We start from the raw sequence: 57671 nt of genomic DNA, 5'->3' as shown, positions 1-57671 counted from the left end.
AACCACGGCAACTTCATCGTCAGCCTGGGCGCAATGTGCGCCTGGCTGGCGCCGCAGGCCGAAGCGCTGGGCGTGGAGATCTACCCGGGCTTTGCCGCCGCCGAAACCCTGCACGACGACAACGACCAGGTCATCGGCGTGCGTATCGGCGACATGGGCGTGGCCAAGGACGGTTCGCACAAACCCGGTTACACCGCCGGCATCGACATCCGTGCCAAGGTCACCGTGCTGGCCGAAGGCGCGCGCGGGCATCTGACCAAGCGCCTGCTCAAACGCTTCGACCTCACCGCCGATGCCGACCCGCAGGGCTATTCGATCGGCATCAAGGAGCTGTGGCAGGTACCGGAAGGGCGCGTCAGTCCCGGCAAGATCGTGCACACACTGGGCTGGCCGGCCGACAACCGCACCTATGGCGGCAGCTTCCTGTATCACCTGGACAACAACCAGATCGCGCTCGGTTACGTGAGCGGACTGGACTACAGCGACCCGAAGTACCAGCCGTGGGAAGCCTTCCAGCAATGGAAGAACCACGCGCTGATCAAGCCATTGCTGGAAGGCGGCAGCATCCTCTCGGCCGGCGCGCGCGCCATCGTCACCGGCGGCTGGCAGTCGCTGCCGAAGGTGGAAATGCCCGGTGCCCTGCTGATCGGCGACACCGCCGGCCTGCTCAACGTGCCCAAGATCAAGGGCACCCATCAGGCGATCCGCAGCGGCATGCTGGCCGCCGAACATCTGGTGCAATCGCAGCTGGCGCCGCAAGGCTTCGACGCGAAACTGCGCGCGTCCGATGCGATGGCCGAGTTGAAGCAGGTGCGCAACATCAAGCCCGGTTTCAAGAAGGGCCTGTGGTTCGGCCTGCTCAATGCCGCCTGGGAAACCGCGCTCAAGGGCGCCTCGCCATGGACGCTGAAGAACAAACCCGACTGGTCGGCATTGCACAAGATCGGCGACTACGAGCAACCCAACCGCGACTACGGCACGCGCGAGCTCGCCCCGCGCGACCGCCTGCAGGCGGTCTACTTCGCTGCCACCGAGCACGACGAAGACCAGCCCGTGCATCTGAAGGTGCTCGACACCGACGTCTGCGCCACCCGCTGCGTGCAGGAATACGACAACCCCTGCACCCGCTTCTGCCCGGCCAACGTCTACGAAATGGTCGCAGACACCGGCAGCCCCTCCGGCAAGCGCCTGCAGATCAACGCCGCCAACTGCGTGCACTGCAAGACCTGCGACATCAAGGACCCGTACGAGATCATCACCTGGGTCACGCCGGAGGGTGGTTCGGGCCCGAACTACCAGAATCTGTGAGTACAGCGGGACGCTCGATGCAGTCACGTGTGCGCGCGCAGCTGTTTGGACTGTTGCGCGCAGGGTTTCGCGCAATTCCTTTAACTGACGCAACGCGTGACCGGTGGCGTAGCTGGTTCCTGGACCGACATGCCGACTGGGTACCTGAGCCTGTACGCGGCCGCGCAGTCCATGGCATCTCGCGACGCCCTGCAGCACGCAGTGACGAAGCGGCGATCGGCCACGTACCTTATCGCACTGCCGCATTGCCGGAGACGCTTCCCGCAACCCTGGTTGCGTTCTATCTGCCGCAATTTCATCCCATCCCGGAGAACGATGCGTGGTGGGGCAAAGGCTTTACCGAATGGCGCAACGTCAGCCGCGCGCTTGCACAGTTTGAAGGCCATCAACAACCACGCCTTCCGGCGGATCTGGGCTTCTATGACCTTCGCACACCACAGGTCATGCGCGAGCAGGCACGTTTGGCACAAGAGTACGGCCTTGGCGCGTTTTGCTTTTACTTCTACTGGTTTGCCGGTAAGACCCTGCTGGAAATGCCGATTGCCCAACGGCACGAAGATACCTCGATCACGTTGCCTTTTTGCCTTTGCTGGGCAAACGAGAAGTGGGCGCGCCGCTGGGATGGCCGTGGCGATGACATTCTGATCGACCAGGCGCACAGCGCCGACGACGACCTCGCCTTTATTGCCCATATCGCGACATATCTACGCAATCCAACATATCTGCGGGTGGATGGCCGCCCGTTACTGTTGGTGTATCGGCCACATTTATTGCCCGATCCCGCACAGACCGCAGCGCGTTGGCGCAGGTGGTGTCGCGAGAACGGGGTCGGCGAAATTCATCTGGCCTACGTGCAGGGTTTCGAGCGCCCCGATCCGCGCGACATCGGATTCGATGCTGCAGTCGAATTCCCTCCCAACATGAGTACGCCAGCGTCGGTCACTGCCAGACAGCGATTGCTGAACCCGGAGTTCAACGGCGAGGTACTCGATTGGCGAGAACTTGCGCGCGACATGGAGCAGCGACCGCTACGCGAGTACACGCTATATCCGGGGGTCAATCCGGGCTGGGACAACGAACCACGACGCTCGGGAAAAGGACGCATCTACCTGCACGCATCCCCCCGCCGCTATCGGGACTGGCTATCGCGCACCCTGCGCCATCGCCTCGCCAGTGCGCCGCCAGCTAACCGCATGGTGTTCATCAATGCATGGAACGAGTGGGCCGAAGGTGCGCTACTCGAACCAGATGCGCGCTTGGGACATGCGTGGCTGGAGGCAACACGTCAGGCGCTGACGCGTGCACCAGACGTTGTAACCGAATCACGTTCGCCAAGCGCATGCGTGGTCTTGCACGCCTGGTATCTTGATGTACTGAACGAGATGCTCGATGCAATTGTCGAGTGCGGAACTCCACTGCGCATCATCGTCACGACCGACCTCACCAAGGTCATCGAAGTCAATCAATGCATACAGCAGCGCGGCATCCAGGCCGAGGTGGAAGGCTTTGAAAATCGTGGCCGCGACATCCTGCCTTTCCTGCACGTGGCCAACCGGCTACTCGATGAGGGCGTGCAGCTGGTTTTGAAGCTGCACACCAAGAAATCGACTCATCGCGATGACGGAAACGCATGGCGAAACGAGATGCTCGCCGCATTGCTCATGCCGCAGCGGGTCGATGCGATCATGGATGCGTTCTCTACCGATCCGCTTGTCGGTCTCATGGCACCTGACGGTCATCTCTTACCGGTAACCGACTTTATCGGCGGCAACGCTGACGCACTGGATTATCTTGCTGTTCGCACAGGCACGGATGCACCGGACGCAACTAGCTTGTTTGCTTCCGGTAGCATGTTCTGGGCACGGCTGGAGGCGCTACGCCCATTGCTGGATGCACACCTTCATCCGAGCGAGTTTGAAAGCGAACAAGGGCAGATCGACGGCACCCTCGCCCATGCAATCGAGCGCTTCGTCGGTCTTGCTGTGACCAGTTCCGGGCATCGCGTCACCACGATCGAACAAACACTGGGCATTACCAAAACAGCGTCAGCCGAGCCTTATCGGTATGCACGCAAGGCGCCGTGACAGCACCTTGCGAATTGCAACGCAACTAGTCTCGTGTTTGCACAACGAATGCGACACCGGTTTTGGCGCGCAACTCATCCAGCTCCACTCCCTCGGCCGCCTCCACCAGCACCAACCCGCCATCGGTGACGTCGAATACCGCCAAGTCGGTGATGATGCGATCGACCACGCCGACGCCGGTCAATGGCAGGTCGCATTCGCGCAGGATCTTGTGGCTGCCGTCCTTGGCAACGTGTTCCATCAGCACGACAACGCGCTTGACGCCAGCCACCAGGTCCATCGCGCCACCCATGCCCTTGACCATCTTGCCGGGTACCATCCAGTTAGCCAGGTCGCCGCGCTCGGTGACCTGCATCGCACCGAGAATCGCCAGATCGATGTGCCCGCCACGGATCATCGCAAACGAGTCGTGGCTGCCAAAATAACTGGCGCCGGCACGTGCGGTGACTGTCTGCTTGCCGGCATTGATCAGGTCCGCATCCACCTCGTCTTCGCTGGGAAACGGGCCGATGCCGAGCAGGCCGTTCTCCGATTGCAGCCATACGTCCACGCGATCGGGAATGTGGTTGGCCACCAGCGTCGGCAGGCCGATGCCCAGGTTGACGTAGGCACCATCGGTCAACTCGCGCGCCGCACGTGCGGCCATCTGGTCTCTGGTCCAGGCCATCAGTGCTGTCCTTCGCGCACGGTGCGCTGTTCGATGCGTTTTTCCGGGGTGGCGTTGAGCACCAGCCGGTCGACATAGATGCCGGGCAGATGCACCTGGTCCGGATCAATCGTGCCCACCTCCACGATTTCCTCGACCTCGGCGACGCAGACGCGACCGGCCATGGCGCAGGCCGGGTTGAAGTTACGCGCAGTCTTGCGGAACAACAGATTGCCGGCCGTGTCCGCACGCCAGGCCTTGACCAGCGCGACGTCGGCCTGCAGCGCGGTTTCCATTACGTACTGCTTGCCGTCGAATTGCCGGGTTTCCTTGCCCTGGGCGACGATGGTGCCGTAGCCGGTTGCGGTATAGAACGCTGGAATTCCCGCACCGCCCGCGCGCAGGCGCTCGGCCAGCGTGCCTTGCGGGTTGAACTCCAGCTCCAGTTCGCCGGCCAGGTACTGCCGCTCGAATTCCTTGTTCTCGCCCACGTAGGACGAAATCATCTTGCGGATCTGCCGGGTGGCCAATAATTGACCCAGCCCGAATCCGTCGACACCTGCGTTGTTGGAGATCACGGTCAATCCGTTGACCCCGCTCGCGCGCACTGCCGCGATCAGCGCTTCCGGGATTCCGCACAATCCGAAGCCGCCGACCGCCAGGGTCTGGCCATCGGCCAGCACCCCATCCAGCGCCGCCCCGGCGTCGGCATAGCGTTTGCCGCTTACCGCACCACGTCCACTATTGCTCATCACCGCCCTCGCCTCGCTGATGTAAAGCGGCCATTCTAGCCGCTGACTGTTCCCTGTCCCCGATCGCAATTCCGCCACACCCAAGACACGGCACAGCCGCTAAACTCGGAATTCCCCCACCCCAGGAATTGCCCATGACGCTACCCGCCTTCAAGGCCTACGATATTCGCGGCCGCGTGCCGGATGAACTCAACGAGGACTTGGCGCGCCGCATCGGCGTGGCATTGGCGGCGCAGCTGGAGCAAGGGCCCGTGGTCTTGGGCCACGATGTGCGCCTGGCCAGTCCCGGCCTGCAGGAAGCGCTCTCGGCCGGCCTGCGCGCCAGCGGCCGCGAAGTGATCGACATCGGCCTGTGCGGCACCGAGGAGGTCTATTTCCAGACCGATTACCTCAAGGCAGCCGGCGGCGTGATGGTCACTGCCAGCCATAACCCGATGGACTACAACGGCATGAAGCTGGTCCGCGAGCAGGCGCGGCCGATCAGCTCCGACACCGGCCTGTTCGCGATCCGCGACACCGTCGCTGCCGATACCGCCGCGCCGGGCGAGCCCACCGCAAGCGAGCAGAGCCGCACCGACAAGACCGCCTACCTGGAGCATCTACTCAGCTACGTGGACCGCAGCACGCTCAAGCCTCTAAAGCTGGTGGTCAACGCCGGCAACGGCGGCGCCGGCCTGATCGTCGACCTGCTTGCACCGCAGCTGCCGTTCGAGTTCATCCGCGTCTTCCACGAACCCGATGGCAACTTCCCCAACGGCATCCCCAACCCGCTGCTGCCGGAAAACCGCGACGCCACCGCCAGGGCGGTCAAGGAACACGGCGCCGACTTCGGTATCGCCTGGGACGGCGACTTCGATCGCTGCTTCTTCTTCGACCACACCGGCCGCTTCATCGAAGGTTATTACCTGGTCGGCCTGCTGGCCCAGGCGATTCTGGCCAAGCAGCCGGGTGGCAAGGTCGTGCACGACCCACGCCTGACCTGGAACACCGTCGAGATGGTCGAGGACGCCGGCGGCATCCCGGTGCTGTGCAAGAGCGGCCATGCCTTCATCAAGGAAAAGATGCGCAGCGAAAACGCCGTGTATGGCGGCGAGATGAGCGCGCACCACTATTTCCGCGAGTTCGCCTACGCCGACTCCGGCATGATCCCGTGGTTGTTGATCGCCGAGCTGGTGTCGCAGTCCGGTCGTTCGCTGGCGGATCTGGTCGAGGCGCGCATGCAGAAATTCCCCTGCAGCGGCGAGATCAACTTCAAGGTGGACGATGCCAAGGCGGCGGTTGCACGCGTGATGGATCACTACGGCGATCAGTCGCCAGAACTGGACTACACCGATGGCATCAGTGCCGACTTCGGCCAATGGCGTTTCAACCTGCGCAGCTCCAACACCGAGCCGCTGCTGCGTCTGAACGTGGAAACGCGCGGCGATGCCGCACTGCTGGAAACGCGTACGCAGGAAATTTCCGGTCTGCTGCGCGGCTGATTCACCCCCTCTCCCACCTTTAGACGCACTTTGGAGTTTCCCCCGCCCATGAGCGACGTCCTTCCTATCATCCTGTCCGGCGGTTCCGGCACGCGCCTTTGGCCGTTGTCGCGCGAATCGTATCCCAAGCAGTTCCTGCCGCTGGTCGGCGAGCACAGCATGCTGCAGGCCACCTGGTTGCGTTCCGCCCCGGTGGCGGCGCATGCCCCCATCGTGGTGGCCAACGAAGAACACCGATTCATGGCCGCCGAGCAGCTGCAGCAGTTGGGCGTGAAGCCGTCGGCCATCCTGCTCGAGCCCAAGGGTCGCAATACCGCACCGGCCATCGCCGTTGCTGCACTGGAAGCGACTCGCAACGGTAGCGATCCGCTGCTGCTGGTGCTGCCGTCCGATCACGTGATTCAGGATGAAGCGGCATTCCAGGCCGCGGTCACGTTGGCGGCGACTGCAGCCGAACAAGGCAAGCTGGTCACCTTCGGCATCAAGCCCACCGCGCCCGAAACCGGCTACGGCTATATCAAGGCAAGCGCGGGTACCGGCGTCAGCGCCGTCGAACGCTTCGTCGAAAAGCCCGACCTGGCCACCGCGCAAGGCTATCTGGCCAGCGGCGAGTATTACTGGAACAGCGGCATGTTCCTGTTCCGTGCCTCGCGCTATCTGGAAGAACTGCGCAAGTTCCAGCCCGCCATCGCCGATGCGTGCCAGAAGGCGTGGGAAGGCGGCAAGCGCGACGCCGACTTCACCCGTCTGGACAAAGATGCGTTCGCCTCCAGCCCATCGGATTCGATCGACTATGCGGTGATGGAAAAGACCGCCGATGCGGTGGTGGTGCCGCTGGATGCCGGCTGGAACGATGTCGGTTCGTGGTCGTCGCTGCTGGACGTGTCCAAGCAGGACGCCGACGGCAACGCGCATCATGGCGACGTGATCCAGGTCGACTGCCGCAACACCTACGCCTACGGCTCGCGCTTGATTGCCATGGTCGGCCTGGAAGACGTGGTCGTCGTCGAGACGCCGGATGCCGTGCTGGTCGGTCACCGCGATCGCATCCAGGAGGTCAAGGACGTGGTGGGCCAGATCAAGACGGCTGGCCGTTCCGAGGCCACCTGGCATCGCAAGGTCTATCGCCCGTGGGGTGCTTACGATTCGATCGACATGGGTCACCGTCACCAGGTCAAGCGCATCACCGTCAAGCCCGGCGCCGTGCTCAGCCTGCAGATGCATCACCACCGCGCCGAACACTGGATCGTCGTCAGCGGCACCGCAGAAGTTACGCGTGGCGAAGAGGTGCTGCTGCTCACCGAGAACCAGAGTACCTATATTCCGCTTGGTGTGACCCATCGCCTACGCAATCCTGGCAAATTGCCGCTGGAACTGATCGAAGTGCAGTCCGGCAGCTATCTGGGCGAAGACGACATCGTGCGTTTCGAAGACACCTACGGGCGTACTTGATCGGTCGCTTGCAGGACTCTGCAACACATACGCAAACAGCCGGGGATTCCCGGCTGTTTGTTTTTGCGGCCTGCATGGATCGACGGAACTATCGCCACCGCCCGGAGTCGCCGATTTACTCTCTGGCAGCGGCGATTTCGGCAATCACGCGCTGCAGGCCGAGCTGCCAGTCCGGCAACACGATGTCGAAATCGCGCTGCAATTTGTCGATCGACAGCCGCGAGTACGCCGGCCGCTTTGCGGGCGTCGGATAGTCGGCGGTGGTGATCGGCACCACGCGCGGTGCGCGCGACAACAGGCCTGCGCTGACAGCTTGCTGGAAGATCGCCTCGGCAAAACCATGCCAGCTGGTCTGCCCTGCAGCCGTGAGGTGCCAGGTACCCGACGTGTCGGGTGTGCGTTGGCGCAGCAACTGCGCAGTGACATCGGCAATCAGGGCGGCGGGTGTCGGTGTTCCGACCTGATCGGCCACCACCCGCAGCTCATCGCGCTCGGCACCGACACGCAACATGGTGCGCAGGAAATTCGCGCCGTGCGAGGCGTACACCCATGCCGTGCGCAGGATCAGATGCTGCGCACCCGAAGCGCGGATCGCCTCCTCGCCAGCAAGCTTGGTCTCGCCATACACACCAAGCGGCGAGGTTTGCGCATCCTCCGGATACGGCGCGGTGCCCTGACCGTCGAAGACGTAGTCGGTCGAGTAATGCACCAGCGGTACGTCGTTGGATGCACACCATGCGGCGATGACGCCGGGCGAGGTCGCATTGGCGCGCAATGCGCCGTCGCGGTCCTGCTCGGCGCGATCCACTGCGGTATAGGCGGCGGCATTGACGACGCGGCTCGGGCCGATCCGGTCCAGCAAGGACGCCAGCGTCTGCGGTGCGTCGAAGTCTGCCGTCTCGCAGGCACTGCCATCAGGCAACTGCCCGCTGCGCGTGGTGGCCTGTACTGCACCATCGGCTGCCAGTGCGCGCAGCAGCTCGGTGCCGACCTGCCCGTTCGCCCCAAAGACCAAGGTGGTCACGGGGTAAACACCGGCAAGCGATCGACCGCCACGTCACCAAGGAACGGCGCGTCAGCATCCTTGGCAGACAGCAACGGATCGCTGATCGGCCAATCGATCCCGATCGCAGCGTCGTCCCAGCGCACGCCGGCATCGGCTTCCTTGACATAGACGTCGGTGCACAGGTAACTGAACACTGCACGTTCGGACAACACTGCAAAGCCGTGCGCGAAGCCTTCCGGAATCCAGAACTGCTTCTTGTTCTCCGCGCTCAGCACCACCGCCGCCCATTGACCGAAGTTGGGCGAGCCGTGACGCACATCAACGGCGACGTCATAGACCTCGCCCTCCAGCACGCTGACCAACTTGCCCTGCGGACGCGGCCATTGGTAGTGCAGACCACGCAGCACTCCCTTGGCGGAGGTGGACACGTTGCTCTGCACGAATTGCGTCGGCAAGCCGTGCTGACCGAAGCGTTCGGCATTCCATGTTTCAAAGAAATAGCCGCGCGCATCGCCGAACACTGCCGGCTCGATGACGACGCAACCAGGTAGACGCGTTTCGATCACTTTCAAGGCACTACTCCTCGTACGGCCAATTCGTGCAGATACCTGCCATAGTCATTCTTCAACAACGGCGCCGCCAGGCGCTCCAGCTGCTCCGCATCGATCCAGCCCTGACCAAATGCGATTTCTTCCGGGCAGCACACCTGCAGGCCCTGACGCATCTGGATGGTCTCGATGAAATTGGCCGCTTCGTGCAATGACTGATGCGTGCCGGTATCCAGCCATGCATATCCGCGCCCCAGCGGCTCCAGGTGCAGATTGCCGGCATCGAGATAGCAGCGATTGAGATCGGTGATCTCCAGCTCGCCGCGCGGCGAGGGCTTCAATGCAGCGGCGTAGTCGCTGGCCTTGCCGTCATAGAAATACAAGCCGGTGACCGCGTAGTTGGAGCGGGGCTTTTCCGGCTTTTCGGCAATGTCGATGACCTTGCCTTGCTGATCGAATTCGGCAACGCCATAGCGCTCCGGGTCGTTGACCCAGTAACCGAAGACGGTTGCACCTTGCTCACGCGCATCGGCGCGGCGCAAGGTATCGGTCAGACCATGCCCATGGAAGATATTGTCGCCCAACACCAGGCAACTCGGTTTGCCGTCGACGAACTCGCGACCGATCAGATAGGCCTGCGCCAGACCATCAGGGCTGGGCTGCACGGCATACTGGATATTGACGCCCCACTGGGAACCATCGCCCAGCAGCGACTGGAACAGCGCCTGCTCGTGCGGCGTATTGATGATCAGGATGTCGCGGATACCCGCGAGCATCAGCACGCTCAGCGGGTAGTAGATCATCGGCTTGTCGTACACCGGCAACAGCTGCTTGCTGACGCCCTTGGTGATCGGGTACAGGCGCGTGCCGGAGCCGCCCGCCAGAATGATGCCTTTACGTTGTGTCATCAGGGATGTCCTGTTGAGGCCCGCACACGCTTACACGCGCGGGCTCTTGCCTAAGGGCTCGCGTTAGGCCGCGGCGCCGATCCGTTCCAGCCGATAGCTGCCATCCAGCACGCCCTGCACCCAGGTCTGGTTGGTCAGGTACCACTCCACCGTCTGCGCGATGCCTTGCTCGAAGGTATACGCTGGCTCCCAACCCAGCTCGCTCTTCAACTTGGAGGCATCGATCGCGTAGCGACGATCGTGTCCGGGGCGATCGGTGACATAGGTGATCTGGCTCGCGCGCGGCTTGCCATCCTCACGCGGGCGATGCTGATCCAGCAGCGCACAGATCGCCTGCACGACCTCGATGTTCTGGCGCTCGGAGTTGCCGCCCACGTTGTAGGTCTCGCCGACCTTGCCCTTAGCCAGCACGGTGCGGATCGCCTCGCAGTGGTCGCTGACGAACAACCAGTCGCGCACCTGCTTGCCATCGCCGTACACCGGCAACGGCTCGCCGGCCAGCGCCTTGGCGATCACCAGCGGAATGAGCTTTTCCGGGAAATGGTATGGGCCGTAGTTGTTCGAGCAGTTGGTGGTCAGTACCGGCAGCCCGTAGGTGTGGTGGAACGCGCGCACCAGGTGATCCGAGGCGGCCTTGGACGCCGAGTACGGAGAATTGGGCGCATACGGCGTGGTCTCGGTGAACTTGCCGGTCTCGCCCAGCGTGCCATAGACCTCGTCGGTGGACACATGCAGGAACCGGAAGGCCTCGCGACGCGCATCCGGCAGCGCCTTCCAGTAGTCGCGTACGGCCTCGAGCAAAGCCAGGGTACCGACGACGTTGGTCTGGACGAACGCGCCAGGGCCTTCGATCGAGCGATCCACATGGCTTTCGGCAGCGAAGTTCAGCACTGCGTCCGGCTGGTGTTCCTGCAGCAGACGGGTCACGAGCGCGCCGTCGCCGATGTCGCCCTTGACGAAGACATGGTCGGCATTGCCTTCCAGCGACGCCAGCGTGTTCAGGTTCCCCGCATAGGTGAGCGCATCGAGATTGATCACGCGGATCCCGCGTGCAACTGCTTCAAGAACAAAGTTTCCGCCGATAAAGCCGGCACCGCCGGTTACTAGCCAAGTCGCCACTATCTACCCCTCCTGGTCGCGCGCGCTGCGCTGCGTTTCAAACGACATAGGATATACGGTCCTAAGCAGATCCAGCTCAAGCGCATTAGGCAAACATGCCTCAATTGCCGCGCCGCAGCATCCATACGCCATCGCATGGTTCATCCCGCCCGGTTAGAATAGCCCCACTCCCGAGCCTGCCGCCGCGGCCGGGCCTTCCCGCAACAGCTGAAGGATCTCGTACACGATGAAAATCCTCGTCGCCTACAAGCGCGTGGTGGACTACAACGTCCGCATTCAGGTCAAGCCCGATGGCTCCGGTGTGGTCACCGACGGCGTCAAGCTCTCGCCCAACCCGTTCGACGAAATCGCCCTGGAAGAGGCGTTGCGCCTGCGCGACGCCGGCATCGCCACCGAGGTGGTGGTCGCCACCCTGGCACCGGCAGATGCTGCGGCGCATCTGCGCAATGGCCTGGCCATGGGCGCCAACCGCGCCATCCACGTGGTCACCGACGCGGCCATCCAGCCGCTGACCGCCGCGCGTACCCTGCTCAAGCTGGTCGAGAAAGAGCAGCCGGACCTGGTCATCCTGGGCAAGCAGGCGATCGACGACGACGCCAATCAGACTGGCCAGATGCTGGCCACCCTGTGGGGCCGCCCGCAGGCGACCTTCGCCGGAAAGCTGGTGGTCGCCGATGGCAAGGCCACGGTGACCCGCGAAGTCGATGCCGGCCTGGAGACGCTGGAAGTGGACCTGCCGGCAGTGGTCACCACCGATCTGCGCCTGAACGAGCCACGCTTCATCAAGCTGCCGGACATCATGAAGGCCAAGAGCAAGCCGCTGGAAACGCTGGCCTTTGCCGATCTCGGCGTCGATGCGCACGACAGCCTGGCCACTACCCACTACGCGCCGCCGTCCAAGCGCAGCCGCGGCGTGATGGTCAAGGACGCCGCCGAGCTGGTGGCCGCACTCAAGCAGAAGGGGTTGCTGTAATGGCCAAGGTTCTCATTGTTGCCGAACATCTCAACGGCCAGCTCAACGCGGCCACCGCCAAGACCCTCAGCGCCGCGCTGGCCGTGTCGGCCGAGTCCATCGACATCGTCGTGCTGGCGGCCGATCCGGCCGCGGTTGCGGCGCAGGCCGCGCAGCTGGCGGGTGTTGCTCGCGTGCTGACAGTGGCAAACGCCGCTAACGAACATGCCATCGCGCAGGTACTGGGGCCGCAGATCGCCCAGCTCGCCGGCCAGGGCTATACCCATGTGTTCGGCCCCTCGACCACGTTCGGCAAGGACCTGATGCCGGTGGTTGCCGCGTTGCTGGGTGTCAACCAGGTCTCCGACCTGATGGCGGTCGAAGATGCCTACACCTTCAAGCGCCCGATCTACGCAGGCAATGCGATCATCACGGTGAAAGCGCCGGCCGACCAGGTCGTGGTCGCCACCGTGCGCAGCGCCTCCTGGCCGGAAGCGGCAGCCGGCGGCAGTGCGACGGTCGAAGCAGTCACCGTCGATGCCGCGCTGCCCACCCATACCCGCTTCGTCGGCTTGGCCGCAGGCAGCTCCGACCGCCCGGACCTGCAGAGCGCCAAGCGCGTGGTCTCCGGCGGCCGCGGCGTCGGCTCGGCCGAGAACTTCCAGCACATCTACAGCCTGGCCGACAAACTCGGCGCCGCCGTGGGCGCCTCACGCGCCGCCGTGGATGCCGGCTACGTACCGAACGAGCTGCAGGTCGGCCAGACCGGCAAGATCATCGCGCCCGAGCTGTACGTGGCGATCGGCATCAGCGGGGCGATCCAGCATCTGACCGGCATCAAGGACGCCGGCACGATCGTGGCGATCAACAAGGACCCGGAATCGCCGATCTTCGAGATTGCCGACATCGGGTTGGTGGGGGATTTGTTCACCCTGCTTCCGGAGCTGGAGGCTGCGCTGGGCTGAGGCCCTTCTGCTGCAATGGATTCACCTTTGCCTCCCAGCATCGACGGTGCCGCAAGATTGCGGCACCGTCTGGATTATCTGGCCGCCTTCGTGTTGCTGCTGTGCGCGGGGTACGTCGCCGTATTGGTCTGGGTGGACCACGGGAACGGGACGTTTTCGCGGCTGAGCGAGGTCTGGCAGTTGATGTCGCTCGCAATCGTGCCCGTCTCCATCACGTACCTGTTCCGGTACTGGCGGTGGCACTGGCTCCTCCGCCGCAAGGGGCATCACGTACCGGTGTTACCCGGCCTGGCTGGCTATCTGGCGGGCTTTGCCCTGACCGCAACGCCCGGCAAGGCCGGCGAACTGATGCGGATTCGCTATTTCGCGCGTATGGGCATCCCGGCCGAGCGCACGCTGGGCGTCTTCGTCTTTGAGCGCGCGTCCGATCTGCTGGTCATCCTGTCCTTGTCGCTGCTGGCTGCGTCGGTGTTCCCGACCCTGGGCGCCCTGGTGGCCGTGGTGCTGGGATTTGTCTGTGTGCTGTTCGGCGCGGCGGCGTGGCCTGCGCTATTGAATAGTCTGGCACGTGTGACCGAGCGCCTTCCCGGCCGCTGGCTGCGCCGCCTGGCCCGCTTCTGCCTTGCGGCAGCGTTGGAGCTGCGTAGCTGCCTGGATCTGCGCGCGTTCGGGCAAAGCATGCTTGCCGGATGCCTCGCCTGGGGACTGACATCGGCTGTCTTCGTGAGCCTGTGCGTTGGCATGGGCTTGCAGCTGGACCCCATGGTCGCGCTCGGTATTTATCCACTCGCGATGCTAATCGGCGCGCTGTCGTTCGTCCCCGGTGGCGTCGGCACCACCGAACTGGCCATCGTGTTGATGCTCAATCGGCTCGGGATCTCTACCCCGGAGGCGATTGCGGTCGCCGTCGCGGCGCGCCTGGTCACGCTCTGGTACGCCATTGTCGTCGGCGCGGCGGCCATGCTGATCGCAGAATTTGCATCGCGGGAAGAAGCAGGTTGATCGACTAGGTATAATCGCGGCCCCGCAATGGATCGCCAGGCAGTCGATGTCCGCCCCTACCAGCAGCTCCACCCGTCCGGTTGTTTCGGGACGCGCCCTTTGCGTGGATCTGGATGGCACGCTTTTGAATTCCGACATCCTCTACGAGTCGGTGCTGGCTCTGCTGGCGCGAAATCCGCTGTACCTGTTCTTGCTGCCGCTGTGGCTGTTGCGCGGCAAGGCTGCGCTAAAGCGAGAACTTGCCTCCCGCGTCGTCCTGCCTGCGGAGACCCTGCCCTACAACCACCAGGTGCTGGAGCTGCTACGCACCACGACACAACGTCCGCGCGTGCTATGCACGGCGTCCGACGCGCTCCTGGTGAAGCCTATTGCAGACCATCTGGGCCTGTTCGAGGAGGTGATCGCCAGTGATGGCAAACGCAATCTGTCCGGTCGCAACAAGGCAGATGTGCTGGTCGACGCGTTTGGTCAGGGCAACTTCGATTACGCAGGCAACGGCAGCGTGGATTTGCATGTGTGGGAAAAGGCCGGTGGCGCCTGGGTGGTCAACAATGGCGCTGCACTCGCCAAGGCTGCTGCGCAGCGGACGACCGTGCATGCGCATTGGCCTGCTCCGCCGCGTGCCCGTGCATGGCTGAAGGCGTTGCGCCTGCATCAGTGGCTGAAGAATCTGCTGGTGTTCGTTCCCCTGCTGACAGCGCACCGCTTCCTGGATCTGGAATCGGTGGTGCAATCCACGATTGCGCTGGTGGCGTTCGGCCTGTGCGCCTCCGGCGTCTATGTGCTCAATGATCTGCTGGACCTGACGCCTGATCGCCAGCACCCTCGCAAGCGCAAACGCCCGTTCGCGGCAGGTCGGCTTCCTCTTTTGCAGGGCCTGCTGGTCGCCCCTGCGCTAACCGTCGCCGGCCTTCTGCTGTCGTTGGCATGCAGCATCGAATTCACCCTGGTATTGCTTGCCTACTACATCATGACATTGGCGTATTCGCTGCGCTTGAAACGCATCGTGATGATCGACGTTGTGCTGCTCGCAGCCCTCTACACCGTACGCATCATCGGCGGCGCCGTGGCGATCGGCGTCGAACTGTCGTTCTGGCTGTTGGCGTTTTCGATGTTCATGTTCCTGTCGCTGGCCCTGCTCAAGCGCTATACCGAACTGCATGCCATGTTGAGCAGCGGCAAGACCAGGGCCAGTGGTCGTGCCTATTCAGTGGAAGATCTCTCGCTGCTGCAATCCATGGGCGCGGCGGCCGGCTACATCGCGGTGATGGTGATGGCGCTGTACATCAACAGCCCCGAGAGTGTGGAGCTGTACCGCAATCCCAAGCTGCTGTGGCTGGTGTGTCCGGTGCTGCTGTATTGGGTGAGCCGGGTCTGGATCATCGCCCATCGCGGAGAGATGCATGATGACCCGATCGTGTTCGCTGCCACCGATCGCGTGAGCCAGATCGTTGTGGTGCTGTGCGGGTTGTTTGCCCTGAGCGCCATCTGATGGCGGCGGGGCAGTCCTGGGGGCGCTATCCCAGAGCACACCAGACGCTGCTACCGATCCATGATCGCGCGGCACGTCTGCCGGCATTCGATGGCTTTGCCCTGCCTCGTGGTAACGGACGCAGTTATGGCGACAGCTGCCTGAATCCGGATGGTGCACTGCTATGCGCACGCGGGCTTGATCGATTCATCGCGTTCGATCCAGGCAATGGCGTCTTGCGCTGTGAAGCGGGAGTCACCCTTGCCGAAATCATCGAGCTGGCGTTGCCGCAAGGCTGGTTCCTGCCAGTGACACCCGGCACTCGCTACGTCACCGTCGCCGGCGCGATCGCCAACGATGTGCATGGCAAGAACCACCATCGCACCGGCAATTTTGGCCACCATGTGCGCGCATTCGAGCTGCTGCGCAGCGATGGCGAGCGGCGGCTGTGCACCCCGGATGACGCCGATCTCTGGTTTGCGGCCACAGTGGGAGGGCTCGGCCTGACCGGCCTGATCACCTGGGCCGAAATTCAGTTACGCCGTGTCGGCAGTCCCACGCTGGAAGCAGAAAATATCCGCTTTGGCTCGCTCGACGAATTTTTCGCCTTATCGGCCGCATCTGCCGACAGCCACGAGTACAGCGTGGCCTGGATCGATTGCCTGGCAAGCGGCAAGGCACGCGGACGCGGGCACTTCACCCGCGCCGACCACTGCACCGGGCTCGCCCAGGAGCGACCAAAATCGCCAGGCGCAGGCTTGTCCATGCCGGTCACACCACCGATTTCGTTGGTAAACAAGTTGTCCCTGCGGCCTTTCAATGCGCTTTACTACTGGCGCCAGCCGGCATCGCACAGACGCTTCGTCAGCCACCTGTTGCCGTTCTTTTACCCGCTGGACGGTATCCGCGACTGGAACCGTATGTACGGCCCATCCGGTTTTCTGCAGTATCAATGTGTATTGCCGCCTGCAACCGCACGTGACGGGGTCGACGCGCTGCTTGCCGAGATCGCGCGCAGCGGCAGCGGCTCGTTCCTGGCAGTGCTGAAAGAATTCGGCAACACACCTTCCGTCGGCATGCTGTCTTTCCCGAGGCCCGGGACGACATTGGCATTGGACTTTCCCAATACCGGTCCTGACGTACTCCGCCTGCTTGAGCGACTGGACCGCATCGTCGACGAGGCAGGCGGCGCTCTGTACCCTGCCAAGGATGCACGTATGCCTGCACAGTCGTTTCAGCGCGCCTATGGCCGCTGGCGCGAGTTCGGCAGCTATCTCGACCCACGTTTTTCTTCCGGCTTCTGGCGCCGGGTCACGGAGTAGACATGCAACGCGTCCTCATCATCGGTGCCACCTCGGCCATCGCCGAAGCAACCGCCCGACGCTACGCCGCACGCGGGGCGGCCATCCATCTGCTCGGCCGACAGGCAACGCGCCTTGAGACGATCGCAGCGGACCTGACCACACGCGGTGGCAGGAGCAGCATCGGCGTCCTCGACGTCAACGACAGCGCACGTCATGGCGAAATATTGGACGCTGCCTGGGCGGCGCTTGGTGGCGTTGATGTTGTGCTGATCGCACATGGCACGCTGCCGGACCAAGCTGCGTGTAACGCATCGGTCGAACTGTCGCTTCGTGAGTTCGCAACCAACGGCACTTCCACCATTGCCCTGTGCGCGGCGATTGTTCCGCGACTGACGTCGGGCGCCACGCTTGCAGTCATTTCTTCGGTGGCGGGAGACCGCGGCCGAGCCAGCAACTACCTCTACGGCAGCGCCAAGGCGGCTGTGACTGCATACCTGAGCGGTCTGGGCCAGCGCCTGCGTCCGGAAGGAATCAACGTGCTCACGATCAAGCCGGGCTTCGTCGACACACCCATGACCGCGGCTTTCAAGAAGGGCGCACTGTGGGCAAAGCCGGACCAGATCGCCAAGGGAATCCTCGGTGCAGTGGACAAGCGTCGCGCTGTGGCCTATCTGCCAGCATTTTGGTGGGCCATCATGCTGGCGATCAAAAACATACCCGAATTCGTTTTCCGCAGGATCAAGCTCTGACATGACCGACAAACACGCCAAGATCGTCATCACCGGTGCCGCAGGGCTGGTCGGCCAAAATCTGATCGTCGAGCTCGAACAACAGGGCTACACCCAACTGGTGGCGATCGACAAGCACGCGCACAACCTGCAGATCCTGCGCGAGTTACATCCTGCCGTGCGCGTCGTGCATGCGGACCTGGCCGAACCGGGCGAATGGGCCCGCGAGTTCGAAGGCGCGGCCTGCGTTGCCCAATTGCATGCACAGATCACTGGCAAGACCACCGAGCTTTTCACCCGCAACAACCTGGTTGCCACCTCGCACGTACTTGACGCCTGCAAAGCGGCCGAGGTGCCTTTTGTAGTGCATATCAGTTCGTCGGTGGTGAATTCGGTCGCTGTGGATGATTACACCAACACCAAGCGCTCCCAGGAAGAGATGGTGGTGAGCAGCGGCTTGCGTCACTGCGTGCTGCGGCCAACGCTGATGTTTGGCTGGTTCGATCCAAAGCATCTAGGCTGGCTGTCGCGCTTCATGGCCAAGACGCCCGTCTTTCCGATCCCGGGTGATGGCAAGTTCATGCGTCAACCGCTGTACGAACGCGACTTCTGCCGTTGCATTGCCAAATGCATCGAGCGCGAACCCAACGGCGAGGTCTACGACATCGTCGGTGATACCCGAGTCGATTATGTCGACATCATCAAGACCATCAAGCGGGTCAAACGCCTGCATACGCTGATCGTGCATATTCCAATCGGTTTCTTTGCCTTCCTGCTGCGCGTGTATTCGATCTTTAGCAAGAAACCCCCATTCACGGCCGACCAGCTCAAGGCGCTCAGCGCCGGCGATGACTTCAAAGGCGTCAATACCGAGAAAGTCTTTGGCGTGCGCCAGACGCCATTCGAAGATGCGATCCGCGAAAGTTATACCGACCCGCGCTATAGCCACATCGTACTTAAGCGCTGAACTGTCACCAAGAGATAAACACATGAGCTCATTCGCGATCGTCGGCAGCGGCCCCATGGGCCTAATGGCTGCCATGGAACTACTGAAGAAAGGTCATCAGGTCGATGTATACGAACGCGATGACCGGATCGGTGGCATGTCCGCCGATTTCGATTTCGACGGGCTGCGCATCGAGCGCTATTACCACTTCATCTGCAAGACCGATTTCCCGCTGTTCAAGCTGCTCGAGGACCTAAAGCTGTCCGACCGCCTGCATTGGACCGACACCAAGATGGGGTACTACTACCAGGGCAAGCTGCACAAATGGGGAACGCCGTTCGCCCTGCTCGGTTTCCCGCATCTGGGACTGGTCGACAAGATCCGCTACGCGCTGCATGTCATGCACACCAAGGGTATCAGCGACTGGACTGCGCTGGATAAGGAGAACGCACGCGACTGGATTACCCGCTGGATCGGCCCCAAAGCCTACAAGGTGATGTGGGAGAAGGCGTTCGCGCTGAAGTTCTTCGAGTACCAGAACGATCTGTCCGCCTCGTGGATCGGTACCCGAATCAAGCGCGTGGCGTTGTCGCGGCGTAATCTTCTCAACGAAAGCATGGGCTATCTGGAAGGTGGCTCGGCCGTTCTGCTGGAACGCATGGCGGCAGAAGTTGCACGTCTCGGCGGTCGCATCCTGCTGTCGCGGCCGATCGAGGAGGTCGCCTCGGCCGACGGCCAGGTCACCGGCATCCGCACCCGCGACGGCCACCATCCCTACGACGGCGTCGTGTCGACCGCACCGATCCAGTACGTGCCCGGCATGGTGCCCGGCCTGCCCAAAACGTTTGCCGACCAGGTCGGCGCGATCGAGAATATTCCGGTCGCCTGCGTGATCCTGAAGCTATCCAGGCCGGTCAGCGAAAACTTCTGGATGAACATCAGCGACGACCGGATCGCCATTCCCGGCCTGATCGAGTACAGCAACCTCAACCCCGGCAACGGCCCCGGCGAGCACATCGTCTACGCGCCCTACTACATGCCCAAGACCCATCCGAAGTGGCAGTGGAGCAACCAGCAGTTGATCGACGAGGTCATCAGCTACCTGCCTATGATCAACCCAGACTTCAAGCCGGAGTGGATCCGCGCCACCCATTGCCATCGTTACGAGTACGCGCAGACCATCTGCCCGCCAGGCTTCCAGGACATGCTGCCGCCGATGAAGGCGCCGTTGCGTGGATTCTTCATGGCAGACACCGCCTACTATTATCCGGAAGACCGGTCTATCAATGAAAGCATCGCCGTTGGCGCGAAGCTCGCTCACGTCGCGGCAGAAGGGAAGACGTCAAGGTGATCTCTCGACAGTTCTTACTGTTTCTAGTCGCAGGGAGCATAGCCGCAGCTGTAAATTTTGGCTCTCGTCTTGTCTTTAGTGGGTGGATGCGCTACGTCCCAGCAATTATTTTGGCTTACTGTCTAGGTATGATTACGGCCTTCATACTCAACAAGGTCTTGGTTTTCCAAAAAGCACAGAACGATCTCAGCCATCAGATGACTTGGTTTCTCATCGTCAACTTGGCCGCAGTATTGCAAACAATCATGATCAGCTTGGTACTCTCCCGTTGGTTACTACCTGCCCTGCAGATCAACTTCCATAACGAAACAGTAGCACACGCCTTTGGCGTCGCTGTGCCTGTGATTACTAGTTACTTAGGCCACAAACACTTTTCTTTTTCATCATCAAAATATTTAAAATAGACATTACCACACCCCCACAAGAATAATTTAGCCGAAGATGGCATCGGAGCTTAACTCCGAATGAAAATTCCAACGAAATTCTTGAGCACCTCAACGTAAAGCGCAAACCTGCATCGTTATTAAAAATAATCGAAACAAACCACCGAATGCATAAAATTCACCATGGAGTCAGCTGTGCGCACCATGAACTCACAACCAAGAGCCATTATTAGCTTCACCAGCAAATCCTGTGCTCTTGTGTTCATAGCAATATTTCTCTCACGCTTATTTTTTCTAATGAGCGCGGGCGGCTCTGTTCCTTTCTGGGACCAATGGGGTGGCGAAAATTCAATCTTCAGTGCATTTGAGAGTGGATCCCTGACTCTGGCACAGATGTTTGCACCTCACAACGAACATCGAATCTTCTGGACACGATTGCTTACCATTATCCTGTTTGAGCTAAACGGCCATCAATGGGATAATCAAGTTGAAGCCTTCGCGTCAAACTTTATCTACAGCATATCGCTCACTATACCCGTACTAATTACATCAATTAAAAGCCATAAAAATCAGGCGATTTCCGTGGCCGTAGCTGTAACATTGATGGGAATACTTCCATTTGGCTGGGAAAATACATTAGTAGGCTTCCAGAGCCAATTTTACATAAATACCTTACTTGCATTCATTGCAATTGCAGTCTCATCATTCGGCGCAATAAAACTCCGCACAGCGATCACTCTTACTATCTTGATCCTGGCTTCTCTCGCATCCATGGCAAATGGTGTGCTCACCGCATTTGCTTGCGCTGGAGTATTGATTGCTCGCGGAGCTAACCAACGTGATCTTCTCAATCGCGGCGCGATGCTTGCTGCATTTGTCACGCTGCTTGGAATCGCTGGCTTCATCATCACCCCTTCCCCAGCGTACCACGCACAGTTGAAGGCCCAGGATATCTCAGAAGCGGCTTCCGCATTACTGATAACAAGCAGCTGGCCACTCTTGCCCGGAATCGGCCAATTAGCTTTATTTGTTCCAGCTGCATTCTGGATGCTGATAGTCGGACGCAATCGCCAGACTCAAACTGACTACTTTTTTCTAGGCATCAATGCTCTCGGCATACTAAATGCGGTTGCAATAGCCTATTCCCGAGGACATGGCTTAGCTGAAGTTACTTCACGCTATACAGACACCATCTTGCCCTCTAGCATAGCTACTATTTACTTTGCCTCACGCCTTATCGGATCAGGAGTACGTGGCGTATCAACTCGCGGCATATCCTACGGTAGCTACATAGCAGTCGTGCTTGGTATCTTCTGCCAATCTTATCTTCAATGGCCAAAACTGGAGGAGCGAGCTTATTGGCTTCGTATGTCGACATTAAACACAGCAAAATTCCTTGCTGGCGACGACGAGGCATTCCAGGGCAAGCCTAATGGTCATGTACCTTATCCTGATCCAGGCCACCTTGGCGCAAGCCTTCGGAATAATGCGCAAATTGAATCACTACCCACCTCATTGCTTGGAGGCCTCGCCGTATCGGGCCGTTATCCGGCTATCGCGGAGCGTTGCAATCTAGCGTCGGATCCGAAAGACAACTTTGCTAAAATTCAGGCAGACTGTAGCTCCCCTGCTGCTTCCGATCCTAATTTTGTTTCGATAGCGACCGGACCGTTATCTACGGCGCTGATGCTCTTCCGCCAAAAGGCAAATACCTCAATTTTCCCAAGAGGCAGGGTGATTCCTACCCTTACGTTAAATACAGGAAAATGCGCGCTTGATACGTTCAACGAGCGGCCTGCAGGTCAGCTTCCCATAACATCCTCCATCGGCCTTCCAATCAGACTCGCGGGCTGGACTACGCCGACACAATTTAACTTCAAAAATTTCAATTGGTCGGAGTTGCGAATAGTACTATCAGATGGTGCGCAGGCCTACAGTTTTGACACCGGGCATTGGCGCATCATCCGTCCTGATGTAGCTGATTTTTTTAAGGATAAAAATTATATGTACAGCGGCTTTGATGTGTATATCGATCCTCAGGACCTAAAGCCCGGCACATACCGAATCTTAGTAAGCACCAACACAAATTCTGACTGCGACACGGGCCATTCAGTAAAAATTGATGCGCCCACGCTTCCATTTTTGCGTTTCTGAGGGATCGACACACATCCAGATTAAGACTTCACTTTTTCTTGTTCGCAGCATTTGGTGAAACTGATCCAGCCACAGTTAAACGCTTCTGGGCAAACTAAGACCAAGGAAAAGATAAGGATGCGCAAAGGCAAGTTCACCAAAAGCCAGATCGTCGCCACGTTGAAACAAGTTGGGAGCTGCCACTAAGTCAAAGATGTTTATTACGAGCTGGGCGTTCTCGAGGCGACCTAGTACGCCCGGAAGTCCAAGTACGGCGACATGGAGGTCGCTGATGTACAACGCCTTTGCAACCTGTACACCGAGCACGGCAAGCTCAAAGAGGTTTATGCCGACCTTGCGATTGAGAACAATGCATTGAAGGATGTCATCGCAAAGAACTGTAGGCCCTGCGCATACGCGCCCGCCTCTTGCCAAGCTCGTGAGCAGCATGGCTGGAGCTCTGGCGACGGATCGGTTCGGCGAACGCCTTAGCTCGCTCGGCAGCACATTATCGACGTCGTTCTGATCGTGATGAGGAGGTAGTTGCGCAGTTATTAGCATTACCCGAGCATAGATTTTTTTGGAATAGGAACGCATCACTGACTGCCGCGACTAGCCGAACAAGCTTCGTTTAGACGACCGGCCAGAATTTCTTCATGCCGGTATTGGCCAAGTGGGCCGAGCACAAGACATCTCATCAGATTTTATCGAGCCGGGACGTCCGATACAGAACGGTTTCATCGAATGCTTAAACGACATCTACCGGCGCGGCAAGCTGGACATGCACATCCTCCGCGCGCCGGGCGAAGTTCGCGAGCGAACCGCGCAGTGGCAGGCCCACTACTACAAGCAACTGATACCGTAAGACGCCTGGGCGTACTAACGGCCGCCGTGCTCCACGATCAACACCAACCGCAGACCCCTAACGTCAGCTGGTACTGAACTGCGGGGAGCGACAATCACTACCCAGGATCCGACCCGCGAGCTCGACCGGTTCACACGCGGCCGTAGCCTGACGCAAGTGAGATCAGGGCTATGCTGAATGTTTGACCTGCGAGACCTGCAGGGTAGTAGATGCTCGAGTATATGCGTCAGAGGCATGCAATTAATACTACCCCAGCATGGCAACTGAATTAAAGCACTCACTCTCAGCCATTTAACAGAAATCCGTTAGCCAAATGGCATCATCAAGTGCAGATTTACAACACTTCTTTGTCTTCGCTCTGAAATCGAACGCCGCGATGCGGTTACATCCAGAATATAAATGAGAGGAAAAGGGCATACGATGCCGTCAGCTTGCGCTTAACAATTTCCTAAACTGACATTATTAGCGACGGGATCCAAATCGAGTCTTATTCGGGAAGCTGGCTCGTAATTGGCCCATTCTTCACATCAAGAATGGGCCAATCCCAGACCACGTCTAGGATTTATGCAAGGTCGGCTTGGCGTAAGCGTATGTCTTGAAAGAGCCGTAGGCTTCGGTAAATGGTGTATTACTGGAGGCAATGTAATATCCCGACGAACATGTCGCGATACTAAAGCATCGTTCTATCGCGTGCGCTAGCGTTCCATCCACCTGCCCGGCCTCAGGTTCAAAATCTTCGCGTGTCAACTCCAAATCAATAATTGACTGGATTGCCTCTATACGAGCGTAGAACATCGAGCCGGCAGCGAACATTGCAATGGCAGGATCGACAGGATCGCTATGCATCTGTCGCGACAGACGATGCACCGCATCGGCATTCGCGCCCCAGTAGGTCGTCATCGGCAAAATATGCCCATCAGGCGCGGAGAGACCCAACTCTGGCTGCTGGCGGAATGCATCAAAGTTGCGGGCGGCCAGATAGGGATCCAGTAGTTTGTCGAGCATGTCTCGCCGCCATGACTCTCCGTCCTCACGGTGGAGCGAACGCTTGGTATGCAACTTCAATACCAGTGACTCGGAAGCGTCCAGCGTCTTTAGGGTTTCCAGAAAAGGCAGAATGTCACGGCCGTGGTTCTCGTAAACTTGCACATCCGCGTCCATCCCCGCATCGGCAAGTCGCGCCTTCACATCCTGCACATTGCGAGAGACTGTAGAGATTACAAGACGGTATGGCACGGTCCACGCGGATAGTGACGCCAACATCTCAGGAAGAAGTTCTGGATAGAAGGCGTGGATAATCACCACTACCCGCTCCGGCGTGCGCGGCGTAGGTACACGACGTAGTGCCTGCCGAGTCGCTTCCAGATATGCATATCCGTAGCGACGATCCGGCTCCAGATGCGCGCCCTCAGCCCACTCGTTCCATGCATTAACAAACACTAGGGAATCGCCCCGCACCGGGTGCTGACGGGCATAGTCAATTGCTCCTCTTAGCCAAGTGCGATAGCGTTCCGGAGTGGAACGGGCGACTGTATAGCCCTTACCCGGCTTGCGCGCGTCATTATCCCAGCCAGGGAAAACGCCTCGGATCAGGTCATATTCCGGCTTTGCCTCGGCAAAGGCGCTGCTAACAACATCGGCATAATCGACGACATTACCCTGGTAGCCAGGATTCACGATCTCCAACTCGTGATTAATCGAAGACAAACCTGCCGCGACTTTGTGAGGTGGAAATTCAACCGCGGCGTCAAAGCCGTATTCACGCGGATCAAGCTTGTCAAACTGCACCATACAGATGAACAGCTCACCGATTCCCACTTCGCGGCAATGCTGCCGCCAACGTTCCAACGTTGCGCCAGCATCAGGCAGCAACGAGGGTCGATAAAGAATGACTAACGGGCGCCCATCAACACGGATATAGCGTGAATCCCTTAGCAGAGGCTCCAATTCTGTGATAAAGGCACGGTCGTCTTCAGCACTGTAATCTTGAGCGATGAGCACATCGTTCTCAAGGCCATCCCAGCGGCGAGTCCAATTTTCGTTCGCCCAGCAAATACAGAAAGGCAAGTCGACATCAGAAGCGAGTAGCTGATCGAGCGGGCGCTCCATAAGCCGCTTACCAGCAAACCAATAATAATGGAAGCAAAAGCCTTCAATGCCATACAACTTTGCCAGCTCCGCCTGACGGCGCATAACATCGATCAGACGCAAATCGTAGAAGCCAAGTTCACCCGGTAAATGGGGCTGGTAATGCCCCACGAACTGTGGAACTGCTTTGCTGACATTCGTCCACTCGGTGAAGCCGCGCCCCCACCATGCGTCATTCTCGGGAAAGGGATGAAACTGCGGGAGGTAGAAGGCAATGACACGCGCCGCGTTTGCGCGGGGATCAATCCCAGCTGCAATACCGACATACTCACTTTCAGACGGTTTGGGCAGCTGCAGGATGGCTTGCGTGTAACGACGCAAGAAAGAATCGCCGCCGTCCTCTACAGACTCCGGCGCAGGAGACAACACAATCTCTTGTGGCTGATCAGGCTGGCGGGCGGCCAACCAGTTCCTGTAAGCATTGGTCCTTCCAAATACACTAGGCATGAGCCGGAAGGATGCGGATTTGATTGACTGACGCGTCGCCTCCGACACAGGAAGCGCGCGATAAAGGCGGCGCAGGCTACGTCCAACCGATTGCCTAACGAATTGTGGGCGAAGCATATTCCTGAGCACTCGCAATGGCATGGTAATCCGCCAACTAGTTGATGCCAGCAGCCGATCCAGTTCAGCTGCACGCTCTGACGCCAGGCGAAGCGATTGCTCATATATTCCAAGCGCATCCTTGGTTTCAATCAAATCGCGCCCTAACCTGACTTCGGTTTCTCGAGCTTGCTCAGCAAGCTGAAACATTCTCTCTAGAATTGTGTTGTTTCTTTCCAGCGCACGATTACGTTCAGCACGCGCCTCCATCAACGACTGAATTTCAGCATCCTTGAGTTGATCATTGCCCGCAAGAGCCTGTATTTCTGCATCCTTCAACCGCTCACGTGCGGCACTCGCCGCTAATAGAGCCTGAATCTCCAGTTCCTTGAGGCGAAGCTTTTCGGTTAACGATTCACGTAACGCTTCCACTTCCATTTCCCTACGTTTTTCTGCATCTTCCGTGGCTGCCTTATGCTGCCGAATCTCCGCGTCCTTGAGCTGCTCCTTCTCAGCATTGATTGCCAGCTCGGCCAAAAGTTGCGCTTGCCTTTTACGAAGCGCGTCCCCATCTTCTTGGCCGTCCTTGATTCCTTCCTGAAAGTGGCGACTGATATCGCTAATTCGCTGCGCAGTATCGGACATCAAGGAATTCCAATCCCTTGACATCCTTCCCACATCAGGAAGCGATCGTAAATTGAAATTTGAAAAACTCTTCAGACCTAGCCCACTATCTCGCCCATAGACCAGACGTGTGACCATGCCATCTAGATCGATGAAACGCTCGATGTCGCCCTCTCCAACTGGTGCGCCCATCATTTCCATCAGTAGTCGAAGCAGCGTCGGGAGATGAAGATGAGAAATATCTTCAGGCGCGCCTACTGCAACCAACGATGTAAATGAGCCAATGATGGCCCGATAAATCAAATAGGGCAGCTCAAGCTCTCCATGCCAAACCCATTCCAAATCGATAAACTGGTAATTGCCATCTTCCATTTGCATCAGATTACGCGGCAACGCATCCAAGGCCCAGCCTGGGAGCATGCCAGCCCCCGTGGAATCACCTGCCACTTCGACCTCGTGTAACAGGGCATCCTTCCATTGCCCCAACCATTCGGCCACTTCAGCAGCTGTCCAACTATCGCGAGTTACTATGGCTTCCAGCGCCTGACTGTGTATCCGCCCGTGTAGAAATGGCTCCGGTAGCAACCGCATGCTGATGGGTCGCGAGCGCTCGACATTGTCATCTTCCGCAAGGCGACTGCGGACGACTTCTATTTCTTTGCTACCTACTCTCGATTGAAACTGAACCTGCTTGCAAAACACCGGAACGCGTTCGCTTGCAAAGTGCAGTGCCAGCGGCACAGATCCACTCTTGGCAACTGGAACAGCCCGTTTGCGGGCAACCACCAAGAATGAATTGGACATATCTGCCAACAAACCATTGCGACCGATCACCGTCCAAGCCCGCTCCAATGCAAATAACGGGGCGTAAGGGAGCTGTGGGTCGCTCGATGCGCTCTGGCTGGCGAGAGAACTTGGATCGAACTGCGGATAGGAACCATCGTAACCGGCGGGAAGAACCACCGCGCCAGGAAATTTGTAGTCAGGAAATGGCAACAGAAATTCGGCATGCTCGAAACCTGCGTCCTGAAGCATCCTCGTCAGCTCAAGCCGACCGAAAGTAGCTACGGTTTTTTTGCCGTAGTTATCTGAAATGCCGTACATGGCCTTACCGACATGGTCTTCCGGCATACCAGCCAGATACTTAAGACCCAACTGATTTTCAATCGCGACAACTAGCACACCGTCGTCAGCCAGCAATGAGTGCGCTTTACGCAGCCACGCAGCTGCGGGATCTGCAGCCTTGCCATAGATCCTCGCGTACTCAAGCACGCCGATGAGCGTCACTGCGTCAAACTCATCTTCAGCGGAAAAGTTCTCCAGGACGTCGTTTACCACCTGCACATTCGACAAATCGCGACAGCGTGACGCCGTCATTCGCGCGCGGCGTTGGCTGCCTTCCAATGCGACCAACTTAGTTCCGAGCTCACCCAAGTAGCGGGAAATAGCACCGCAGCCTGAGCCGACCTCCAGAACACGTCCCCCTAGCACATCTGCCACAGGGCGTAGAAGATTCGCGCGACTGGCACTGAGGTGATAGCGCGATGGCCAGTCGATCTGATGCTCAGATAATGAGCGCGAAAACAGTGATACGTCGTCACAACCAGCTATTGCAGCAGCTACTCGCTGCTCAGCTTCGTCACCATCACTGTAGCCGAACTCTTCCGCCTGATCCTTAGGCAGCCAAACTCCTTCAGACAGCATATATGTGTTTGCTATTCCCACATATGGGTTAGACATTAACTTGCCAATCCTTGTTGAGCGGCCAATTTAGGACGAATCACAGCTCCAACGTCACTGAACCCGACAAATCCTTCCGAGACGACCTGGAAGTGGATCGAATCGTAGCGCCTATCGTGAGGAGTCACGTCATCCCCCTGTCGGCTAGCGACACCAACGGAGATAAAGTAATCGCCACTCCCCAGCCTGCATTCAAAGTCGACATCAATTCGTATAACACTTCCCGCGGCGCCTAGTCGCGCCATCTCGACAATCTCTTGCATCTCGGTGTTGGTCGCATAAACAGTGACACCCTCGGTATTCTTGATAGTAAGACCAAGTACCGGCCGCACTACTTCTCGTTCGAAACGAACGGCAAGACTTAGACAGCCGGCCTCGCCGCTGGAAACGATCTGGGGAAACGGCTGGGCGCCAACTTGCAGATAAAAATCTTGCAGGACGGCCGCTCGATCCCCCCAGCGATATTCATGGGGGTTGTAATTCGGATGACTAGAAAATGGATCGACCCCTGCGGGCGGCACCGCCAAAAATCCAGGCTGGCTTTCTACCTCGCCGCCGCCTTCAATTTTTACCGAGGTCTGCAACGGACGACTTTTTCCGAAGAGCAGGTCCATATAGTGGTGCACTACTTGCTTTGGCGCACCATCCATCAACAGACGACCTCCATCTAAAAGTACTGCGCGATCGCAATGTGTAACGATTTGCTCGGTGGAATGAGACACAAACAAGATGGACGTGCCTTGGTCACGTAACTCGCGCAACCGCGCAAAGCACTTCGACTGGAACTTTGCGTCGCCCACTGCAAGCGCCTCGTCCACAACCAAGACGTCTGGGGTGACATTGATCGCAACGGCGAACGCAAGGCGGACAAACATACCGCTGGAATAGGTTTTTACGGGTTGATCGATGAACTCACCGATGTCGGCGAACTCCGTGATTTGCTGGAAACGCTCTTCGATCTCTCTGCGCGAAAGGCCAAGGACTGCGCCGTAAACGAAGACATTCTCTCGCCCGGTGAACTCCGGATTGAAGCCCGCTCCAAGTTCCAACAGAGCGGCGACCCGCCCATTTACAACCGCAGTGCCCGTCGTGGGTGCCAATGTGCCGCAGATAATCTGCAAAAGGGTAGATTTACCGGAACCGTTACGCCCGACAATACCTACGCTCTCCCCCCTCCCCACGTTAAAGCTAACCGCGTCAAGCGCATGAAACTCACGGAACCACTGAGCCTTGCGTTCATTCGGACTCAGCATTTGCATCAATCGATGATGCGATTTCTGGTAAACAGGAAACACCTTGCCAATATTATGAACTTGGATAATCGACTCAGATGACATCTGCGAATCCTCTACGGGTCGCCTTGAACCATGCAAAGCCTGCATAGAACACGATTATCGCGATGCACATGTAAATCCCCAGGCCAGTAAAATTTGGCAAGTTCCCCCAGAGTGCTACTTCGCGCGCCTGGTCAATGATGAAAGTTAGCGGATTCAACTTGAATACCAGTTCAAAGTTCTCAGGTATTGCCTGCTCCGGGATCATGGCCGAAGACAGAAACAACAGCGCAGTAGAAAGCACACCGGTAACCTGGGTGATATCTCGGAAGTACACTCCAAGTGAGGCTAGGAACCAGGACACTCCCAGCCCTAGCACTACCAATGGCAGCAATACAACCGGAAGCAGTACGATGGTCCAAGATATCTGCCCATCCATAGCTAACCGAAGCAGCGCAAACACGACTGTGTTCATTAGCACATGGAAAAGCGCAGACGCGACCATCGGCCAGGGCAGAATTTCGAGTGGAAATATGACCCGTTTGACGAAATTCGGGTTACCCATAATCAAGTATGGTGAACGGCTTAAACATTCAGCAAAAAAGCCATGCACGATCAAGCCAACGAACAGTACCAATGAAAAGTGCGCTTGGCCTTCGGCAACTTGCGGCCAACGGCTTTTCATAATTGAGCCAAACGCAATCGTGTAGACGATCAACAGCAAAAACGGGCTTATCAGCGACCATAACAGGCCAAAGCTGGCTCCACGATAGCGGCCCAATACTTCACGCTTGGATAATTCCAATGTCAGGTCCCGACGCTCTCTGAGTGCATCGAAAGGGCCAAGTACTAACCTTGTTAGACGCCCTCGACTGAGTAAAGTCCGGATCATCAAAAACTTCCCTCTTGTAAGGCGATTTCCAAATCCCCTCGCAAATCCCCCACATCCTCAACCCCCACGCTCAGCCGCACCAGCGCATCGCTGATGCCAAGCTGGTCGCGGCGAGCCACGGGAATCGAGGCGTGGGTCATGACCGCGGGATGGTTGACCAGGCTTTCCACGCCGCCGAGTGATTCGGCCAGGGTGAACAGTTCGGTCTTCTCGCAAAAACGCTTGGCCGCCTCGAAGCCGCCCTTGAGCACGATCGAGACGATGCCGCCGAAGCCGGACATCTGGCGCTGGGCGAGTGCGTGCTGCGGGTGCGAGGCCAGCCCGGGGTAGATCACCTTCTCGATCGCGGGGTGGGTTTCCAGCCATTGCGCCAGCGCCAGCGCGTTCTCGCAATGCGCGCGCATGCGCAGCGGCAAGGTCTTGAGGCCGCGCAGCGCGAGGAAGCTGTCGAACGGGCCTTGCACGCCGCCGATGGAGTTCTGCAGGAAGGCCAGTTGCTCAGCCAGTTCGGCGTTGTCGCCGACCACCGCGATGCCGCCGACCATGTCCGAGTGACCGTTGAGGTACTTGGTGGCCGAGTGCACGACGATGTCGGCGCCCAGGCCGAGCGGGCGTTGCAGCATCGGCGAGGCAAAGGTGTTGTCGACCACGATCAGCAGGCCATGCTTGCGCGCGATCGCGGCGATGGCGGCGATATCGACCAGCTTGAGCATCGGGTTGGTCGGGGTCTCGATCCACACCATCTTGGTGTCGGCGCGGATCGCGGCTTCGAAGGCGGCCGCATCGGTCAGGTCGACGAAGCTGAAATCCAGGCCGGCGGTGCGGCGACGCACCCGCTCGAACAGGCGGAAGGTGCCGCCATACAGGTCGTCCATCGCCACCACGTGGCTGCCGGCGTCCAGCAGCTCCATCACCGTGGAGGTGGCGGCCATGCCGGAGGCGAACGCGAACGCACGCGTGCCGCCTTCCAGCGACGCGACGCAGCGCTCATAGGCAAAGCGCGTGGGGTTGTGGGTACGCGAATACTCGAAGCCCTGATGCTCGCCCGGGCTGGACTGCGCATAGGTGGACGTCGCGTAGATCGGCGGCATCACCGCCCCGGTGCTGGGGTCCGGCGACTGCCCTCCATGGATCGCCAACGTGGCGAGCGAGAGTTCGCGCTCGCCATCGTGGCTGGGTGTGGTGCGATTGGACATGGAGGTTCCCGGAAAAAGTGGCGGATTGTAGCAAGCAGGTCTGAATGGCCGGTGCCGCGCGTCCCATCCGGGCGCGCGGCCAGCTGCGATCACTGCACGCGGCGGCGCAGGTAGTTGAGCAGGTCGATGCGGGTGATCAGGCCCAGGAACTGGTTGCCGTCCATGACGATGGCGACCTGGCCGCGGTCGAACACCGGCAGCAGCGCTTCGATCGGCGAGGCGACATCCAGGCGATCGAGCTTGCTGACCATGGCGGTGGAGATCGGGTCGCGGAAGCGTGCCTCGTCGCCGTACACATGCAGCAGCACGTCGCTCTCGTCGACGATGCCGACCAGCTCGCCGTCATCGATGACCGGCAGCTGCGAGACGTCGTACAGCTTCATGCGCTGGTAGGCGGTGGTCAGCAGGTCCTTCGGCCCGACCACCACGGTGTCGCGCTTGTTGTACGGGCGCAGGATCAGGTCGCGCAGGTCGCCGTGCTGCGGGCGCTCCAGGAAGCCGTTGTCCAGCATCCAGTAGTCGTTGTACATCTTGGACAGGTACTTGTTGCCGGTATCGCAGACAAACACCAGCACGCGCTTGGGCGTGGTCTGCTCGCGGCAATACTTCAGCGCGGCGGCCAGCAGGGTACCGGTGGACGAGCCGCCGAGGATGCCCTCCTTGGCCAGCAGCTCGCGCGCGGTGTGGAAGCTTTCCGCGTCGGTGATCGAATAGGCCTTCTTGACCCGCGAAAAATCGGAGATGTCCGGCAGGAAGTCCTCGCCGATGCCTTCGACCAGCCAGCTGCCGGACTTCTCGCTGACCGTGCCCTCTTCGATGTACTGGGTCAGGATCGAGCCGACCGGGTCGGCCAGCACCAGTTCGGTGTGCGGCGAGGCGGTGGCGAAGGCGCGCGACAGGCCGGTCATGGTGCCGGAGCTGCCGCAGCCGAACACGATCGCATCCAGATCGTTGTCCATCTGCGCCAGGATCTCCGGGCCGGTGCCGAATTCGTGCGCAGCCGGGTTATCCGGGTTGCCGAACTGGTTGATGAAGTAGGCGCCCGGGGTCTCGGCGGCGATCTTGGCGGCCAGGTCCTGGTAGTACTCCGGGTGGCCCTTGGCCACGTCCGAACGGGTCAGCACCACTTGGGCGCCCATGGCCTTGAGGTTGAAGATCTTCTCGCGGCTCATCTTGTCCGGCACCACCAGGATCAACTGGTAGCCCTTCTGCTGGGCGACCAGTGCCAGACCCAGGCCGGTGTTGCCGGCAGTGCCTTCGACCAAGGTCGCGCCCGGGGCGAGGTCGCCGCGCTGTTCGGCCGCCTCGATCATCGACAGGCCGATGCGGTCCTTGATCGATCCACCGGGGTTGGCCGCCTCCAGCTTGAGGAACAGCTCGCAGACGCCGGTGTCCAGGTGCTGTGCCTTGACGATCGGCGTGTTGCCGATCAGTTCGAGTACGGAGGAATGGATCGCCATCGGAATATCGTCACTGCGTCGCGCGGGGCTTGGCCGCCCATTATCCGACGAACGGCTGGCGAATGCTCATTCAGACTGGAACCGATCGCGCCGGCCTGTGAACGGGCAGGCTCAACCAGCGCTGCGCCACTACCATCGGCCTGACTGCGCGGCCGCCAGACGGGCATCGCGCCCTGCCGCCAGGCGCGTGGCACGGGGTGGCGCAAATAAAGACGCGGACGGTGGCAAGCCGACGAGGAGGCCGCCACCGCCCGCGGCGGTGAACTTGTTCTAGCGGTGGGGAAGGATCAGTGGGTGAGCTGGTCGTACATCCGGGTGAGCTTTTCTTTCGCCTGCAACTTCTCGCGCTTCATCTGGCCCAAGGTTACGTCGTCGATGGGGAGCACCCCGAGTTCGGCATCCATGCATTTCTTGTTCAAGAGCTTGTGGCGTTGGTACAGCTGCTTGAACTCGGGATCGGACTTGACCAATGCGTCGATTTCGGTCTGCGGTTGCCCTTCGAACATGGCGTTACCTCCTTCACTTGAAACACTTAAAACAAGAACGCCCCGGCCGCGGGCGGCACGGGGCGCTGCTTGGGGATGGAAGACTCGCGGATCACAATGGCAAGCGCACTGGCGGAACCAAAAAGCTGTCCACCGAACTGCGTTGATACGTGCCCTTGCGTCACTGGCCCGGCCCTCCGTACTTCCAGGCAGCGGAGTGCTGCCCGGGAGTACGACCCTACGCCGGTCGCGGAGGGGGTTCAAGGCCAGAACGGCTGCTTTTGCCGTTCCCTGCCTCAATCAGTGACCGCGGTTCAACCGGGCGTCATGCCCGGGTTAAAAGACCTTAACTTCCAACCACTTGCACTACGGCGAGACAACCACCTCGGCAGCGCGCGTCTTGCTGGCGGCGGCCTTGGTGCCATTGACCTGCAGCCGTGCGCTGGCAACGCCTGCAGCCACCAGGGCATCGCGTAACGCTTCGGCCCGCTTCTTGGCGGTGGCCGCATCGCTGTCGTAGCCGACGATGCTGACCCGGCCTTTCTTGCCGATGTTCAGATACTCGGCCAGCGCCTTGGCCTGCCCCGCGGCATCGCCGGACAGCGCGGCCTTGCCACCGAAGGCGCCACTGCCCAGCGAAAACACTTCGCCGCGGCTGTCGAACTTGGCGGACGGCAACTTGGCTCCGGCCACCAACTCGGCTTCTTCATGCGCCAGCTGCACCGCTTTTTGCTGGGCCGCATTGAGCTTGGCGGTCTGCTTGCCGGCCACGCTGGTCAGCGCCAGCTCGGCGTCCTGGCGGGCCAGGGTCTCCTGTTCGGCCGCCTGCCGCATGCGCTCGGCCTCCTCGGCCTGGATCTGCGCCTGCACGCGCAGACGCTCGGCTTCCTGGCGCGCGCGCGAGGCGTCACGGCGGCTGGCTTCGATCAGCAGGTCGTTGCGAGTGCCTTCCAGCCGATCCAGCTCGCGCCGCGCCAGTGCGGTGCGGGCGGTGAGTTCGGCGATTTCGACCCGGCGGTCGGCCAGAAACACCAGCTCGTCGCGGTCGCGCCGCTTGGCCTCGGCCAGCGCCGCCACGCTCTGCTGCGCCTGCAGCCGCTCGAAGCGGGCCAGTTCATTGGTCTGCGGGTCGTTCTGCAGCGCGGCCAGGCGCCGGTTGAGCGCGTCGGCCTGCGGGTCGTCCTTGGCCGCCATTGCCAGCGACGGCAGGGTGCCCAGGCTCAGCACACCGAGATAAAGAAGCGGGCGCAGTTTCATCGGCCGGCCTCCCCGGTGTTGAGGCTGTTCTGCAGTTGCGCCACTTCCTTGCGCCGCTGTTCCAGCTGGGCGGTGACCACCGCCTCTTCGCTGCGCGCCTTGGCCAGATCGGCGTCAGCCGCTGCGCGCAAGGCGATCTGTGGCACCTGCTTACGCTGGCGCTTGTCCAGTTGAGCCTGCTGGGCCTGCATCAGTTCCTGGCGGGCCAGATTGACCAGATCAGGGGCGTACTGGTCGGCATCGGCCTGGGTGGCGCGTTGCACGGCCTGTTCGGCGGCGGTGAGCTCCGGTGCCACCTGGGCGGCAGCCGGAGAGGAAAGAACCATGAAACAGGCGATGCCATACAGGGATCGCCGCAAGTATGCGAAGCTAGCCGTCATTAGGGGAGCCGTAGCGAGAAGTCTCGAGCACGGCCATTGTCGGAAGCCTGCGGCGGACTTGCAACGAGACGCTGCTGTTTGTTGGGGAACCATTGCGCATGGATATCGGCTACTTCCTGAAGCTGATGACCGAAAAGAATGCCTCGGACATGTTCTTGACCACCGGCGCACCGGTGTACATCAAGATCGAAGGCAAGCTCTACCCGCTCGGCAATACGGGGTTGCCGCCGGGAATGGTCAAGAAAATCGCTTATTCATTGATGGACGAAGGCCAGGTACCGCAGTTCGAGCGCGAGCTGGAGCTCAACATGGCCATTGCCCTGTCCGACGCCGGGCGCTTCCGCGTGAACGTGTTCAAGCAGCGCGGCGAGGTGGGCATGGTGATCCGCGCCATCCGCAGCCGGATCCCCAGCATCGAAGAGCTCAACCTGCCGCAGGTGCTCAAGGACGTCATCATGACCCCGCGCGGGCTGGTGCTTGTGGTCGGCTCGACCGGCTCTGGCAAGTCGACCTCGCTGGCCTCGATGATCGACCACCGCAACAGCACCACCACCGGACACATCCTCACCATCGAGGACCCGATCGAATATCTGCACAAGCACAAGATGTCGATCGTGAACCAGCGCGAGGTGGGCCTGGACACGCACGCCTTCCAAAGCGCGCTGAAAAACGCGATGCGCGAGGCGCCGGACGTGATCCTGATCGGCGAGATCCTGGATGCCGAGACGATGGAGGCGGCGATCGCCTTCGCCGAGACCGGCCACCTGTGCCTGGCGACGCTGCACTCCAACAATGCCGACCAGACCATCGAGCGCATCCTCAATTTCTTCCCCGAAAGCGCGCACAAGAACGTGCTGATGAACCTGGCGCTGAACCTGCGCGCCGTGGTGTCGTTGCGCCTGGTCAAGGGTGTGGACGGACGCCGCCGGCCGGCGACCGAAGTGCTGCTCAACACGCCGATGATCCGCGACCTGCTGCGCCGTGGCCAGGTGCACGAGGTCAAGCAGGCGATGGAGGAATCGCTGGAAGAAGGCATGCAGACCTTCGACCAGTGCCTGTTCCGCATGGTCAAGTCCGGCGAAATCGAGCAGGAGGAAGCGCTGCGCGCGGCCGACTCGCGCGATGGCCTGGCGCTGAAGTTCCGCCTGTCCGAGGGCGGTTCCGGCGAGCACGACCCGTACGCAGATTACGAAACGGCAGCAGCGCCGAAGATCAGCCACGGCTTTATCTGATCGTCGGCAAGTGCGCGCGGTTGCCGCGCATTTGCCCGGAGCAGCGGATCGCGCAGGGCCGTTGCCGGCGCACGAGCGGTGCGCACGGTTGGGACAGCGCAGCGGCTAGCTTTGATCAACCCATGAGTGCCGCCGAGCGCGGCCGATGCTCGGCGCACGGAGACGGCTCGCCCGCCTGCGTGCCGCCCAGCCAGCCGACAACCGCTCGCTACCGGTACCTGCGCTGCCCGGGCTGCGATTCAACGCGGATGCGCCCCCGCACCAGGCAAACGCCTGTCGCCGATCAGGCCGGCACCGCGTCGGCCTGCATTTCCGGCCGCGCCGCAGCGAATGCCGGCAATGCCAGGCAGGCCTGTTCGATACGCTGCAGGATCGGATACGCCACCAGATCGACGTCGAAACGGCGCGCATTGTAGAGCTGCGGGATCAGCAGGCAATCGGCCAGGCCCGGCGTGTCGCCGTGGCAGAACGTGCCGGTATGCGGATCACCGGCCAACTGCGCTTCCAGCGCCGCAAAACCGCGCTCCATCCAGTGCCGTGTCCACTGCTGGCGCTGCGCGGCATCCAGCTGCCATTCGCGCTCGAAAAACTGGGTGACGCGCAGGTTGTTGAGCGGATACACGTCGCAGGCGATCACCTGCGCCAGGGCGCGCACGCGGGCGCGCGCGGCCGGCGCTGCGGGCAGCAGCCGCGTGCTGTCCGGGAACGCGTCTTCCAGATACTCCAGGATCGCCAGCGACTGCGGAATCACCACCGCGCCGTGCCGCAACGTGGGCACCAGTTCCTGCGGGTTGAGCTGCGCGTAGGCGGGTGCATGCTGCTCGCCGCCGTCGCGCACCAGATGCACCGGATGCGCGAGGTAGGCCAGCGCCTTCAGGTGCAGGCCGATGCGCACGCGATACGCGGCGCTGGAGCGCCAGTACGAGAACAATTCCAGTGGCGCGCTCATGCCCGGCCTCGCATGCAGTGTTGTGCAGGCGCCCTTGCCGATGTCATGGCAGCGGCTGACGTTCGACCCGCTGTTCGATCGCACCGAAGATGCTGGCGCCATCGGCAGCGAACATCTCGATCCGCACCACGTCGCCGAAGGACAGGAACGGCGTGCTCGGGGTGCCGTCGCGCAGGGTTTCCACCACGCGCTGCTCGGCAAAGCACGAGGCGCCCAGCGTGGTGTCCTGGTTGGCGATGGTGCCGGAGCCGACGATGGTGCCGGCCGAGAGCGGCCGCGTCCTGGCGGCGTGGGCGATCAGCTGGGCGAAGTCGAACTGCATGTCGTTGCCGGCTTCCGGCGCGCCGAACCAGGCGCCATTGACGTGGGTGACCAGCGGCAGGTGCACCTTGTTGTCGCGCCAGGCCTCGTCCAGTTCATCCACGGTGACGAACACCGGCGACAGCGCCGAGCGCGGTTTGGATTGCACGAAGCCGAAGCCCTTGGCGAGCTCGGCCGGGATCAGGTTGCGCAGCGACACGTCGTTGACCAGGCCGACCAGCTGGATATGCGCGGCGGCCTGCTCGGGCGAGGCGCCCATCGGCACATCGTCGGTGATCACCACCAGCTCGGCTTCCAGATCGATGCCGTGGTCTTCGCTGATCACCTTGATCGCATCGCGCGGGCCGTAGAACCCGGCGCTGGTGGCCTGGTACATCAGCGGGTCGGTGTAGAAGCTTTCCGGCACCTCGGCATTGCGCGCACGGCGCACGCGCTCGACGTGCGGCAGGTAGGCGCTGCCGTCGACGAACTCGTAGGCGCGCGGCAACGGTGCGGCCAGCGCCTGCAGATCCAGATCGAACACGCCATCGGCGCTGCCCTCGTTGAGCGAGGCCGACAAGGCATTCAGGCGCGGCGCGACATTGCTCCAGTCTTCCAGCGCGCGCTGCAGCGTGGGCGCGATACCGGTGGCGCGGACCGCGGTGCGCAGGTCGCGCGCGACCACGATCAGGCTGCCATCGCGGCCGCCTTCCTTCAGGGAACCTAGCTTCATGACCGTCCTGTGCTGTGGCTGATCGGTCGATTGTACGGCCTGCCGCAACAGTGGTTGCAACTGAAACAACTGACCCGTAGCCCAACCGATGAACTCGCCTTTTGTGCAGCGCGCCAAACGCGCGTACACTGGCCCGGTCTGCATGCGGCCGTCCGTTTCCCTTAGGGACAGCCGGCGAGGCCAGGATCGATCGATCCGCTCGCCCGCCCCACCCGACGCCTTTCGTGGTGCCGACAAACCCATCGCTTCTTGATTGGGTTGTTCCACCATCTCGCAGCGCGGTTCACGGGAACGCTCCGAGCCTCACTTTTTTGCATCTGCAATGCGTTTGCGCTCCGGGCCTGGCCTGGCGGCGACGCTTTACTTGGAGCTTCCTGATGTCTTTTGAATCCCTGGGCCTGGCGCCCTTCCTGCTGCGCGCGTTGGCCGAGCAGGGTTACGAAACCCCCACTGCGATCCAGCAGCAGGCCATCCCGCTGGTGTTGGCAGGGCATGACCTGCTGGCCGGCGCACAGACCGGCACCGGCAAGACCGCCGCGTTCGGCCTGCCGTTGCTGCAGCACCTGGGCACCTCGCCGCAGCCGGTCAACGGCCCGCGCAAGCCGCGCGCGCTGATCCTGACCCCCACCCGCGAGCTGGCCACCCAGGTGCACGACAGCCTGCGCGGTTACAGCAAGTACCTGCGCATCCCGAGCGCGGTGATCTACGGCGGCGTGGGCATGGGCAACCAGCTCGACACCCTGCGTCGCGGCGTGGACCTGCTGATCGCCTGCCCGGGCCGGCTGATCGACCATATCGAGCGCCGCAGCGTGGACCTGTCCGGCATCGAAGTGCTGATCCTGGACGAAGCCGATCGCATGCTCGACATGGGCTTCCTGCCGTCGATCAAGCGCATCCTGACCAAACTGCCGCGCCAGGACCGTCAGACCCTGCTGTTCTCGGCGACGTTCGAAGAGAACATCAAGCAGCTGGCGCTGGAGTTCATGCGCAACCCGATGCAGATCCAGGTCACCCCGAGCAACACCGTGGCCGAGAGCATCACCCACCGCGTGCACCCGGTCGATGGCGCGCGCAAGCGCGACCTGCTGCTGCACCTGCTGGCACAGGACAGCCGCGAGCAGACCCTGGTGTTCGCCCGCACCAAGCACGGCAGCGACAAGCTGGCGCTGTTCCTGGAGAAGTCCGGCATCAAGACTGCGGCGATCCATGGCAACAAGAGCCAGGGCCAGCGCATGCGCGCGCTGAGCGACTTCAAGGCCGGCCGCGTGACCGTGCTGGTGGCCACCGATATCGCCGCGCGCGGCATCGACATCGACCAGCTGCCCAAGGTCATCAACTACGACCTGCCGATGGTGGCCGAGGATTACGTGCACCGCATCGGCCGCACCGGCCGTAACGGCTCCACCGGCGAGGCGATCTCGCTGGTGGCGCAGGACGAAGCCAAGCTGCTGCGCCAGATCGTGCGCATGCTGGGCCGCGACGTGGAAATCCGCGACGTGCCGGGCTACGAGCCGCAGACCCCGATCCGTTGGGGCAATAGCGCGCCGGGCCGTGCCGAGCAGCCGGGTGGCGATCGCGCCCCGCGCAAGAGCCACGCCCGTCGTCCGCATGGCGATGCACCGCGTCAGGCGCATGCGCATGCCGGCCCGAAGAAGCCGGGTGGCCAGCGCAGCAGCGGTCCGCGTCAGGCCGGTGTTGCCGCCGGTGCCGGCGCAGGCCGTCGCGATGGTGGCCGTGGCGGTCAGCGTCCGAGCGGTACGCGCTGACTCCTGTGCGCCGGTGCGACCGGCGCCCAGGTCTGCGTTGAACTGAAAGAAAAAGCCGCCCTTCGGGGCGGCTTTTTTGTGGGCGTGGCGCAGACGATGCGGGCGATGCGGTGCGAACAGGACTGCGCGTAGCCTCCCAACGCAGCCCGTCACATCCCTAGCCTTCGATCAACGCCGTATTGCGATCGATCGCCTCGCGATACCGATCCAGCACCGCGGCGGTCTGCACGATGTAGGCGCTCAGATCCTCCCAGCGCCGGTCCTCCAGCGCTTCGCGGATGCCGGGCAAGGTCTTGACCTCGTATCCGGTGGCCAGGCCGGGCGCGTAGATCAGGTTCCGGTACCACGGCCGTCCCGGCAGACCGCCTTCGGCCAGCAGGGTCTGGTCGATGCGCTGCAGCGAAGCATTGAGCGTGCCGCGCACACGTGCATCCAACCCGCCGCCGCGCGATGCCAGTGCATCGTCATAACGTCTGGCGCTGGTTTGCAGGCGGGTAATGGCCTGATCCAGTGCGGCAAAGTCGATCTGCGGCACCGCAGCTTTCGGCTCGGGGGCGCGTTGCGGCCGGTTCGGGTTATCGACCGCGGCATAGGCACCGGCCTGCAACAACGCGGCCTGGGTGCGGGCGGCAGTGCGGTCGCTGTCGGCCTGCTGCTTGAGCTCCTGCGCGTAGCCGGCCACCGCGTCGGCGAAGTCGCCGAAGCGTTGCGGCAACACCGGCGCGTTGGCGACGCGCAGCACCGTGCGGCCGACCGTCTGCGACAACAGCGGCAGATAGCTGAAGTCCGGGTCGATGTAGCGCGCGAAATAATCGTAGGAGTCGTACAGCGAGTGATAGACACCGCTGCCGCCGCCCTGCCCGCCATAGCCCAGATCCAGCGTGGTCAGCCCCAGATGCTGCAGGAATGGGCTGTAGTCGCTGCCCGAGCCGAGTGCCTTCAGCGGCACGTCGCCGCCGGCCGCGAGCTGCTTGGCGATGTCCTTCTGCGCCGGCTTGGCGGTGGGTGCCAGCGCGTCGATGCGGGCACGGGCGCGTTGCCGTTCGAGCACGCTCACGCCGCTGTCGGGGTCGCGCAGATCTGCCGCCACGCCGTTGACCAGGCGTTGCAGCGCATGGCTGCCGCCGGCAGTGAGAAAGCCTCGCCCGTTGCCGTCGGTGTTGACGTACAGCACCGCCTTGCGGCGCAGCTCGCCGGCGTGCTGTTCGGCCCATTCGGTGGAGCCGAGCAGGCCGGCCTCCTCGCCGTCCCAACTGGCGTAGACGAGCGTGCGCTTGGGGCGCTGCCCCTGCCTGGCCAGCTCGCCGATCGCCTTGGCTTCGGCCAGCAAGGCGGTGGTACCCGAGAGCGGATCGGCCGCACCAAACACCCAGCCGTCGCGGTGATTGCCGCGCACCACCCACTGGTCCGGATACTCGCTGCCGCGCAGGGTGGCGATGACGTTGTAGATGGTCTTGCTACCCCACTCCGCATCCACCTTGAGATGCACGCGCGCGGTGTCGTCGCCGCCGATGCGGTAGGTGATCGGCAGCGCGCCGCGCCAGTCCTCCGGTGCCACCGGCCCGCCCAGCGCGGCCAGCAAGGGCTGCGCGTCGCCCCAACTGATCGGCAGGGTCGGAATCTTCAACACGCTGCCGGCCTGGTCGATCTTCAGGCGTTTGGCGCCCTTGCTGGCGCCGACGCCCGGAGTCAGCGGATCGCCGGGATAGATCGCGAAATTGGCAACCGAGCCGCGTTGCACGCTCCACTGGTTGCGCGCCGGGCCATCCGGATACGCCCGATCCTGGAAATAGCCGTCGTCGCGCGGGTCGGAATAGATGATCGCGCCGATGGCGCCATGCTCCTGCGCCAAGCGCGGCTTGAGCCCGCGCCAGCCCTTGCCGTAGCGGGCGATGACGATCTTGCCGCGCACATCCACGCCGTTGCGCGCCAGCGCTTCGTAGTCTTCGGCGATGCCGTAATTGACGTAGACCAGATCGCCGGTGACATCGCCGTTGCCGCCGTAGATCACATACGGCGGCAGCACGTTCTCGGTCTGGGTGGAGGTGCTGTCGCCCGGCAGCGGCGGCTCCTTCAGACGCGCGACATACGGCTTGGGGCCGAGCAATTCCAGCTGCGAGCTCCTGGGCGAGGGCCACAGCACCTCGAAGGTTTCGATGCGCGCATCCCAACCGTAGCCGCGCAAGCGCGTTTGCAGATCGCGCGCGTTCTCCAGGTTATGCGGCGCGCCAACGTGATTGGGCGCCGACGACCATTGCTTCAACCAGCCGCGATAATCGGCGTCCTTCAGGCCGCTATCGAAACGCGCTTCCAGCGCGCGTTGCGCCTGTGCGGCATCGGCGTCGTAACCGGGCAGCGCAGCGGGTTGTGCCGCAGGTTGTGCAACCAGGGCAGGCGCGACGAATGCCAGGGCGAGTAGCCAGGCGTGCTGCGAAGAGGTCATCGTAGTTCCTTGAATAAAGTGTCCGGGGTAAACCGCGATTGGGTTGATGCACGACGCTGGCGAGCACACAGCCACCATCGCACGGGCGTGCATGGGCCGTGCGTATTCCGATCAGAATCGATAGTCCAGGCCCACGGTGAAATAACGCCCGCGCAGGTCGTACTGGGTGAAGTCGTAAGGCGCACGAATGCCCGGGAACGAGGCATCGACCGGCGGCTGCTTGTCGGCCAGGTTCTCGATCTTGGCGTACAGGGTCAGCTTGTCGATGCCGGTGTAACCCAGATACAGGTCGAACTGGTTGTAATCGCCCACGCGCGACTGCACGGCAGTGGCCGCGGTGCTGGCCTTCTGGTCGTAGCCGCCGGTGTAGTACCAGGTCAGTGCGGCGTTGACGGTGCCTAGGTTCCAGTCCAGCGTGGTGGTGGCCTTGTTGCGTGGCAGCGACGGGCCGAGATTGCTGCCGGCGTAATCCTGCAACGGGCCACCGACCACGGTGGGGCGGCGGTAATCGCGCACATGGGTATAGGCGGTATTGAGGCCGAAGTTGCCGGCCGCCTCGGTGCGCCAGCGCTGACGCAGTTCGACATCGATCCCCGAGGTCGTCAGCTCGCTGAGGTTCTGGTAGCGGTTGTACACCGCCACCAGCGTGCCGCGCTCGTTGCGGATCACGTCGGCCGGGTCGTTGTTCTGCACGATGGTGGCGTTGTTGCCGGTGCCGACCAGGTTCTCCAGTTCGATCTTGTACCAGTCCACGCTCAGGCTGGTGTCGGCCCACGGCGACAGCACCACGCCCAGGTTGTAGCTGCGCGTGCGCTCGGGTTCGAGCGCGGTATTGCCGACGGTGAAGAAGGTCGGGTTCTGGCGCGAGCCCGGCACGTCCGGATCGAACGGGTCGACCACCGAGCCGTAGGAGATATTGGTGCTGGCCGCATTCTCCGACAACGACGGTGCGCGAAAGCCGCGCGAGGCGGCCGCGCGCACCAGCACGGCGTCCAGCGGCTGCCAGCGCAGGCTGGCCTTGGGCGAAAACGCCTCGCCGAAATCGCTGTAGTGATCGCCGCGCCCGGCCAGTTGCAGTTCCAGCGATCGCAGCAGCGGCAGGTTGACCTCGGCATACAGCGCCGACACCCTGCGCTCGCCATCCACCGCGGCAATCGCGGGGCGGATCTGCAGGCCCTGGTCGATCTGCCAGGGATTGCGCGAGACCAGTTCCTCCTGCCGCCACTCGGCGCCGGCAGCGAACCCGACGCTGCCGGCCGGCAGCTCGAACAGGTTGCCGGACACCTTGGCGTCGACGCCGCGCAGCGTCGATTGCGCCGGGCGCAGCGTGCTGAGGTTGATGCCGTCGATCACCGACTGCGGCGTGGCGGACGGGTTGAGCAGGTTGTAGCTGCCGTCAGCCAGCGCCTGCGCCAGCGTGAAGCGGTTGGCGAAGCCACCGGACACGGTTTCGTGCTCGGTGCTGCGTGCGGCGAACGCAGCCGCCTCCCAATCCCAGCGTTCGGTCTTGCCGCGCACACCGCCGAGAAAGCGGTAGGACTGCGAGCGATTGGTTTTGACCGTCTGGCCCAGGTCGAAGAAGGTGTATTCGATCGGCACCGCGGCGCCGTACGGGTTGTATGGGCTGGAGGCCGGCAGCAGGTTGGACACCGGCTCGGCCAGCCCGCTGCTGGCGTTCAAGGCGAAGCGGCCGCCTTCCAGAGTGAAGTAAGGGCTGGAGCCGAAGATCGACACGCCCTTGACCTCGCTGTAGAGCGCCTCGCCGAACGCTTCGACATTGTCGCTGAGCCGGAAGGTGGCGTTGGTGTAGGCCTGATAGCGCTTGGTCGAGGGAATCAGCGTAGTGAACGGGGCCTGGTTGAAGCCGCAGGTGTCGCCGGCCAGGCCGTCGATCGGCGCGCTGGCGGTGAGTACAGTGCCGGTGGGGCAGTTGCCTTGCGCATCCAGCATCGGCACCGAGCGGCCACCGACCAGGTAGCGCGCGCCCTTGGCCGACCAGCCGTTCCAGCGCCCGCCGGGCAGGTCGGTGTAGATGCCCGAGCGGGTCAGCGCGCGCTGGTCCTGATCCAGCCGGTCGCGGTTGTAGGCGTCGAAACTGAAAAGGATGTTGTAGCCGTCGCGGTCCAGGTCGCCGATGCCGCCGATGAACTTGGCGCGCTGGGTATCCATGCCGCCCTGATCGGAGGTGCCGCCGCTCAAGCCCAGCTCGGCGCCCTGGAAATCCTGGCGGGTGATGATGTTGACCACCCCGGCCACCGCGTCGGAGCCGTACACGGCAGAGGCGCCGTCCTTGAGCACTTCGATGCGTTCCACCGCCACCAGCGGCAGTGCATTGAGGTTGACGAAGGTGTCGCCCAGGCCATTGGCGGGAAAGCCGTAGTTGGCCAGGCGGCGTCCGTTGAGCAGCACCAGGGTGTTCTTCTGCGACAGCCCGCGCAGGCCGATGCCCGCCGAGCCGGACGCCCAGCCGTTGTTGGTGGTTTCGTTGGTGGCGTTGCCGGTGTTGGCCGAGATCGAGCGTAGCGCGTCGGCCACGGTGACCTTGCCGGACTGCTCCAGCTGCTGGCGGTCGATCACCTGCACCGGGTTCGGGCCTTCGCTGTCGGTGCGCTTGATATTGGAGCCGGTGACGCTGACGGTGGCCAGGGTCTTGCCCGTGTCGGGTGTCGCGTCGTCGGCATGGGCAAGGGGAATCAGCGCCGACAGAACGGCAGCAGACAGCAGATAAGGCATCGGGCGCTTCACGCACGGCATCCATGAATGGGGGTTTTGCAGTGGGCCATGCGCAATCGATTAACAAAAATTACAGATCTGCATAGAGATATGACGCGCGGTGACACACGTCGCTGGCCGGACGCGGTAGGACGCGCATCGGACCGCGTGCGGCCAGGCGGCGCTCCAGCGCGACGCGGCCCTCGCATGCCGTGGTGCCACGCGAGGACCCAGATGCGCTGGGCCGCCGCGACAGGTCAGCCCGGCAGGCATCGGCGCACTTACAATGTCGCGTATGGATATCTTCAAAGTCTTTACGCTCGAAGCCGCGCATCGGCTTCCCAATGTGCCGCCCGGCCACAAGTGCGCCCGCCTGCACGGCCATTCGTTCCGGGTCGAGCTGCATGTCAGCGGCGAACCCGGCGCGCAGACCGGCTGGATCATGGATTTCGGCGACATCAAGGCCGCCTTCCAACCGATCTACGACCGCCTGGACCACCATTACCTCAACGATATCGAGGGACTGGAAAACCCGACCAGCGAGCGGCTGGCGATCTGGATCTGGAACCAGCTCAAGCCGGCGCTGCCGCAGCTAAGCGAGATCGTGGTGCACGAAACCTGCACCTCCGGCTGCCGCTATCGCGGCTGATCGCGCAGCGCAGTCATGTGACGCAAGGCCGCCGCCAGGGCGGCCTTGCCATTTCTGCGGCATGGATAATGGATTGATTTCAAAAGGCTTTGCAGACGGTTTTGGAAACTTTCAGCAAACGTGTTGCATCGCAGCAATATCCGCGTATGCTGCAACGCAACAACGGTCACAGCCTTCCCCAAGGGGTTCGCAATGTCGGCGCAGTTCGAAAACGGCTTCAACAGCTTCGCTTCCGCAGCGGCACGCGCCAACCAGTTGGCGATGGAACACGCTGAAAACGCGTTTGGCCTGCAGCTGAAGACGCTCGAACGCAACGTCAGTGCGACCACCAGCTTCTTCGGTGAATTTGCCCAGGCCCGCGACCTGGGCGCCTACCAGACGCTCTGGCCGAAGGGGTTGCAACTGGCCCGCGACAACCTGGAACGTCTGGCCTCGGTGAATCACGAAATGGTCGGACTGGGATTGAAGGCATCCGATGCGCTCGGCCAACTGGCCAAGCAGCAGTTCGAGGCCAACAACGAGCAGGCCGCCAAAGGCAAGACCCGGCGCACGTAACCGCCAACAAAAAATTCAGCGTCTTTGCATGGGTCCCTCCCCCCATGCAATCCGGCCCGACAGATCCCTCCCTCTGTCGGGCTTTTTTATTGTCTGCGCATTGCGCGTGCTGCCAATTCGACCGGCGGTATGGCGGCGTTGCGCAGGCATGCCCTGGAAAACGCCGGGACGCAGTGCGAGTGCCGCACTGCGCGCAAGCTTCGAACAGCGTCTGGGGATCCTGGTAGCCGAGCGCATCGCGCAGCAGTTACGCGGTCGCCAGATGTCCCATGTCATTCAGACCGGCACGTGCAGGCCCAGCGACTGCGCTGCGGCATCGGCGCCCGGCCGCCAGGCGATGCGGCCCCAGCACGGCATCGCCAAGCGCTGGCGCAGCATGCCGATGTTCTCCTCGATGCGCTCCATCTGCGGGTCCACCTCATTGGCAATCCAGCCGATGCAGTCCAGCCCGTCGGCGGCGATCGCCGCGGCGGTCAGGCGAGCGTGATTGATGCAGCCCAGCCGGATGCCGACCACCAGCACGACGGGCAGCGCGAGTGCGCGGACCAGATCGGCCTGGTCCAGGTCGGCGCTCAATGGCGCGGCCCAGCCGCCGACCCCTTCCACCACCACCACCTCGGCCTGCGCGCGCAACTGCGCGAAGGCCGAGGCGATCGGCTCCAGCGACAGGGTCACCCCGACCTCGGCGGCGGCCAGTTCCGGCGCCAGCGGTGCCGGCAAGGCATAGGGATTGAGGGTGGCGTAATCGGGTTGCGGGGCACTGGCGGTCTGCAGCGCCAGCGCGTCCTCGTTGCGCCAGCCCTGCGGGGTGCGTTCGCAGCCGCTGGCCACCGGCTTCATGCCCACCGCCGTGTGGCCTTGCGCGCGTAGTGCGTGCAGCAGCGCGGTACTGGCCATGGTCTTGCCGATGCCGGTGTCGGTGCCGGTGACATACAACGCCGGGAGCTGCATGCGTGTGTTCCTGCGGCCGCGCCGCGGTTGCCGTAAGGGCGCGCAGCATAGCGTGCGGATCCGGACGCGCGGCTGAGTCGCCATGCCGCTGCGGATGGCCGCTGCTAAACTCCGGCCATGTTCGCCACCTCTTCGCTGACCGGCAGCAAGCCGGAACAATACGCCCAGCTCACCGCCCAGGCCCAGGCATTGGTGCACGGGGAGCCGGATCGGATCGCCAATGCCGCCAACCTGGCTGCGCTGATCTTCAATTCGCTACCGTCGCTCAACTGGGCTGGCTTCTATTTCTACGACGGCCGCGAGCTGGTGGTAGGGCCGTTCCAGGGCCTGCCGGCCTGCGTGCGCATTCCGCTGGACAAGGGTGTGTGCGGCGCGGCCGCCAGCACCCGGCATAGTCAGCGCATTGCCGACGTGGACGCCTTCCCCGGGCATATCGCCTGCGATTCGGCGTCGCGCTCGGAGCTGGTAATCCCGCTGGTCAAGGGCGATGCGCTGATCGGCGTGCTGGATCTGGACAGCCCGGAGCTGGATCGCTTCGACGCCGACGATCAACGCGGCCTGGAAGCCATTGCGCAGGTTTTCGTCGGCGCGTTGACGTGACCACCGAACGGCTGCGCAACATCGGCCCGAAAAGTGCGGCGTGGCTGCGCCAGGTCGGCTTGCGCACGCAGCAGGACCTGCAGGCGGTGGGCGCGGTGGGCGCATTCGTCAAAGTGCGCCGTGCCGGCTTCAAGCCCAGCCTCAACCTGCTGTATTCGCTGGAAGGCGCGTTGACCGACTGCCATTGGCAGGACGTACCGGAAGCGCGCCGGCATGCCTTGCTGGCCGAATACGAAGCGGTCAGTGCGCTGTTGCCGGTGCGCGGCCGCGCGGTCGTCGGGCCGGTGGAAACCGTGCACTACGCACGCGCCGACAACGACGACACGCATGGCGACATGATCGAGGCTGCCGACGACGCGGCGGACCTGAGCGAGACGCGCGACGATTGAGCGCCTGCGCCGAGTTGCCGTCGCTGCATGCGCGCGGCGATAGCGCTGCGATCAGTAACGGCGCGATGGTTGATGTCCAGAGCGGTTTGTCTTCGATCGCTGGTTTGATGGAGCGTCATCAACGCGTCGCTGCATCTCGCAACGTCGGCGCGAGCGATGCGCCCAACGTCTGGCCATGGCTGAGGCCTGGCAGCAGTCGGTATTCGGCGGTAAGGCCGGGTAACGACGACAGCAGTGCAACGAGGTGTTGTGCGGCATGTGGATCTGCACGCGGCCGCCCCGGACGATGCGGTTTTGCATTGTTCGCCGTTGGTCCGCCCTCGCCCGCCATCAGCGTCAGGCGACGCTCGGATTGCGGCGTGTCTGCCGAAACCTCCTGGGCATGGTCGACCACACGCCGCGCCTGCTGGACGAGAAATCCATCGCCCCACCACAGCGACGGATCGACTGCGACGTAGTGCTGGAACAGCTGCGGCTGCGTCAATAACACCTGCAGCACGAACAGCCCGCCATACGAATGGCCCCAGAGCGTCTGCCGCTGACGATCCACCGCCACGCGCGCTTCCACCTGTGGGCGAATGGCTGTTGCGATCAGCTGCGCGAACGCCGCCGCACCGCCGGTTATGCGCTGCGGATCGAGCGGATCGGTTTCTACCCGACCGTCGCCGAAGCGCGCAGGCGTGAAATCCAGGCTGCGTCCCACCGCATCGATGCGCAGCGCACTGTCGTCGGCGATGAACACCAGCACCGGCGCATCGCCGTGCGTGGACAGGCTGTCCAGCAGGCGCTCATCCAGGTCCATCAATGCCGCATTGCCATCCAGCAGATACACCACCGGATACCCCGCAGCCGGCGGCCCGGCCTTGGGCCTGGCAATCCGCACGCGGTAATGGCGTTGGCCATCGGCCGAGTCCAGGCGCAACGCGCTGAAGACATACGAGGTACTGGGACGATCGGCGACGGTGCTGCCGATCGTGCGGCTCAGATCCGGCTGTGCGATCGCGGGCACAGTACCGACGATCCACATCAGCACACCGGCACACGCACGCCACCAAGCATAGTATCGCGTCACTGCATACCCTCCTCATCCTCCGCACGCGTTTGCACGCGGCGCCGCATCGCGGTCAGAAACCGAAGCTCAAGCTCGCCCAGTACGCACGACCGGGTTCGTTGTAGGTGGCTGCACCCGCCGCGCCGCCGGTGTTGTTGGTGCCTTCGCGGAACAGACGGGTGTCGAACAGATTGTCCACACCGACGCCCACGCTGACCTTGCGGGTGATGCGATAACGCGCACTGACGCCCCACAGGTCATAGGGGTCGCGCGAGTCGGGGGCGATGGCGCCGCCGCTGGTGCTCGATTGCGTGGCCGATTCCTGCTTGCCGTAGAAGGTACCGGTGAACAGCAGCGACAGGGCCTGGGTCGGTTGCCAATCCAGCGTGGTGTTGACCGTATATTCCGGGATCACCGACAGCGGCTGATCGGTCGCGGTGTTCTTGTTCTCGATCATGTAGGTGACATTGGTGTTCCACTTCAGCTCGCGGCCCTGCTCGCCCAGCAGCGGCAACGTGAGATTGCCTTCCACACCCTGCACGATCGCTTGCGATGCATTGGTCCACTGGAATACCTGCCCACGCCGGTCGGCGGTGATACCGACCGGCGTCATGCCGGCGACGATCTTGTTGTCGTAGGCGTTATGGAAGTACGTCAGCGAGGCGTGGTGACCGGTTTGCGGTGCCCACTCGATGCCGATCTCCTTGTTGATGCTGGTCTCCGGATCGAGATCGTCGTTGCCCTGGATGTAGCAGCCCGAGCCGAGACTGGGAAACAGCACCGGGCAGCCATTGCCGCGCGTGTAATACAGATAATTGGCGTTGGACTGGTACAGGTTGGGCGCCTTGAAGGCGCGCGCGATACCGCCCTTGAGCAACCAGTCTTCGCTGAGTTTGTACTGCACGTTGAGACTGGGACTGAAGTTGTTGCCGAACTGGCTGTGGTGATCCAGTCGCACACCTGGCGTCAGCGTCAGCCGCTCGCTGGCGTAGATGTTGTCTTCCAGATACACCGCGCTGAGCGTGGCCTCGCTGCGCGGACTGCGCGTACCGTCGGCAAGACCGGGAAAGCCACCGCCGGCGCTTACCGTCTGCGACACCGAATACGCATCGCTGAGGCGGCTCTGGCGACGCTCGAAGCCCACCGTCAGCACCTGCTCGGCCCAGGCCTGCAGCGGCATGTTGAACTCGCCGTCGATATTGAGATTGTCGAGCGTGGCAGTGGAATCGAGCAGGCTGGCGGCAATGGAGCCTTCCGGCCCGCCGGCCAGGCCTTCGTTGAGACGGGTATTGTCGGTGCCTTCATAGGCGGCTGTGAGGCGCGAGGTGCCGAGCGCCCAGGTACCGCGATGGGTCAGCGAGGCGGTGCGGCGGATCATGGTGTTGGTTTCGCTGCCGAACAATGCGCCCAGATCCGCACCGGCCAGGCCATCGGCGCTGACGGCGCGATCGCCGGCATACAGGTTGCCCTGACGGCTGAAGCCGGCATCGAGTTCGATCACCTGGCCTTGCGTCGGATCCCAGCGCAGCAGGCCGTTGATGTCCTTGTTGCGCACGCCCTCGCGCCCGGCCGGTGGCACCGCCGCGGCACTGCTGGCAAAGCGGCGATTGAGATCCAGCGAATCCGGATCGGTCTTGTTGAGATTGCCGTAGAGACGGAACGAGAACGTATCGGTCAACGGCCCGCTGAGCTGGAAGCCCGCACGCTGGCCGCCGCCTTCGGCGCCGTGCTGCGGCACCAGACCGAACACGCTCATCGAGCCGGTCAGATCACCGGTCGGCTTCTTGGTGATGATGTTGACCACGCCGCCGGAGGCACCGGAGCCGTAACGTGCCGCGGCCGGGCCACGCAGCACCTCGATGCGCTCCACCGCCTCGGCGGGCACCCAGTTGGTGTCGCCGCGCGTATTGCGCTCGCCGCTACGGCCCATGCGCACCGCATCACGCGATCCCACCGGCTTGCCATCGACCAGAATCAGCGTGTTTTCCGGGCCCATGCCGCGCAGATCGATCTGGCGATTGTTACCGTACTGGCCGGAGGCGCTGTTGCCGGTGAGATTGACGCCCGGCATGGTACGCAGCAACTGCGACAGATCGTTGACCGGAGGACGCCGTTCGATGTCTTCGGCGGTGATCACCGATGAACCCAGGGCCTGGCGTGCGATCTGCGCGGCGGTGACGTGCACGGTGTCCAGCGACTGCGGCTCGGTTGCAGCGTCTTCGGCAGATGCGCTGCAAATGCAGCTGCCGCAACCGACCGCAATGGCCAGCACCAGCTGACGGCGGGACAACACTGGACGACGTGCAGGCGCAGACATCCATGACGGGCGTGATGCGGACATTCTCAAACCTCTCGACAGGAGACGGACCTCTGGCGAAGGCTTGAGGTGACACGGTGGGGTGATGCATGCAGCAGGCGTAGCACGTACGTGCGCGGTGCTGACGCAGTCAAGCTTGTCCGCGCATTCTACACAGATGCGATTCATTCTCAAATCGAAGAACTGCGCCGGCATGGCCGCGGGTGGGCGCTGCAGCTTCGGGTGGCGCATGCCTCACCGATGACGCGCACGGACCGGAGGCGGTGCGCGGCAGCTGGCCGACAATGCGGCCGGCGCGCGAAAGACCTTCATTCAAGGCGGCAAATGCCGCCAGCGGACGGCGATGCTGGTTGCTGCACAGCCTTGTGGACGACGCCTGCACCTCCGGTACCACCGCGCGCCTCACTCCAACACAAGCAATTGCCGCATGTCATCGACAATGGCCACCGCGCCGGCGCTCTGCACATCGAAGCCGCGCAGATAACCGTAACGCACCATCGCCAGCGGCATTGCGGCGGCGTTTGCAGCGGCCGCATCGGTGGCCGAATCGCCGACCATCAGACACCGCTGCGGGGTGTGCCGGAACTGCCTGGCCAGGTGCAGCAGCGGCGCCGCATCGGGCTTGCGCTGCGGCAGCGAATCGCCACCGAGCACGCTGCTGAAATGTGCGGCGATGCCCAGATGCTCCAGCAGCGGCGCGATGAAGCGCGCGGGCTTGTTGGTGCACAGCGCCAGCGTGGCGCCGGCCTCGCGCAGGCCTGCCAATGCCTCGGCAACACCGGGATACAGCTGCGGGTTGTGCAGCAGGCAGGCTTGGTAGTGACGCATCATCACCGGCATCTCGGTATCGGCATCGTGGGTGCCGCCGGCTTCGCGCAAGGCGGTGGCAAGCAGTACGTGCACGCCTTCACCGATCCAGCTGCGGATCGTCGCCTCGCTGAACTGCTGCAGCCCAAGTTCTTGCAAGGTGGCGTTGAGCGCTTCGGCGATATTGGGTGCGCTGTCCACCAGCGTGCCATCCAGGTCGAAGATCACCAGCGGATACGGAAACATGCACACGGCCTCGTTGGGGAGCGGACTGCAGTTTACGAGCTGCCGGATTCAGGACATGTCGCCGTGGCGCGATGCGGCTTTCCGATGCGAGCGTCGATGCAGGTGCTGATACGCAGGCGGCTGCAGTCATCGCTGCACGCAACACGCCACCGCCGCCGCAACGCAGGCATGATGCATCGCACTCACTGCGCCGGCGGCATGTCGCCGAACAACTCGCCCTGCACTGCGCCCTCTTCCGCGTCACTGAAACCGCTCAATCCCACCCCGACCAGGCGATAGCGCGTGTCGTCGGGCAACTCCACGCGCCGGGTCAGCGCCAGCGCGATCTCCGCCAATGCCTCCAGCGAGGCCGGCGGCTGATCTGGCGTGTACGAGCGGGTCAGGATGCGGAAGTTGGAGGTCTTCAACTTGAGAACCACGGTGCGCCCGATACGCTCGGTGCGGCGCGTGGCCAGCCAGGTCTTTTCGGCCAGGCGCAGGATGTGCGGATCCAGTGCCTCCAGCGCGATGTCCTCGCTGAAGGTATCTTCCGAGGACACCGATTGCACCTCCTGATCCGGCTCGACCGGGCGCTCGTCGATGCCACGTGCGCGGCGGTACAGGCTCTGCCCGAAGCTGCCGAAATGCGCCTGCAATTCTTCCAGGGGGCGCAGCCGCAGATCGCTGACGGTGACGATCCCCAACGCCGCCAACTTGCCATCCATCACCTTGCCCACGCCGGGAATGCGGTTGACCGGCAGCGGCAGCAGGAACGCATCGACACGACTGGGCGCGATGACGAACTGCCCGTCGGGCTTGCGCCAGTCCGAGGCGATCTTGGCCAGGAACTTGTTCGGTGCGATGCCGGCCGATGCGGTGAGCTGGGTTTCTTCGCGGATCTGGCTGCGGATCAGTTGCGCGATTTCGGTGGCCAGCTGCATGCCGGTCTTGGCTTGCGTGACATCCAGATAGGCCTCGTCCAGGGACAGCGGCTCGACCAGATCGGTGTGGCGATGGAAGATCTCGCGTACCTGCCGCGACACCGCCTTGTAGCGCGCAAAATCCGGCGGCACGAACACCGCATCCGGACACAGGCGCTCGGCACGCAGCGCCGGCATGGCCGAACGGATGCCATAGGTGCGCGCCTCGTACGAGGCCGCGCACACCACCGAGCGCGCACCGCGCCAGGCCACCACCACCGGCTTGCCGCGCAGCGATGGATCGTCACGTTGCTCCACGGACGCGTAGAACGCATCCATGTCCACGTGCACGATCTTGCGCATCAAGCTGGCATCTCTCCGAAAGCGTCGGACCATGATAAATCAGCCGCGTCTCACGTCTTGCGCCGCGCGCCATCACCCATGCCCGGGCGCGAACGGACGCAAGCGCTGGCGGGACGCTCTGCTGCGTCTGTTTATGTGCCGATCCACGCCGAGCAGGCATGCCTGACCGCGTCCCGCTGAATGCTGTCATCTGCTCTGGATCCTGTCTGCAACACATGCTTGCCACACTGCGCAACCGGCTGAAAACAGCACGCATGCGTACGGATAAAACGTTTGATTGAACCGCGCGCCCTCATGCACCCTTGCCGGCCTCGCCTTTCGCTTCTTGCAGGAAACGTTCGTCATGACTCGTCAAAGTGCGTACTCGCGCGACCAATTGCTGGCCAGCGCGCGCGGGGAATTGTTCGGAGCCGACAGTGCCCGCCTGCCCAACGACCCGATGCTGATGTTCGACCGCATCACCGAGATCAACGACAGCGGCGGCGCGCATGGCAAGGGCGTGATCCGCGCAGAACTCGACGTGCGCCCGGACCTGTGGTTCTTCGGCTGCCACTTCATCGACGACCCGGTGATGCCCGGCTGCCTGGGCCTGGACGCGATGTGGCAGCTGACCGGCTTCTTCCTCACCTGGATCGGCGCAGCAGGCCGCGGCCGCGCGCTGGGCTGCGGCGAGGTCAAGTTCACCGGCCAGGTGTTGCCGAGCGCGAAATTGGTCAGTTACGAAATCGATATCAGCCGCGTGATCAACCGCAAGCTGGTGATGGCCCAGTCCGATGCACGCATGCTGGTGGACGGGCGCGAAATCTACACGGCCAACGATCTGCGCGTGGGCATGTTCACTTCAACGGAGAATTTCTGATGCGTCGCGTCGTCGTCACCGGAATGGGCATCACTTCCTGCCTGGGCAATGATCTGGACACCGTCTCCAGCGCCTTGCGCGAGAGCCGCTCGGGCATCACCGCATTGCCCGATCATGCCGACGCCGGCCTGCGCAGCCAGGTCGGCGGTGCGGTGGCGCTGGATCTGGACAACCTGATCGACCGCAAGCTCAAGCGCTTCATGGGCGATGCCTCGGCCTATGCCTATCTGGCCATGCGCGATGCGATCGCCGATGCCGGACTGGATGCCGAGCAGGTCAGCGACCTGCGCACCGGCCTGATTGCCGGCTCCGGTGGCGGGTCCAGCCAGTGGCAGGTGGAAACCGCCGATCTGCTGCGCAACCGTGGCGTGCGCAAGGTCGGCCCGTACATGGTGCCGCGCACGATGTGTTCGTCGGTCTCCGCTTCGTTGGTAACCGCGTTCAAGATCCGTGGCCTGAGCTATTCGCTGTCGGCCGCGTGTGCGACCTCGGCGCATTGCATCGGCGCGGCCGCAGACCTGATCCGGCACGGCGCGCAGGATGTGATGTTCGCCGGCGGCGGCGAAGAACTGCACTGGACCATGAGCGTGATGTTCGATGCGATGGGCGCGTTGTCCACCGGCTTCAACGATCGCCCTGCGGTGGCATCGCGCCCCTACGATGCGCAGCGCGACGGCTTTGTCATCGGCAGCGGCGGCGGCATGCTGGTGCTGGAAGACTACGACCACGCCGTCGCGCGCGGCGCGCGCATCCATGCCGAACTGCTCGGTTATGGCGTGACCTCCGATGGCGCCGACATGGTCGCGCCCAGCGGCGAAGGCGCGGTGCGCTGCATGCACATGGCCATGCAGGGCCTGACGCAGCCGGTCGACTACCTCAACACGCATGGCACTTCCACGCCGTTGGGCGATGTGACCGAGCTGGGCGCGGTGCGCGAAGTGTTCGGCGACAACGTCCCGCCGCTGTCCTCGACCAAGGCGCTGTCCGGCCATTCCTTGGGCGCGGCCAGCGTGCACGAGGCGATCTACAGCCTGTTGATGCTGCGCGACGGCTTCATGGCCGGCTCGGCGCATATCGACGAACTCGACCCGCGCGCCGACGGCTTCCCGATCCTGCGACAGACCCAGGACGCCACGTTGAACACGGTGATGTCCAACAGCTTCGGCTTCGGCGGCACCAACGCGGCGCTGGTGTTCGGCCGGGTGTGACGGCGCGGCGCCGGGCGCCGCGCGGAATTGGGAATTGGGGATCGATGTGCGGAGAGATCGCTCTTGCCACTCCCCAATCCCGATTCCCCACTCCCGGTTCAGCCAGCCATGCCGTTGTGCCGCAACAGCGCATCGATGCTCGGCGCGCGCCCCCGGAAGGCGCGGAAGTTGTCGGCCGCGCTGCGGCTGCCGCCACGCGACAGCACTTCATGGCGGAAGCGCGCGCCGGTGTCGGCCACCTGCTCGGGCGCTTCTTCGAAGGCGGCGTAGGCATCGGCGCTGAGCACTTCGGCCCACTTGTAGCTGTAGTAACCGGCCGCGTAACCGCCGGCGAAGATATGGCTGAACTGATGCGGGAAGCGATTCCATGCCGGCGGGCGGTTGACCGCCACTTCGTCGCGCACCCGTTCGATCAGCTGCAGCACGTTGTCCTGGGTCGGGTCGAAGCTGCTGTGCAGCTGCATGTCGAACAACGCGAACTCCAGCTGGCGCACGGTGAACATGCCGCTCTGGAAATTGCGTGCAGCCAGCAACCGGTCGAACAGGTTGCGCGGCAGCGGCTCGCCGGTCTGCACGTGCGCGGTCATCACCTGCACGCGCTCCCATTCCCAGCAGAAGTTCTCCATGAACTGGCTCGGCAATTCCACCGCGTCCCATTCCACGCCGTTGATACCGGCCACGCCCAACTCGCCGATGCGCGTCAGCAACTGATGCAGGCCGTGGCCCATTTCATGGAACAGCGTGGTGACTTCGCCATGCCGGAACGTGGCCGGCATATCGCCACTGCCACGGCCGAAGTTGCACACCAGATACACCAGCGGCGTCTGCACGCCGTTGGCGGTGTCGCGGCGGTTGCGGCAATCGTCCATCCACGCGCCGCCACGCTTGCCTTCGCGCGCGTACAGGTCCAGATAGAACTGGCCGACCAGCTCGCCCTGCGCATCTTCCAGGCGATAGAAGCGCACATCCGCATGCCAGACCGGCGCGCGATCGGGCTTGACGGTCAGGCCATACAGGCTGTGGATCACATCGAACAGACCGGCCAGCACCTTGGGCTCGGTGAAGTACTGCTTCACCTCCTGCTCGGAGAAGCTGTAGCGCGCCTGCTTGAGTTTCTCGGAGGCGTAGGCCAGATCCCAGGCCTGCAATTCGTCCAGGCCAAGTTCGTCGCGGGCAAAGGCTTCGAGCTCGGCACGGTCGCGTTGCGCATACGGCTTGGCGCGCACCGCCAGATCGCGC

The 57671-nt window shown here is 62.3% G+C and carries 48 protein-coding genes (2 of these 48 cut by a window edge); 23 read left to right on the top strand and 25 right to left on the bottom strand.

Going from position 1 to position 57671, the window contains the following annotated elements:
* Window positions 1–1308, top strand: partial view of an electron transfer flavoprotein-ubiquinone oxidoreductase gene (locus XARJCFBP2528_RS16715; RefSeq protein WP_016903954.1) — the 3' portion only. It extends 342 nt beyond the left edge of the window; the window shows 1308 of its 1650 coding nt (coding positions 343–1650); the start codon falls outside the window, past its left edge; its stop codon occupies window positions 1306–1308.
* 17 nt (window positions 1309–1325) lie between these two features.
* Window positions 1326–3392 carry a glycoside hydrolase family 99-like domain-containing protein gene (locus XARJCFBP2528_RS16710; protein WP_047124903.1) on the top strand — a complete coding sequence of 689 codons (2067 nt, stop codon included), beginning with the start codon at window positions 1326–1328 and terminating at the stop codon, window positions 3390–3392.
* A 25-nt stretch (window positions 3393–3417) separates the two neighbouring features.
* On the opposite strand, the gene XARJCFBP2528_RS16705 is transcribed toward XARJCFBP2528_RS16710, so the two are convergent.
* Entirely contained in the window at window positions 3418–4059 is a 642-nt protein-coding gene (locus XARJCFBP2528_RS16705) for a CoA transferase subunit B (RefSeq protein WP_016903952.1), read from the bottom strand.
* A complete protein-coding gene (locus XARJCFBP2528_RS16700) occupies window positions 4059–4790 on the bottom strand; it encodes a CoA transferase subunit A (protein WP_016903951.1) in 732 nt (243 codons plus the stop codon). The genes XARJCFBP2528_RS16705 and XARJCFBP2528_RS16700 overlap by 1 nt, the downstream gene beginning before the upstream one ends.
* A 134-nt stretch (window positions 4791–4924) precedes the next feature.
* Here XARJCFBP2528_RS16700 and XARJCFBP2528_RS16695 point away from each other — a divergent pair, with 134 nt between their 5' ends.
* Window positions 4925–6271 (top strand): phosphohexomutase domain-containing protein, encoded by a 1347-nt coding sequence (locus XARJCFBP2528_RS16695; protein ID WP_016903950.1) that lies wholly within the window; start codon window positions 4925–4927, stop codon window positions 6269–6271.
* Between the two features lie 48 nt (window positions 6272–6319).
* On the top strand, window positions 6320–7723 hold the full coding sequence (locus XARJCFBP2528_RS16690; protein WP_016903949.1) for a mannose-1-phosphate guanylyltransferase/mannose-6-phosphate isomerase: 1404 nt from the start codon (window positions 6320–6322) through the stop codon (window positions 7721–7723).
* Window positions 7724–7838: 115 nt separating this feature from the next.
* On the opposite strand, the gene rfbD is transcribed toward XARJCFBP2528_RS16690, so the two are convergent.
* The 4 genes from rfbD to rfbB all read right to left on the bottom strand — a co-directional run bounded on the left by rfbD (window position 7839) and on the right by rfbB (window position 11304).
* Window positions 7839–8747, bottom strand: coding sequence for a dTDP-4-dehydrorhamnose reductase (rfbD, locus tag XARJCFBP2528_RS16685; protein WP_047124902.1), 909 nt, complete (start codon window positions 8745–8747; stop codon window positions 7839–7841).
* The gene (rfbC, locus tag XARJCFBP2528_RS16680; RefSeq protein ID WP_016903935.1) at window positions 8744–9301 is read right to left on the bottom strand and encodes a dTDP-4-dehydrorhamnose 3,5-epimerase; all 558 of its coding nucleotides are present in this window, start codon (window positions 9299–9301) and stop codon (window positions 8744–8746) included. Before rfbC ends, rfbD begins: the two co-directional genes overlap by 4 nt.
* On the bottom strand, window positions 9298–10185 hold the full coding sequence (gene rfbA / locus XARJCFBP2528_RS16675) for a glucose-1-phosphate thymidylyltransferase RfbA (protein ID WP_016903936.1): 888 nt from the start codon (window positions 10183–10185) through the stop codon (window positions 9298–9300). Before rfbA ends, rfbC begins: the two co-directional genes overlap by 4 nt.
* 63 nt (window positions 10186–10248) lie before the next feature.
* The gene (gene rfbB, locus XARJCFBP2528_RS16670) at window positions 10249–11304 is read right to left on the bottom strand and encodes a dTDP-glucose 4,6-dehydratase (RefSeq protein ID WP_026064683.1); all 1056 of its coding nucleotides are present in this window, start codon (window positions 11302–11304) and stop codon (window positions 10249–10251) included.
* A gap of 226 nt (window positions 11305–11530) precedes the next feature.
* On the opposite strand from rfbB, the gene XARJCFBP2528_RS16665 reads away from it, so the two are divergent.
* The 10 genes from XARJCFBP2528_RS16665 (at window position 11531) to XARJCFBP2528_RS23570 (ending at window position 22560) form a co-directional block, all read left to right on the top strand.
* Entirely contained in the window at window positions 11531–12277 is a 747-nt protein-coding gene (locus XARJCFBP2528_RS16665) for an electron transfer flavoprotein subunit beta/FixA family protein (RefSeq protein ID WP_016903938.1), read from the top strand.
* Window positions 12277–13221, top strand: a complete 945-nt coding sequence (locus XARJCFBP2528_RS16660) for an electron transfer flavoprotein subunit alpha/FixB family protein (RefSeq protein WP_016903939.1) — start codon at window positions 12277–12279, stop codon at window positions 13219–13221. Before XARJCFBP2528_RS16665 ends, XARJCFBP2528_RS16660 begins: the two co-directional genes overlap by 1 nt.
* 15 nt (window positions 13222–13236) lie before the next feature.
* A complete protein-coding gene (locus tag XARJCFBP2528_RS16655; protein ID WP_026064684.1) occupies window positions 13237–14223 on the top strand; it encodes a lysylphosphatidylglycerol synthase transmembrane domain-containing protein in 987 nt (328 codons plus the stop codon).
* A 103-nt stretch (window positions 14224–14326) separates the two neighbouring features.
* Complete coding sequence (locus tag XARJCFBP2528_RS16650) at window positions 14327–15715, top strand: UbiA family prenyltransferase (protein WP_016903941.1); 1389 nt, start codon at window positions 14327–14329, stop codon at window positions 15713–15715.
* Window positions 15715–17016 (top strand): FAD-binding oxidoreductase, encoded by a 1302-nt coding sequence (locus XARJCFBP2528_RS16645; protein ID WP_016903942.1) that lies wholly within the window; start codon window positions 15715–15717, stop codon window positions 17014–17016. Before XARJCFBP2528_RS16650 ends, XARJCFBP2528_RS16645 begins: the two co-directional genes overlap by 1 nt.
* Window positions 17017–17018: 2 nt before the next feature.
* A complete protein-coding gene (locus tag XARJCFBP2528_RS16640) occupies window positions 17019–17747 on the top strand; it encodes an SDR family oxidoreductase (protein WP_016903943.1) in 729 nt (242 codons plus the stop codon).
* A 1-nt stretch (window position 17748) separates the two neighbouring features.
* Window positions 17749–18693 (top strand): NAD-dependent epimerase/dehydratase family protein, encoded by a 945-nt coding sequence (locus XARJCFBP2528_RS16635; protein ID WP_016903944.1) that lies wholly within the window; start codon window positions 17749–17751, stop codon window positions 18691–18693.
* 22 nt (window positions 18694–18715) lie between these two features.
* Window positions 18716–20023, top strand: coding sequence for an NAD(P)/FAD-dependent oxidoreductase (locus XARJCFBP2528_RS16630; RefSeq protein ID WP_026064685.1), 1308 nt, complete (start codon window positions 18716–18718; stop codon window positions 20021–20023).
* Entirely contained in the window at window positions 20020–20427 is a 408-nt protein-coding gene (locus tag XARJCFBP2528_RS22805) for a GtrA family protein (protein WP_080591387.1), read from the top strand. The genes XARJCFBP2528_RS16630 and XARJCFBP2528_RS22805 overlap by 4 nt, the downstream gene beginning before the upstream one ends.
* 174 nt (window positions 20428–20601) lie before the next feature.
* Window positions 20602–22560, top strand: coding sequence for a hypothetical protein (locus XARJCFBP2528_RS23570; RefSeq protein WP_146011224.1), 1959 nt, complete (start codon window positions 20602–20604; stop codon window positions 22558–22560).
* A 75-nt stretch (window positions 22561–22635) separates the two neighbouring features.
* Here the strand turns inward: XARJCFBP2528_RS23570 and XARJCFBP2528_RS24475 are convergent, their stop codons facing one another.
* On the bottom strand, window positions 22636–23136 hold the full coding sequence (locus XARJCFBP2528_RS24475; RefSeq protein ID WP_146011223.1) for a hypothetical protein: 501 nt from the start codon (window positions 23134–23136) through the stop codon (window positions 22636–22638).
* A 76-nt stretch (window positions 23137–23212) separates the two neighbouring features.
* On the opposite strand from XARJCFBP2528_RS24475, the gene XARJCFBP2528_RS24470 reads away from it, so the two are divergent.
* Window positions 23213–23404 (top strand): integrase core domain-containing protein, encoded by a 192-nt coding sequence (locus XARJCFBP2528_RS24470; protein ID WP_047124901.1) that lies wholly within the window; start codon window positions 23213–23215, stop codon window positions 23402–23404.
* Window positions 23405–23959: 555 nt separating this feature from the next.
* Here XARJCFBP2528_RS24470 and XARJCFBP2528_RS16615 read toward each other — a convergent pair.
* The 8 genes from XARJCFBP2528_RS16615 to XARJCFBP2528_RS16580 all read right to left on the bottom strand — a co-directional run bounded on the left by XARJCFBP2528_RS16615 (window position 23960) and on the right by XARJCFBP2528_RS16580 (window position 35403).
* A complete protein-coding gene (locus XARJCFBP2528_RS16615; protein ID WP_080959851.1) occupies window positions 23960–28423 on the bottom strand; it encodes a glycoside hydrolase family 99-like domain-containing protein in 4464 nt (1487 codons plus the stop codon).
* Between the two features lie 35 nt (window positions 28424–28458).
* Window positions 28459–29796, bottom strand: a complete 1338-nt coding sequence (locus XARJCFBP2528_RS16610) for an ABC transporter ATP-binding protein (protein WP_049805011.1) — start codon at window positions 29794–29796, stop codon at window positions 28459–28461.
* A complete protein-coding gene (locus XARJCFBP2528_RS16605; protein ID WP_047127300.1) occupies window positions 29786–30625 on the bottom strand; it encodes an ABC transporter permease in 840 nt (279 codons plus the stop codon). The genes XARJCFBP2528_RS16610 and XARJCFBP2528_RS16605 overlap by 11 nt, the downstream gene beginning before the upstream one ends.
* A complete protein-coding gene (locus XARJCFBP2528_RS16600) occupies window positions 30625–31821 on the bottom strand; it encodes a cystathionine gamma-synthase (protein ID WP_016900964.1) in 1197 nt (398 codons plus the stop codon). The genes XARJCFBP2528_RS16605 and XARJCFBP2528_RS16600 overlap by 1 nt, the downstream gene beginning before the upstream one ends.
* A gap of 89 nt (window positions 31822–31910) precedes the next feature.
* Window positions 31911–33281: a pyridoxal-phosphate dependent enzyme gene (locus XARJCFBP2528_RS16595; protein ID WP_016900965.1), complete on the bottom strand. Its 1371-nt coding sequence runs from the start codon at window positions 33279–33281 to the stop codon at window positions 31911–31913.
* Between the two features lie 287 nt (window positions 33282–33568).
* A complete protein-coding gene (locus tag XARJCFBP2528_RS16590) occupies window positions 33569–33787 on the bottom strand; it encodes an HP1242/YdcH family protein (protein ID WP_002814034.1) in 219 nt (72 codons plus the stop codon).
* A 345-nt stretch (window positions 33788–34132) separates the two neighbouring features.
* Window positions 34133–35023 (bottom strand): coiled-coil domain-containing protein, encoded by an 891-nt coding sequence (locus tag XARJCFBP2528_RS16585; RefSeq protein ID WP_016900966.1) that lies wholly within the window; start codon window positions 35021–35023, stop codon window positions 34133–34135.
* Window positions 35020–35403 carry a DUF4398 domain-containing protein gene (locus XARJCFBP2528_RS16580; RefSeq protein ID WP_039525328.1) on the bottom strand — a complete coding sequence of 128 codons (384 nt, stop codon included), beginning with the start codon at window positions 35401–35403 and terminating at the stop codon, window positions 35020–35022. Before XARJCFBP2528_RS16580 ends, XARJCFBP2528_RS16585 begins: the two co-directional genes overlap by 4 nt.
* 98 nt (window positions 35404–35501) lie before the next feature.
* Between XARJCFBP2528_RS16580 and XARJCFBP2528_RS16575 the strand changes: the two genes are divergently transcribed.
* Entirely contained in the window at window positions 35502–36635 is a 1134-nt protein-coding gene (locus tag XARJCFBP2528_RS16575; RefSeq protein ID WP_016900968.1) for a PilT/PilU family type 4a pilus ATPase, read from the top strand.
* 283 nt (window positions 36636–36918) lie between these two features.
* On the opposite strand, the gene maiA is transcribed toward XARJCFBP2528_RS16575, so the two are convergent.
* Together maiA and XARJCFBP2528_RS16565 are read right to left on the bottom strand one after the other, a co-directional pair.
* The gene (maiA, locus tag XARJCFBP2528_RS16570) at window positions 36919–37584 is read right to left on the bottom strand and encodes a maleylacetoacetate isomerase (protein WP_016900969.1); all 666 of its coding nucleotides are present in this window, start codon (window positions 37582–37584) and stop codon (window positions 36919–36921) included.
* A 43-nt stretch (window positions 37585–37627) separates the two neighbouring features.
* Complete coding sequence (locus XARJCFBP2528_RS16565; protein ID WP_026064014.1) at window positions 37628–38686, bottom strand: fumarylacetoacetate hydrolase family protein; 1059 nt, start codon at window positions 38684–38686, stop codon at window positions 37628–37630.
* A gap of 308 nt (window positions 38687–38994) precedes the next feature.
* On the opposite strand from XARJCFBP2528_RS16565, the gene XARJCFBP2528_RS16560 reads away from it, so the two are divergent.
* Window positions 38995–40383, top strand: coding sequence for a DEAD/DEAH box helicase (locus tag XARJCFBP2528_RS16560; RefSeq protein WP_016900971.1), 1389 nt, complete (start codon window positions 38995–38997; stop codon window positions 40381–40383).
* A gap of 157 nt (window positions 40384–40540) precedes the next feature.
* Here XARJCFBP2528_RS16560 and XARJCFBP2528_RS16555 read toward each other — a convergent pair whose 3' ends face one another.
* Together XARJCFBP2528_RS16555 and XARJCFBP2528_RS16550 are read right to left on the bottom strand one after the other, a co-directional pair.
* Window positions 40541–42826: a transferrin receptor-like dimerization domain-containing protein gene (locus tag XARJCFBP2528_RS16555; RefSeq protein WP_016900972.1), complete on the bottom strand. Its 2286-nt coding sequence runs from the start codon at window positions 42824–42826 to the stop codon at window positions 40541–40543.
* A 111-nt stretch (window positions 42827–42937) separates the two neighbouring features.
* A complete protein-coding gene (locus XARJCFBP2528_RS16550) occupies window positions 42938–45559 on the bottom strand; it encodes a TonB-dependent receptor plug domain-containing protein (protein WP_026064015.1) in 2622 nt (873 codons plus the stop codon).
* A gap of 274 nt (window positions 45560–45833) precedes the next feature.
* Here XARJCFBP2528_RS16550 and queD point away from each other — a divergent pair, with 274 nt between their 5' ends.
* Complete coding sequence (queD, locus tag XARJCFBP2528_RS16545) at window positions 45834–46187, top strand: 6-carboxytetrahydropterin synthase QueD (RefSeq protein ID WP_016900974.1); 354 nt, start codon at window positions 45834–45836, stop codon at window positions 46185–46187.
* A gap of 192 nt (window positions 46188–46379) precedes the next feature.
* Window positions 46380–46742 carry a phasin family protein gene (locus XARJCFBP2528_RS16540; RefSeq protein ID WP_016900975.1) on the top strand — a complete coding sequence of 121 codons (363 nt, stop codon included), beginning with the start codon at window positions 46380–46382 and terminating at the stop codon, window positions 46740–46742.
* A gap of 276 nt (window positions 46743–47018) precedes the next feature.
* Here the strand turns inward: XARJCFBP2528_RS16540 and bioD are convergent, their stop codons facing one another.
* Complete coding sequence (gene bioD / locus XARJCFBP2528_RS16535; protein ID WP_016900976.1) at window positions 47019–47693, bottom strand: dethiobiotin synthase; 675 nt, start codon at window positions 47691–47693, stop codon at window positions 47019–47021.
* Between the two features lie 117 nt (window positions 47694–47810).
* Here bioD and XARJCFBP2528_RS16530 point away from each other — a divergent pair, with 117 nt between their 5' ends.
* Complete coding sequence (locus XARJCFBP2528_RS16530) at window positions 47811–48293, top strand: GAF domain-containing protein (protein ID WP_016900977.1); 483 nt, start codon at window positions 47811–47813, stop codon at window positions 48291–48293.
* Window positions 48290–48682 (top strand): TfoX/Sxy family protein, encoded by a 393-nt coding sequence (locus XARJCFBP2528_RS16525; protein WP_016900978.1) that lies wholly within the window; start codon window positions 48290–48292, stop codon window positions 48680–48682. Before XARJCFBP2528_RS16530 ends, XARJCFBP2528_RS16525 begins: the two co-directional genes overlap by 4 nt.
* Window positions 48683–48800: 118 nt before the next feature.
* On the opposite strand, the gene XARJCFBP2528_RS16520 is transcribed toward XARJCFBP2528_RS16525, so the two are convergent.
* The 4 genes from XARJCFBP2528_RS16520 to dinB form a co-directional block, all read right to left on the bottom strand.
* Window positions 48801–49709, bottom strand: a complete 909-nt coding sequence (locus XARJCFBP2528_RS16520) for an alpha/beta hydrolase (RefSeq protein ID WP_016900979.1) — start codon at window positions 49707–49709, stop codon at window positions 48801–48803.
* A gap of 97 nt (window positions 49710–49806) precedes the next feature.
* Window positions 49807–52023, bottom strand: coding sequence for a TonB-dependent siderophore receptor (locus XARJCFBP2528_RS16515; RefSeq protein ID WP_487006714.1), 2217 nt, complete (start codon window positions 52021–52023; stop codon window positions 49807–49809).
* A gap of 429 nt (window positions 52024–52452) precedes the next feature.
* Complete coding sequence (gph, locus tag XARJCFBP2528_RS16510; RefSeq protein ID WP_047124898.1) at window positions 52453–53103, bottom strand: phosphoglycolate phosphatase; 651 nt, start codon at window positions 53101–53103, stop codon at window positions 52453–52455.
* 182 nt (window positions 53104–53285) lie between these two features.
* Window positions 53286–54365 (bottom strand): DNA polymerase IV, encoded by a 1080-nt coding sequence (gene dinB, locus XARJCFBP2528_RS16505; protein WP_039525307.1) that lies wholly within the window; start codon window positions 54363–54365, stop codon window positions 53286–53288.
* Between the two features lie 343 nt (window positions 54366–54708).
* Between dinB and fabA the strand changes: the two genes are divergently transcribed.
* Both fabA and fabB read left to right on the top strand, forming a co-directional pair.
* Window positions 54709–55224 carry a 3-hydroxyacyl-[acyl-carrier-protein] dehydratase FabA gene (gene fabA, locus XARJCFBP2528_RS16500; RefSeq protein ID WP_047124936.1) on the top strand — a complete coding sequence of 172 codons (516 nt, stop codon included), beginning with the start codon at window positions 54709–54711 and terminating at the stop codon, window positions 55222–55224.
* Entirely contained in the window at window positions 55224–56432 is a 1209-nt protein-coding gene (gene fabB, locus XARJCFBP2528_RS16495) for a beta-ketoacyl-ACP synthase I (RefSeq protein ID WP_047124897.1), read from the top strand. The genes fabA and fabB overlap by 1 nt, the downstream gene beginning before the upstream one ends.
* Before the next feature lie 98 nt (window positions 56433–56530).
* On the opposite strand, the gene XARJCFBP2528_RS16490 is transcribed toward fabB, so the two are convergent.
* Window positions 56531–57671 carry the 3' portion of a M3 family metallopeptidase gene (locus tag XARJCFBP2528_RS16490; protein WP_047124896.1) on the bottom strand. Its footprint extends 884 nt past the window's final position, so the window shows 1141 of its 2025 coding nt (coding positions 885–2025); its start codon lies off the right edge, out of view; the stop codon is at window positions 56531–56533.

Source organism: Xanthomonas arboricola pv. juglandis (assembly GCF_001013475.1).
Taxonomy (GTDB): Bacteria; Pseudomonadota; Gammaproteobacteria; order Xanthomonadales; family Xanthomonadaceae; genus Xanthomonas; species Xanthomonas arboricola.
The sequence above is the reverse complement of the archived record's forward strand: the minus strand, read 5'-3'. Positions and strand labels throughout refer to the sequence as shown.

What these genes read in the sequence shown, in the direction of transcription:
- XARJCFBP2528_RS16710 (WP_047124903.1), top strand. Translation starts at nt 1,326, where the DNA reads ATGCAGTCACGTGTGCGCGCGCAGCTGTTTGGACTGTTGCGCGCAGGG.
- XARJCFBP2528_RS16705 (WP_016903952.1), bottom strand. Translation starts at nt 4,059, where the DNA reads ATGGCCTGGACCAGAGACCAGATGGCCGCACGTGCGGCGCGCGAGTTG.
- XARJCFBP2528_RS16700 (WP_016903951.1), bottom strand. Translation starts at nt 4,790, where the DNA reads ATGAGCAATAGTGGACGTGGTGCGGTAAGCGGCAAACGCTATGCCGAC.
- XARJCFBP2528_RS16695 (WP_016903950.1), top strand. Translation starts at nt 4,925, where the DNA reads ATGACGCTACCCGCCTTCAAGGCCTACGATATTCGCGGCCGCGTGCCG.
- XARJCFBP2528_RS16690 (WP_016903949.1), top strand. Translation starts at nt 6,320, where the DNA reads ATGAGCGACGTCCTTCCTATCATCCTGTCCGGCGGTTCCGGCACGCGC.
- rfbA (WP_016903936.1), bottom strand. Translation starts at nt 10,185, where the DNA reads ATGACACAACGTAAAGGCATCATTCTGGCGGGCGGCTCCGGCACGCGC.
- XARJCFBP2528_RS16665 (WP_016903938.1), top strand. Translation starts at nt 11,531, where the DNA reads ATGAAAATCCTCGTCGCCTACAAGCGCGTGGTGGACTACAACGTCCGC.
- XARJCFBP2528_RS16660 (WP_016903939.1), top strand. Translation starts at nt 12,277, where the DNA reads ATGGCCAAGGTTCTCATTGTTGCCGAACATCTCAACGGCCAGCTCAAC.
- XARJCFBP2528_RS16655 (WP_026064684.1), top strand. Translation starts at nt 13,237, where the DNA reads ATGGATTCACCTTTGCCTCCCAGCATCGACGGTGCCGCAAGATTGCGG.
- XARJCFBP2528_RS16645 (WP_016903942.1), top strand. Translation starts at nt 15,715, where the DNA reads ATGGCGGCGGGGCAGTCCTGGGGGCGCTATCCCAGAGCACACCAGACG.
- XARJCFBP2528_RS16640 (WP_016903943.1), top strand. Translation starts at nt 17,019, where the DNA reads ATGCAACGCGTCCTCATCATCGGTGCCACCTCGGCCATCGCCGAAGCA.
- XARJCFBP2528_RS16635 (WP_016903944.1), top strand. Translation starts at nt 17,749, where the DNA reads ATGACCGACAAACACGCCAAGATCGTCATCACCGGTGCCGCAGGGCTG.
- XARJCFBP2528_RS16630 (WP_026064685.1), top strand. Translation starts at nt 18,716, where the DNA reads ATGAGCTCATTCGCGATCGTCGGCAGCGGCCCCATGGGCCTAATGGCT.
- XARJCFBP2528_RS24475 (WP_146011223.1), bottom strand. Translation starts at nt 23,136, where the DNA reads ATGCGTTCCTATTCCAAAAAAATCTATGCTCGGGTAATGCTAATAACT.
- XARJCFBP2528_RS16615 (WP_080959851.1), bottom strand. Translation starts at nt 28,423, where the DNA reads ATGCTGTCTGAAGGAGTTTGGCTGCCTAAGGATCAGGCGGAAGAGTTC.
- XARJCFBP2528_RS16610 (WP_049805011.1), bottom strand. Translation starts at nt 29,796, where the DNA reads ATGTCATCTGAGTCGATTATCCAAGTTCATAATATTGGCAAGGTGTTT.
- XARJCFBP2528_RS16605 (WP_047127300.1), bottom strand. Translation starts at nt 30,625, where the DNA reads ATGATCCGGACTTTACTCAGTCGAGGGCGTCTAACAAGGTTAGTACTT.
- XARJCFBP2528_RS16600 (WP_016900964.1), bottom strand. Translation starts at nt 31,821, where the DNA reads ATGTCCAATCGCACCACACCCAGCCACGATGGCGAGCGCGAACTCTCG.
- XARJCFBP2528_RS16595 (WP_016900965.1), bottom strand. Translation starts at nt 33,281, where the DNA reads ATGGCGATCCATTCCTCCGTACTCGAACTGATCGGCAACACGCCGATC.
- XARJCFBP2528_RS16590 (WP_002814034.1), bottom strand. Translation starts at nt 33,787, where the DNA reads ATGTTCGAAGGGCAACCGCAGACCGAAATCGACGCATTGGTCAAGTCC.
- XARJCFBP2528_RS16585 (WP_016900966.1), bottom strand. Translation starts at nt 35,023, where the DNA reads ATGAAACTGCGCCCGCTTCTTTATCTCGGTGTGCTGAGCCTGGGCACC.
- XARJCFBP2528_RS16580 (WP_039525328.1), bottom strand. Translation starts at nt 35,403, where the DNA reads ATGACGGCTAGCTTCGCATACTTGCGGCGATCCCTGTATGGCATCGCC.
- XARJCFBP2528_RS16575 (WP_016900968.1), top strand. Translation starts at nt 35,502, where the DNA reads ATGGATATCGGCTACTTCCTGAAGCTGATGACCGAAAAGAATGCCTCG.
- maiA (WP_016900969.1), bottom strand. Translation starts at nt 37,584, where the DNA reads ATGAGCGCGCCACTGGAATTGTTCTCGTACTGGCGCTCCAGCGCCGCG.
- XARJCFBP2528_RS16560 (WP_016900971.1), top strand. Translation starts at nt 38,995, where the DNA reads ATGTCTTTTGAATCCCTGGGCCTGGCGCCCTTCCTGCTGCGCGCGTTG.
- XARJCFBP2528_RS16555 (WP_016900972.1), bottom strand. Translation starts at nt 42,826, where the DNA reads ATGACCTCTTCGCAGCACGCCTGGCTACTCGCCCTGGCATTCGTCGCG.
- XARJCFBP2528_RS16550 (WP_026064015.1), bottom strand. Translation starts at nt 45,559, where the DNA reads ATGCCTTATCTGCTGTCTGCTGCCGTTCTGTCGGCGCTGATTCCCCTT.
- queD (WP_016900974.1), top strand. Translation starts at nt 45,834, where the DNA reads ATGGATATCTTCAAAGTCTTTACGCTCGAAGCCGCGCATCGGCTTCCC.
- XARJCFBP2528_RS16540 (WP_016900975.1), top strand. Translation starts at nt 46,380, where the DNA reads ATGTCGGCGCAGTTCGAAAACGGCTTCAACAGCTTCGCTTCCGCAGCG.
- bioD (WP_016900976.1), bottom strand. Translation starts at nt 47,693, where the DNA reads ATGCAGCTCCCGGCGTTGTATGTCACCGGCACCGACACCGGCATCGGC.
- XARJCFBP2528_RS16530 (WP_016900977.1), top strand. Translation starts at nt 47,811, where the DNA reads ATGTTCGCCACCTCTTCGCTGACCGGCAGCAAGCCGGAACAATACGCC.
- XARJCFBP2528_RS16520 (WP_016900979.1), bottom strand. Translation starts at nt 49,709, where the DNA reads ATGTGGATCGTCGGTACTGTGCCCGCGATCGCACAGCCGGATCTGAGC.
- gph (WP_047124898.1), bottom strand. Translation starts at nt 53,103, where the DNA reads ATGTTTCCGTATCCGCTGGTGATCTTCGACCTGGATGGCACGCTGGTG.
- dinB (WP_039525307.1), bottom strand. Translation starts at nt 54,365, where the DNA reads ATGCGCAAGATCGTGCACGTGGACATGGATGCGTTCTACGCGTCCGTG.
- fabA (WP_047124936.1), top strand. Translation starts at nt 54,709, where the DNA reads ATGACTCGTCAAAGTGCGTACTCGCGCGACCAATTGCTGGCCAGCGCG.
- fabB (WP_047124897.1), top strand. Translation starts at nt 55,224, where the DNA reads ATGCGTCGCGTCGTCGTCACCGGAATGGGCATCACTTCCTGCCTGGGC.